Consider the following 50,517-nt stretch of genomic DNA (forward strand, 5'->3'; position numbering starts at 1 on the left):
CGTAGCGGACACACATTTTGCTACTTAGCCCTTTTTGTGCGCGGCGTGACACCGCGAAACCCCCAGCTAGAGAAGCTATCTAGGCTTTCTAGCTGGGGGTTTAGTGGAGCCGCCTGTGAGAATCGAACTCACGACCTTCTCATTACGAGTGAGATGCTCTACCGACTGAGCTAAGGCGGCACGCTGCATGTAACAGCGTGCATAAGCTTAGCGGACAACCGTCCCAGTTAAAAAATCGGGCCGGTCAACGGGCGCGGCAGGCTATGCGCAGGCGTCCTACCAGCCCGTTGAGCGCCATCGTGGGATCGAGGTTGACGAGCAAACGCTCGCGGCACAGGACAATGGCGTTCTGCGCCGCGACGAGGCCTTCCTCGCTCACGCGCGCGGCGAGATCGCCTGCGAGACCAAAGAAATCGGGGTGCGTGGCCTCCACCGCAGCGCCAACTTTAAGCATGAGCGCGTCGCGGTAGATACCCATGAGGTCAACCAAGGCGGTATCGAGCAAGTCGTATTGCGTACGCTTCTGGCGCGAGCGGCGCGCTGGCTCCCGTTTCTTGATCTCTTTCTTAATCTCGCTCTGCACCTTCGCCGCGCCCTTGCCCTTCGCGCCGGCGCCGAAGGCCATGGCGATTTCCTCGTCCTCCTTCGCGTTTTTGGCCTCGTTGATGGTCTTCGCCTCGTTGGTCACGTTGGTGATAAGCCGCGAGGCCGCGACAAAAGCGCCCGAGCCATGAAAGATGTCCTCGGCCAGGTTGATGGCCATGGTGCGGCGGCGCTGGGCGTCCGTATTCTGCACAAGCTGGCGTGCCCTGCCGACGTTGCGCAGGCTGGTGACGGCGGCGAGGCGGGCATCGGCAGGCGAGGCTCCTTCCGCAACGAGATCCTCGACGATCTGATCCACGGTCGGCGCAGGGATATAGAGGTGGCGGCAGCGCGAGCGCAGGGTCTGCGAGAAATCCTCCGGCGCCGTCGAGGGCGCGCACAAAATGAGTACCGTCGTCGACGAAGGCTCCTCGACGGTTTTGAGCAAGGAGTTGGCCGCGGAGTCCGTGAGACGATCCGCCTTGTCATAGATGACCACGCGCCACGGTGCGACGGTGGGACGCGTCGCGGCGTCACGGATCATGTCGCGCACGCCGTCGACGCCAATGGTGAGCCCCTCAGGGCGGATGAATACCAAGTCGGTGTGCCGTGGTTCCGGCCCAAGAATGCCGCGGCAGGTCTCGCACGTGCCGCAACCGCGACCGGGCTCCGCAGGACACATGAGCGCGGCCGCGAACGCCTGGGCCGCCAGCGCACGACCGGCGCCGGGCGGGCCGGTAAACAGCCAGGAATGCGTCATTGCACGAGGGTCGGTACCAGGCAAGCCATGCGCCGCGGCGGCCGCGGCGAGGATGGTGTCGCGGACCGAGGGGGCATCGGCAAGCCGGGCGGCGACAGAGAGATTTTCGGGGGAACTCACCCGCTCCAGCCTAGTAGAGTATGAAGTTATGAACAGACTCCTGCGCGCAGCCGGCTGGCTCCTGCACACCTCGTGGCCGAAATACGCGGCGCTGGTGCTGGGCGGCAATATCGCGGGAGCTATCGCCGTCATGCTGTTTGTGGTGGCGCTGCCCATGCCGGAAGTACGCGCATTCGCGGAACGCTTTGACAGCCTGTGGGCTATCGGCGTCGCTTACGTTGTCTTTGCCGTGCTCGTGGGCATGGTCGTGACGAGCTTTATTTTCCGGCCGGTCCTCGATTGGCAACGCAGTCCAGATACGCACGATCCCAACATGGTGCGCGGCTTGGTGCTGCGCATTCCTATCTATCAAGCGGGCGTGGCCGGACTCGTATGGGGCCTAGGCATCATGCTCACCGTCATCATTGCGGCGGCCGATTCCGGGCGGCTTGCGGTCATCATCGGGGTTTCGGGCGCGCTCGCGGCGATGATCGTCTGCCTACTCACGTACCTGCAGGCAGAGAACCTCGTGCGTCCCATCGCGGCGGAAGCGCTCGCCCGCCGCTTTGAGGACTCCACGCTCGAGCCGCCCGTGAAGTATCGCCTCATCACGGCATGGATCATGACCTCAGGCGTGCCGCTCGTGGGCATCATCTTGCTCATGAGGGCGCGCTACGCCGGGTGGTTTGATGGGGACCTCTCCATTCTTATCGCGGGCCTCGCCGCCGCCGCACTCATCACGGGTTTTGCCGGCACGTATTTTTCCATGCACTCCGTCGTCGACCCCATCCTCGAGCTCCAGGACGCCATCCGGCGCGTGCGCCTGGGCGACAAGGGCGTCCAGGTCGATATCTACGACGGCTCGGAGCTGGGCGTGCTGCAGGCCGGCTTCAACGAGATGATGAAGGGCCTGGCCGAGCGCCAGCGCGTGCGCGATATCTTCGGCCGCTACGTCGGCACCGAAGTCGCCCAGCGCGCGCTCGAGGAAAAGCCGCAGCTCGGCGGCGAGGACCGCAAGGTCGCCGTCATTTTCGTCGACGTCATCGGCTCGACCACCTTCGCGGTCAACCACACCCCGGAGGAGGTCGTGGAGGCGCTCAATGAGTTCTTTGAGCGCGTCGTGGCCGTCGTGCACCGTAACAAGGGCATCATCAACAAGTTTCAGGGCGACGCGGCCCTGGCCATCTTCGGCGCGCCACTCACGGTCTACGACTCCACGTCGCTGGCACTGCAGGCCGCGCGAGAGCTACGCCTGGAGCTGCGCGATCTGGAGCTGCAGGCAGGCATCGGCGTCGTGGCTGGCCACGTGGTCGCAGGTCACATCGGCGGCGCGGACCGCTTTGAGTACACCGTCATCGGCGACGCGGTAAACGAAGCCGCGCGCCTCACGGAGCTCGCCAAGGACACCCCGGGCCGCGTGCTCACCAACGCTGCCACGCTCAAGACCGCGAACGAGGCGGAACAAGCCCGCTGGACGCTCATGAAGTCCATCGAGCTGCGTGGCCGCCGCCGCATGACGCAGCTCGCGCGCCCCATTCGCGCGACGCTCGCGGACCGTTCCTAGCCCGCACGAGCTGCCAAAATCCCCGCCGCACTCGACCATTTTCTACCGTTTTGGCAAGCCGCATGCCACGACAGTTCCCCACTAATTAGGTATGCTTAACGGCCATGAGTGCCGATAACCAGCCTGCCGATGCCCCCACTCGCCCACCCCGCATGCTCGTCCCCGACGTCGCACGCGGACTCGCTTTGCTGGGCATTGCGCTCGCCAACGCACCCACGGCGTGGTTCCTCGATGACGACACGACGGAGCGCGCCGACTACTTTGGCGGCGCCGTCTCTAGCGCGGATGACGCCGCAGTCCTCTTCACAGCGGTGACTTCTCACGTGCGCGGGCTGCCCATGTTCTCCACGCTGTTGGGCTTTGGCGTGGGCCTTATCGTCATGAGCCTGTGGCGCCGCGGCTTTCCCGTGGGGCGCACGCGCGCGGTGGTCGTGCGCCGCTACGCCTTCCTCGCGCTCTTCGGTGCCCTCCACGGCATCGTCCTCTTCCATGGCGACATCATGTTCTTCTACGGTGTGGCCGGCATTGTGCTCGGTTTGATCTTCACGTGGACCGATAAGGTGCTCATGAGGGTCGCGTTAGGCATGCTGTGCTTCTGGACGCTCATGGGAGTGAGCATGTCCATCGGCGCGTTCTTTGAACCGGAAGCACTGGCGTTCGGCGGCGGCGCCTATACGCCTGCGGATACCTATCCCGCGATGCTCCTCAACAACCTGTCGTACTTCGCCTTCCAAGCCCTGTCCACCCCGTTCTTCCTCATCCAGCTCTTCCCGGTGATGATCATCGGCTTCGTGTGGGCGCGCCGCGGCACGCTCAGCGACGTCGCCGCGCACCGCCGTGAGCTTCTCATCTGGGCTGGCGTGGGCGTGGTCATCGCTGTGGGCATCGGCCTGCCCTGGGGCCTCAGCGCGCTCGGCATCGTCCCGGCAGACATGGAGCCGTTCTTTATGTTCCTCAACAATGCGCTGGGCGTTTTCACCGGCCCCGGCATCCTGGCTGCCCTCGCGCTTCTCATCGATGGCGTCCAGCGCCGCGTGTGGGACGGCGCCGCCGCACCCGCCTGGTTGTCCATCCCCGCAGCGCTGGGCAAGCGCTCCATGAGCGGCTACCTCGTGCAGTCCCTCCTCTTCTTCATCGTCGCCAGCCCCTTCCTCTTCGGGCTCGACCTTGACGCGTTTGGCATGTCGATCATCGCCTTCTTCATCTGGGCCGCCACACTCGTGGGTGCCGCCGTACTCGAGGCGCTGGACAAACAGGGCCCCTTCGAGCACCTGCACCGCCGCCTGTCCTACGGTCCGACGGGCCGCGCGGAGCTTAGCGCGCCAGGCCGCGCATAAGCAGTAGCTTTCCGATGCCCCGCGTGGCGACCTCTGCCGCGCCCGCCACGCGCCAGGTCTTCTTGTCATTCCGCTCGCGCCACGCACGCAAGAAAGTGAGCGCCTCCGAGGCTGCGAGCAGATTGGCACCGTGGCTCAGCCCCGCGGCGGCCGGGCTTTGTGCGCGCAGCATTCCGTCATTCGCGAGCGCGACGAGCACCGCCGTGGACAGCGCCCCCACGCCCGTGGCGGTGCGCAGCGGGCCATCACTCACTGCTGCCTTGGACAAGCCAATTGCAGCAACGAGACCACCCATGACGTAGCTCGCGGCGTCCCCGCGCGCGCCGCGCTGGCGCAGAAAGTTCGCATACGCGAGCTGACTGCTCACCACGCCGGCCGCGCCCCACGTCGTGGGATGGGCGAGGGAACGGTTCTTTTCTTCAACGCCGAGGCTCGCGGCCAATCCGGCGGCGACGATCTCCGGGTGGCGCTGCGGGTCCCCGTAGGCGGCGCCCACGGCGGCCGGCATGACGACCTCGATGGCACGCGTCCAGCGCCAGTCAAAGAGGCGGCCCCACGCGGGCAGCTCGATGGCGGCAAGTGCCGCGATCTTAGCGGGGCTGGTGAGAGCCTCCTCGAGCGCCGCGATGAGCGCTGCGACGCCCTCGTTGTTGCGGGCCCACAGGTCGGCCAGGACGGAGGAATTGGTGTTCTTCACGGTCATGACCGCCAGCCTACCGCGCAGCCACGACATGAGAGAGTGGGTCACCGCGGCACCGGTCGAAGACGCCAGCTGCGCGAAGAATTCAGAAGTATCTAGAAGCATCTAGAGGAATTTAGTTTTTTAGATAGTGCTAGATACTTCTAGATACTTTGAAATTCCGCAGGTCAAAGCGCCAGGATGAGAGCTCGCGAAGGACACGCGCGGGCACGCCGCCCACGACGGTATTCGCAGGGACGTCCTTGGTTACGACGGCGCGGGCGGCGATGACGGCGTTCTCGCCCACATGGATGTTCTTGCCAAAGTCGGCGGGAAGATGGTGAGCGAATCCGGAGCCGGGCGGCCGGTGAACTCGCCAAAGAGGGCGCGAACCTCCTCGGGCGCGTGAGAGCGGGAGTTGAGTTCCGCGCACACGCGCAGCGACTCTTGCGCCGCGACGTGCTGGAACTGCGCCTCGGGGCTACCAGCCGCGACGGGGCGGCCAGCGTCATCGTGGGCGAGAAAATCCTGTAATTCCATGACCTCCCAGACCACCCCGGCTAAGGTGACGGCTTACTTGGCAGCCTTGGTCGTCTTCTTCGTCGACTTTTTGGTTGCCTTCGAGGTCTTCTTGGTCGACTTCTTCGCAGCCTTGGAGGTCTTCTTGGCACCCTTCTTCGCCGCCTTCTTGCCAGCCTTCTTCGTGCCGCCGGCAGCTTCCTTAGCACGACGCTCGGAAAGTAGCTCGTTGGCGCGGGCATCCGTGAGCTTTTCCGGATCGTCGCCGCGGCGCAGCGAGGCGTTCGTCGTGCCATCGGTGACGTACGGGCCAAAGCGGCCGTCCTTGACGGTCATCGGCTTGCCGGACACATCGTTGTTACCCAGCTGCTTGAGTGGCGGCTGCGCGGCTTGGCGGCCACGACGCTTGGGCTCGGCGTAGATGCGGCGGGCCTCGTCGAGGGTGATGGTAAACAGCTGCTCCTCGTTCGCGAGCGAGCGGGAGTCGTTGCCCTTCTTCAGGTACGGACCGTAGCGGCCGTTCTGCGCGGTGATGACCTCGCCGTCGTCGTCCGTGCCCACCTCGCGCGGCAGGCTGAGCAGCTTGAGGGCTTCCTCGAGGGTGACGCTGGCGGGCTCCATGGAACTAAAGAGCGAGGCCGTGCCCGGCTTGAGCTTGTCGTCGATGTACTCGGCGACGCGCTTTTCTTTCTGCTTGGCGGCGGTCTTCGTCTCCCAGTTCTTGGCGCGCTTGCCCTCGGCGGCACGCTGAGCGTCCTCCTCAGCGCGCTCTTTGGCGACGATCTCCTCGGCTTCCTTCTCCGCGATGGCACGCTCGTCCTCGCGGACAACCTCGGTGACGTACGGGCCGAAGCGACCTTCCTTCGCCACGATCATGCGACCGTTGGCAGGGTTGGTGCCCAGCTCGCGGCCGCCCTGCGGCGTCGCGAAGAGCTTCTCGGCGAATTCCTCGGTGAGCTCGTCCGGGGTGACGGTCTCCGAGAGGTTCGCGCGCTGGTACTCGATGGTGCCGTCCGGGTTCGTGCCCACGGCGCGCTCGATATAGGGACCGTAGCGGCCGACGCGAACGAAGACGTCGCGACCCTCAGAGTCCGTGTAGAGCTTGAGCGAGTTCACCTGGCGGGCGTCAATGGCCTCAAGGTTAACGTCGATAAGCGACTTGAGGCCGCCGTGGCGCGCGATGGACGCGGCCTTTTCCTTGCTCGCCTCGGCGTTACCGAAGTAGAAACCGTTAAGCCACTCGGTGCGATCCTCGTTACCTGCGGCGATGGCGTCGAGCTCGTCCTCCATGGAGGACGTGAAGTCGTAGTCGACGAGCTCGCCAAAGTTGTTTTCCATCAGGCCGATGACGGCGAAGGCGACCCAGGACGGCACGAGCGCGTTGCCGCGCGAGAGCACGTAGCCGCGGTCCTGGATGGTCTTGATGATCGACGCATACGTCGACGGGCGGCCGATGCCCAATTCTTCCATCTTCTTCACCAGGCTGGCCTCGGTGTAGCGCGCCGGCGGATTGGTGGAGTGGCCGTCCGCGGTGACTTCCTTGGCACGGAGCTGGTCGCCCTCGTTCAAGTGCGGGAGGCGAGCCTCAGGCTCCTTGCCGCCCTTGCCCTTGCCATCCTTGGGCTTGGAGGGGGCATCGGCAAGCGCTTCGTACGCCTTGAGGAAGCCCGGGAAGGTGATGGTGCGGCCGGTGGCGGAGAACTCGACCTCTTCGCCAGTGGTCGATAGACCACTGATGGTGACCTTCATGGACGTGCCCTTGGCATCGGCCATCTGGCAGGCGACGGTGCGCTTCCAGATGAGGTCGTACAGCTTGAACTCCTCGGCGTCGAGCTGGCCCGCGAGCTGGCCCGGGGTCGCGAAATTCTCGCCGGCGGGGCGGATGGCCTCGTGGGCCTCCTGGGAGTTCTTCACCTTGCGGTCGTAGACACGCGGGGAATCCGCGACGTACTCAGCGCCGTAGATGCTCGAGGCCGCCGAACGTGCGGCGTTGAGGCCCTGCTGGGACAGCGCCGTGGAGTCGGTACGCATATAGGTAATGTGACCGTTCTCGTAGAGGCGCTGTGCGATGCGCATGGTGCGCTCCGAGGTGAAGTGCAGGCGGCGGCCGGCCTCCTGCTGGAGCGTCGAGGTCATAAACGGCGCATACGGCTTGCGGGTGTACGGCTTGTGCTCGACGTTGGCGACGTTCATGGTGCCGCCTTCAAGGCCCGCGGCGAGTTTTTCCGCCAGGGCCTTGTCCACGACGGTGACGTCGTCCGTCTTGAGCTGGCCACGATCGTCGAAGTCGCGGCCGAGCGCGACGCGGCGCCCTTCGACGGAGGTGAGGCGTGCCTCGAACTCCGTGGTGTCGCCGGACAGCGCGGCGAGCTTGGCGCCCAGGTCCCAATAGTCGGCGGAGATGAACGCCATGCGCTCGCGCTCACGCTCGACGATGACGCGGGTCGCAACGGACTGGACGCGGCCGGCGGACAGGCGCGGCATGACCTTCTTCCACAGCACCGGAGAGACCTCGTAGCCGTAGAGACGGTCAAGAATACGGCGGGTTTCCTGCGCGTCGATGAGGTTGACGTCTAGGTCACGGGTATTTTCCGCGGCTTCGAGGATGGCGGACTTGGTGATCTCGTTGAAGACCATGCGGCGCACCGGCACCTTGGGCTTGAGCACCTCGAGCAGGTGCCACGCGATGGCCTCGCCCTCGCGGTCCGGGTCTGTTGCGAGGTAGAGCTGGTCGCACTGCTTGAGCTTGGACTTAAGGTCCGCGACCTTCTTCTTCTTGTCTGGGGAGATGACGTAGAGCGGCGTGAAGTTGTCCTCGGGGTTGACGCCAAGGCGGGCCCAGGACTCTTTCTTATAGGCAGCCGGAACGTCGGCGGCACCGCGGGGAAGATCGCGGATGTGTCCGACGGAGGCCTCGACGATGTAGTGGTCGCCGAGATAAGGCTGAATCTTCTTCGCCTTCGTCGCCGACTCCACAATCACCAAGGTCTTTCCCTGGCCAGCTCCTGTTGCCACTTGTTGTTCATCCCTTTCGCTCGGACGCGCCGCCTTCTCCGTATGAAAAATCTTTAACAGTTTCCACCGAGAAAGGTCAATGGTTCCTTAGCGTACACATTTTCATAGCCGTGCAAACAATAGATCAAACAATACTGTATCTATTGGGTGCGCCACACTGTCCAACTGGACGCTCCCGCTCCCCTCCTAGGGGGAGAGTCCGAGCAACGAGAACCCGCCGCTCGGCACCGCGGACGCCGGTGGCTTCGGTGCCGCAGCATTTCCAGCCGTGCGCACCGGTGGCGGTGTTCTGGAAGCAGTGGCGTGCGGTGAGCACCCACCGATCGTTGAGGAGAGAACCGGTGCACGCCGCGCGCCCCGGGTAGCGCGTGGCACCCAGGAGGACCTGGGAGGTGACCGAGTACATGGCCGGCGCGTTATGTCTCACCCCGCCCCGGGCGTCAAGCCCCGACGCGGCACCCAGCACGGCTGCCGACACGGCGCTTACCTGCGCGAGAACGCCCGCGCGTGTGGCGCGTGTATTCTGCTGGGATAGGTCACGCGGCACTCGGCCGGCGTAGAAGCAGACGTAAAGGAGCGACATGGTCGACGCAGTCATGGGGTGGATTGAAACCCTCATGCTCACCGAGTGGATCTATCCCATCGTCGGCTCCATGATCTTCCTCGACTGTTTCATTCCCGTCATGCCCTCCGAGGTCCCGCTCAACATGGTGGGCGCGTGGGCCGGCTCGCAGGGCGTGCCGCACATCCCGACCATGTTCTTCGTCGCGGTGGGCTGCGCCATGCTGGGCGATAACCTCTGTTACGCCTTGGGCGGGCGGCTCATGCCACTCATCAACCGCGCGCAGAAGGGCTCCAAGCCTTATGAGGCGCTCCAGTGGGCTAAGCGCAATATGCGCCGCGGTGCCGGTGCCGCCATCATCATCGCGCGTTTTATCCCCTCGGCCCGCCTGTTTATGACGATCTTCCTCGGCGCCATGCGCTACTCGTGGCCGATGTTCTTCTTCTTCGACACCATCGGCGTCATGCTCTGGGCCGCCCAGGCGCTGGCCGTGGGCTACCTCGGCGGCGTCCTCTTCGGAGGCAATCCCGCCATCGCCATGATCATCTCCATCATCGCCGCCTTCGCCTTGGGCTGGGCGCTACAGAAGGCCCAGAATTCCATCGCCAACTGGTGGGACACGCGCCGTGGCTTCGCGGAGACGCCCTAAACGACAACAACCGCCCTCCCCGAAGGGAAGGCGGTTGTTGTCAAAGAGTCTTAGAGCGCGGTGACGTTCTGAGCCTGCGGGCCCTTCTGGCCCTCGCCCACCTCGAACTCAACCTTCTGGTTCTCTTCGAGGGAGCGGAAGCCCTTGCCCTGGATCTCGGAGTAGTGGACGAAGACGTCAGCAGAGCCGTCGTCCGGCGCGATGAAGCCAAAGCCCTTCTCTGCGTTGAACCACTTTACAGTTCCCTGTGCCATAATATTTTCCTTCTTTCGGAATGGGTGAAACCGGTCGACGCCGAACTCCCGAATTCCGGGTGCTCGCCTTTGTGAAGCCTTTTACCTGCGAGCACTTATTACAACACTGCACTTAAAGGGGCGTCAGCCTTATGCCCTAGTGTGCCAGGTTATGGGCTACAGCGATAGGCTAAGGGAAGATTAATGGACAAAAGGGGGTGGCATGACGGCTTCTAACCCGCTCGGTGACGAGCTCATGGCCCTGCTCACAGCACGTTTTCCCGAATCCGAGGCTACCCACGTCGAAACTCTGCCGCCGCGAGAATCACAGCATGCGGCCTGGCCCAGCTGGGTCCTTCCGGCGCTCCGAGCAAAGCTTGTCGATGCCTCCATTTCCGCACCGTATGCTCACCAAGCTCAGCTTGCCGATGCCGCCTGGGCCGGCCGCGATGCCGTCATCGCCACTGGCACATCCTCGGGCAAGTCCCTGGGCTACCAGCTCCCCATCTTGACGCGCTTAGCGGAGGATTCCACGACCTGCGCGCTCTACCTCACGCCCACCAAGGCGCTGGGCTCAGACCAGCTCCATGCCGTGATGAACCTCGTCCAGGGCATCCCGGAGCTGCGCGGCGTGGCACCCGCGCCCTATGACGGGGATACCCCGCAGGAGGCCCGCGCTGGCATTCGCGACCACTCGCGGTTTATCTTTACGAACCCGGACATGCTCCACATGTCCCTGCTCGCCGCGCACCAACGCTGGGCGCGCGTGCTGCGCCATCTCGAGTTCATCGTCATCGACGAATGCCACTCCTACCGCGGGGTCTTCGGCGCGAATGTCGCGCTCGTGCTCCGCCGTCTGCTGCGACTGTGCGAGCACTACGGTGCGCACCCCGTCGTGTTGCTCGCTTCGGCGACGATGAAGGACCCGGCGCGCCACGCCGCGCGCCTTACGGGGCGTCCCGCCGCGGACTTCGTGGAGGTCACCGAGGACGGTGCGCCCACGGGCGCACGCACCGTCGCGCTCTGGGAGCCGGGGTTCGTTGAGGGCGCCGAGGGCCAGAACGGCGCACCCGTGCGCCGCGCCGCGACGACGGAGGCGGCCGGAATCATGGCCACACTCATCGCGGAAGGCGCGCGCACGCTCACCTTCGTGCGCTCGCGACGCAACGCGGAGATGGTCTCGTTGCGCACGCAGGAGGAACTCTCCGGACGCCTGGGCCGGCCGGACTTCGCACAGCGCATCGCCGCCTACCGCGCGGGCTACCTGGCCGAAGACCGCCGCGCGTTGGAAAAGTCCCTCGACGATGGCTCGCTGCTGGGCGTGGCGACGACGTCGGCGCTCGAGTTGGGCATCGACGTGGGCGGCCTCGATGCCGTCGTCACCGCGGGCTTCCCGGGCACGGTGGCGAGTTTTTGGCAGCAGGCCGGCCGCGCCGGACGCCGCGGCCAGGGCTCCCTCGTGGTCCTCGTCGCGCGCGATGAGCCGATGGATACCTACCTCGTCCACCACCCAGAGGCGCTGCTCGGACGCCCCGTGGAGGCGAGCGTCTTCAATCCTGAGAATCCGTATATCCTCTACGGCCACGTCTACTGCGCGGCCATCGAAAAGCCTCTCCAACCCGCGGATATCGAGGCGTGGGGCGCAGAGGGCGTTGTCCGCGCGCTCGAAGCCGACGGGCTCATTCGCCGCCGCGAGCGCGGCTGGTTCGCCGTACCCTTGCCGGCCGGATCCTCGCCGGTGACCCCGGAGAACGCCCACGCGCAGGTCTCGCTGCGCGGCGGCTCAGGCGAGGAAGTCATGATCGTCGACCACACCACGGGCCGGTTGCTCGGCACCATCGACGCCGCCCGCGCCGCTGGCCAGGTCCATCCCGGCGCGGTCTACTTGCACCTGGGAGAGTCCTACGTGGTCGACGAACTCGACTTCGGCAATTACGTGGCGCTCGTGCATCCGGAGATCCCGAATTACACGACGCAGCCGCGCTCGACGACGGATATCCGGATTCTCTCGCAGGCCGATGGTCTCGTGAATTACTCACCTGGCCTGTGGGTCGCCAACCTCGAGGTCGAGGTCACCGATGCCGTGACCGGCTATCAGGTGCGTTTCCCCGATGGAACGGTGGGCGACGACATCCCGCTCGACATGCCGGAGCAGACCCTGCGCACGCGCGCAGTGGCCTACACCATCGATCCGCTGGTGCTCGCGGAGCTGGGTATCAACGCCGCCGCCATCCCCGGCACGCTGCACGCGGCGGAGCACGCCGCCATTGGTCTGCTGCCGCTCATCGCGACGTGCGACCGCTGGGACATCGGCGGCGTGTCCACGGCACTGCACATGGACACGCAGCTGCCCACGGTCTTCGTCTACGACGGCCACCCCGGCGGCGCGGGCTTCGCGGATGAGGGCTTCCGCCGCTTCCCCGAGTGGATCGAGGCCACCTACGAGGCCGTGCGCTCCTGCCCGTGCGAGTCCGGCTGTCCCTCGTGCGTCCAGTCGCCCAAGTGCGGCAACGGCAACAACCCGCTCGATAAGGCGGGCGCCATCGAGCTGCTTGGTGCCTTGGTCGCCATGACAGCCAACGGGCCTGTCGAGCCCGAGCCGGTCGATGAGGCACCGCCTGAGGACTAGCCGCGAGGCCGGGTTTTAGAGCGGCCCGGCACGAGCACGCGCCTCGGAGCCGCGCACGGTCGCGGTGAGCACGACGTCCGCGCCCTCCACTGCGCACACGGCAATCCTCGCGCCGTTGCGCTCGGCGATATCCGCGGCGACCGCGCAGCCATCCTCGCCGCGATAGACGGCAAAGGCCCCGGCCACCGCAGCGACATCGGCGGCGACCTGGGCCTCATGACGTGCAACGACGACGGAGGCGAGGCCCGCCACGGTGAGCAGCAGACCCGTGAGCGCCGCGATGACGCCCGCCGTGACGACGCTCGCTGAGCCGCGATCGTCCGCCAGGATGTCGCGCCACTTCACGGCGCCTCCTGTGGGAAGACCGCGGTGGCGCTCACCTCGCCCAGCGGCGCCGGGATGGTGGCCGTGACTGTCATGAATCCACCCGCTTCCGAGGTCGCGATGGTGCCCCGCGTTGGCTCGAATTCCAGCCCGATGGCCACCGAACGCGCGGCTGCGCCAGCGGTGTCCACGGCGGCGAGATACGAGCCCAGCGTGGCGATGGCACCGACGAGGGCGATGAGCACGATGACCAGGCTCGACATGCCGAGAGCGGCCTCGACGCTCACCGAGCCACGGTCACTCGTGAGCAGCGCTGCGAGGCGGATCTTCACACGGTCACGGCGTGCCATTAGCCGGGGGTGTTGCTCAGGGCATCGGTGAGGATGGATTCGAACGCCTCGCTCACCCCGCCATTATTAATGACGAGGTAGAGCACCCCGGCGAGTGCTGCCGCGGCGACTGACCCCATGGCATATTCGATGGTCGACATTCCCTGGTCGTTGCCAAGCAGAGCGCGCACGCGGCGGTGTACTGCCTGACGGATTCGGACGTGATGGTTCAACATGATGGATTCCTTATTCGATGAGTTGGTGTGTGATGGGTTGGTTGTTTAGAGCATCTGCGCGCTGAGACTCACCACGATGGGCACGAGCCCCAGCACGATAAAAGCGGGTAAGAAACACAGCGCGAGCGGGAGGGAGATGAGCACTCCGGCGCGCTCGGCGCGAGCGGTGGCGGCATCGGCGGCATCGGCACGCAATGCCGCCGCCAGCCGCGTGCATCCTGGTACGATGGATGCACCTGAGTTCTGCGACATGACCACGAGCCCCGCCAGCTCCTCGAGCCCCGGGACGGCACGCAGCGGTTCCCATGCGCGCGCCGCCGGAACGCCCAGGCCCAGGCGGGCTGCCGTCGCTGTCCATGCGGATCGCGCGGCAGGGTGTGCCACGGTGGCGACCGCAGCCGCGGCCCCGGCTGGGCCCAACCCGGCGCGCAGGCACGCCGCGAAGAGTTCGATGTCGAAGGCCGCCCCGATATGGTCAGGTGTCGGTTGCGAAGCGAAGCGCCGTATCCACGCCGGGCCATCTCGTGGTCGCTTGGGGTTAGACCGCGCGGCATCCTCGACGGTGAGCGCCAAAGCCGCGGCAGCGAGGAGGATAAAGCTCAGCGTCATGACGCCGCCTTCCGCAGGAGTGTGCGCGACCAGATAAAGCCGCCACATACGAGGGCCACGCCGACGACGAGGAGGATGCCGCCGAGCCCACCGCCGAGAAGGAACCCCAAGGGATTGGCACCCATGACAACGCCCATGCCGATGCCCGCGAGCGGCAGACACGTGAGCACCACCGCGGTGGACTGCGGTCCCTGGAGTTGCGCCGTCGTCGCAGCAGCATGGCGGCGCCGAGCATCGAGGCGTTGTTGGGCGCGCTCTGCTAGCTCCGCGAGCGGGATGCCGTGGCGCTCCCCCAGCTCGACGAGATCCGCAAACTCGGTCACTGGACCGTCCTTGTCTTCCCCGGCGCGCAGCGACTGGGAGACGGTGCCGCCCCGCACAGCGACATAGCCTGCGGTGCGCAACACGCGGCGAAGAGCACCGGCGGTCTCGGGCAACCGATCTGCTGCGTGGACGAGCGCGAAAGGAAAGCTGCTCCCTGCGCGCAGCTCTGCCGTGACAGTGCCCAGGTAGCCCGCCATGGTCTCTTCCGTCCGCCGCTGCGCGCGGGTCCGCACGATATCGCGGACGACCCAGGCGGTAGTCGCACCGGCCATGAGCAGAGCAGCGACGATGCTCAGCCGGCCGAGTGCCACAGCCAGTCCCACCATGCCTACTGTCGCCGGAATGAGGACGAGCCGCAGGCTGCGTGTAGGGTGCGCGCCGGGACGCTCAGCCGTTCCCGGCGCGCCCACTGCGACGGCCGCGGCAGCACACAACAACGCGATAGTCATGGCGCCTCCTTGTGCGCGCCGTCCACGAGGCGAAGGAAATCCTCGAAGCCCGGCTGCGGTCCCTCGGAAGAACTCCACACCACCTGGGCGGTGACAGGATTGCCGGTGAGCAGCCCAATCTGCGCGATCTCCCGTACCCCGTCCGCGCGACGATGCATAGCCAGCACCACGTGGACGGCGGCGGCGAGCTGGGAGTGCAAGCCCACGCGGTCGAGACCACCCAGCGCAGCGAGAGCTTCCATGCGCGCCGGGACCTCGTGGAGCGAGTTGGCATGCAAGGTGCCGGCGCCGCCATCGTGCCCCGTGTTGAGGGCCGCGAGCAGGTCAACAACCTCGGCGCCGCGAATCTCACCGACCACGATACGGTCGGGTCGCATGCGCAGCGCCTGCCTGAGCAGCAGCGACATGGAAATTTCACCGCGCCCTTCCGCGTTGGCGCGCCGGGCTACAAGGCTCACCACATGCGGATGCTGCGGCGCAAGTTCCGTCGTGTCCTCAATGATGAGCACGCGTTCGGTCGCCGGAGCTTGTGCGAGCAGCGCGGAAAGCAGCGTGGTCTTACCCGAGCCTGTGCCGCCGATGACGAGAAAAGACACACGGGCGGCGACGAGCTCGCGGAGGTGCACCGCAATGTCGCTGGGCACAGCGCCGCGCTCGACGAGCGAGTCGAGGCTCACCTGAGCCTGGCGTAGAAGGCGCAGGCTCAGATGCGGGCCGCCCACCGCTGGTGGCGACAGCAACGCGTGGATGCGCACCATCGTGCCGTCGGGGCGAGGAAGCCGGCCATCGGCGCACGGCTGTGCATCATCGAGGCGCGCACCCGCCGCGATGGCCAACCGCGTAGCGAGGCGCCGGAGCTCTTCTTCGTCGGAAAAGCGCACGGAGCTGAGCTCTAACCCGGAACCGCGGTCGATAAAGACGCGCTCAGGCCCATTGACCACAACGTCAGTGACCGCTGGCTGCGCGAGCAGCGGCTCGAGGACACCGAGCCCTGCAGTGTCGTGCCGGAGCGTTCGGAGAATATCGAGCAGATCGACGTCCGAGATAACTCCTGCCTCGGCGCGCACGCGGCGGGCGAGCGCGGCAGCATCGTGCGCAAGGTCTGGTTCAGCCGCGAGGATGTGCTGGAGGCGCTCCGACAACTCGGAAGGGGTCGTTATCTGGCCGTGGCCGCTCGCGGTCTCCGCTCCGACCGACCCCGCGCGCTGGGTCCACGTACTCATGCCACGCCCCGCTCATCCCAGGGATCCTCGACCCAGCCGAGGTCCTCAATGACGCGTTCACATGCCTGCCGCAGTGGCCGTGGCAGCTCTAAAGGCAAGCCGCCAAGCTCCATGTCGCGGGCGAGGCGACGCAGGTGCGGCAGCTCCGCCACAATGTCGGCATGGATGATCTTCTCCACGTCCGAGGTAGCCAGCGAAGACCAACCGCGGTGCCGGAGGACGACACTCACGGGGATGCCGTGGGCTGCGCATCGCGCCGTAATCTGCGCCGCCGCGGCCGCAGCTCGGACCTCAGCCGGCACAACAATGACGATGTGGTCGACATGGTCGTACCACCCTGCCCCAAAGAAGGCGGCGGGTCCCGCCCCGCCGTCGAGGACGACGCGATGACTCTGCAGCGACTCCAGAACTGCCGTGAGGGTTTCGTCGCTCAGCTCAAAGGGATCGTTCACGCCACTGCGCGTTCCCGAGACAAGGCGAATCCCGTCGGCGGTGACGGGCAGAGCCGCAAGCAGATCCGCGGCGTCGAGTTGCCCTGGGCCTAGGTGCAGTTCCGGCCACCGCACGCCCGGCGTTTCTTCAGCGCCGAGGACCAGGTCGAGGCCTCCTGCGCGAGGGTCGCCATCGATAAGCACGGTTGCTTCGAGGGTGCGTGCCAAGCCAGCTGCAAACGTCGACGTTCCTGCGCCGCCCGTCGCGCCAACGACGGCGACGCATCTCCCGCTCACCGACGCCGGTGCAAGCAATTCCCCCGCAGTGCTCAGTGCCGCGAGAAGGTCGCGCGACTCGGCGGGGAGGAGAAAGGCCTGCGCAGCATGCGCCCGCAAGGCGGCTTCGAAGTCGATCGGGCCTGGGTCAGCCGCGACGAAGAAGATGTCGCGGGCGCGACCGCACGCCGCAACGTGGCTGGCCGTTGTGCGGTCGGTAATGACGGCACGCGCTCGTGGTACGTGGCGGGCGATATCGCGCGGGTCGTCACACGTGATGACGTCGAGACCCGTCGCTGCCGCCGCGTGGGTGGCCTCCGGTCCGACGACGGGGTCAGTTACAGCAATGAGGATGAAATCGTTCATGCCTTTCACTCAACGCAGGGCGCCGAGTTTCGACAAGGGTGTGCAGGTCAGCCTGTGGATAACCCCCTGTTTTCTTGCCAAATAAATTGTGCAATTGTCAGCACTGTGGATACGGAACCGTAACTTTTCGCTGGGGCATACCGATAGGAAGGGTGTACGCACGCATACCCACTGGTACAACACGCATCACAATTTTCACATTTACAACAGACAACCTTGGCCTTTAGGGGCTACAATCGGAATCCATGACTGCCCAGAACCACCCGGAAACCCCGGCAACGCGCACGCCAGCACGGCGTCTCGTCGCGGCGTTTTTCGATCTGGACAAGACCATCATCGCAACCTCGTCGGCGTACGCCTTCGGCAAAGAGTTCATGCACAACGGACTCATCACGCCAGCTAACGCGCTGCAGATTTCCCTCGCCAAGGCGACGTACATGATGATGGGCCAAACGAGCGAGCAAATGGATTCCTCGCGCGACCAGCTCACCGCCATGGTGCGCGGCTGGAAGGTCGACGAGGTCGAGCACATCGTGCACGAGACGCTCCACACCGTGGTCACCCCGGCCATTTATGCCGAGGCGCGCGAGCTCATCGACTTTCATAAGGCAGCAGGCCACACCGTCGTCATCATCTCTGCCTCCGCGGAGACCCTCGTGCGCCCCATCGCCGAGGAGCTCGGCGTTGACGTCATCGCAGCCACGGAGCTCGAGGTCATCGACGGCGAGTTCACGGGCGAAATCCTGCACTACCGCAAGGGCCCAGCCAAGGCCGAGGCCGTCCTCGAGATTGCAGAAGAACTGGGCATCGCGCTCGAGGACAGCTTCGCCTACTCGGACTCCGCAACAGATATCCCCATGCTCGAGCTCGTGGGGCACCCCGTGGCCGTCAACCCCGACCGCCCACTGAAGAAGCACGCGCTGGAGAATTCCTGGGATATCCGGGCGTTTAAGGACCCAGTTCCGCTGTTTACGTTGCCCAACGCCCGCGAGGTGGGCATCGGCGCCGGCGTCGTTGCCGGCGTGGCCGCAGTCGTGGCGGCGGGATTCTGGCTCTTTTCGGCGCCCAAGAACACGGCTTGACTCCGCGTGCTCGCGCACGCGGTGAACGGCGGCATGCAGGGTCGCGCGATCATTTTCACAGTGAATTCGCTAGGATGGTGGTCGCGTAATTTTTAGAAATAAGCTCATAAGAACACAAGGCAGGTTTTTCACCGTGAGTAACGACGGACTCTTCACTGACGGTTCCAATCAGTTCGCCCCGCGCGCGAACGCTATTCCGCTCAGCGATGTCGACACCGCGAAGACTGGTGAGGCCTCCATTGGCCAGCTGGTCTCCAACGCGACGGAGCAGATTTCCTCGCTCGTGCGCTCGGAGATGGAGCTTGCCAAGACTGAGCTCGCTGCATCCGCGAAGAAGGGCGGCATCGGCGCTGGCTTCTTCGGCGTTGCAGGCATCGTCGCAGGTTTTAGCTCTTTCTTCTTTTTCTTCTTCCTCGCGGAGCTCCTCGCCAAGTGGCTGGACCGCTGGGCAGCGTTCCTCATCGTCTTCCTTATCATGCTGGTCATCGCCGGTGTTGCCGCGCTGATCGGCCTGAAGAACGTGAAGAAGGTCAAGGCCCCGGAAAAGACCATCGCCTCGGCCAAGCAGCTGCCGGAGGTCATCCCGGGTTCCCGTGGCTCCAAGGAGCTGAACTCTAAGGGTCTGTACACCTAAATAATCTGCACTCCCTCCCCCGTCTATCGCCCTACACTGTCTCGGCGATGGGCGGGGTTTCGCACTTTAAAGGACTCACATGAACTCACCCTCCGTCGTCGAGCTGGACGGCCCGTGGCGCCACGAGATGCTCCATACCCGCGGCATTCGTTTGCATGCGGCCACACTGGGACGCGCGAACGATCCGCTCATTGTCTGCATTCACGGCTCGATTGGCGGTTGGTTCGATTACAAGGATGTGTTGGAGCCCCTCGCGGCCGCTGGCCATCACGTCGCCGCAGTGGATCTGCGCGGCTATGGCATGTCGGATAAGCCGCCGGTTGATGCGGGCCAGGACATGCGCACGCTCATCGGGGATATCACGGGGCTCATCCAGGCCCTGGGCCACGACTCGGCAACGCTCATCGGCAACGACACCGGCGCAGCCTTGGCGTGGTGCGTCGCGTGCGAGCGCCCTGAGCGTGTGGATGCCGTGGTGTCGGTATCCGGCGCGCACCCGGTGGACCTGCGCCGCGCCATCGCCGCACGCCCCTGGGATTTTGGTTGGCTCCTCCTGCGCACGGTTGTCTTCCGCCTGCCGCTGCCCATCGTGCGCGTCCTCGTGAAGAACCCGCGCATTGGGCTTGATACGAAGCTCAATACCCTCACCCAGGGGCCTGCAGAAGAAGCAAACCAGCATCTGCGCGAGCAAGCCATGGCCATCGATCATTCGCTGCGCGGCACGGTATGGAACCACAGGCTCCTCACCGCGCCCATTCCGCGCGCTGGGCTTGACGCCAAGGCGCAGGCACCGGTGCTCTTCGTCCACGCAAGCCAGAGACTGTGGTGGCCTGTCATTCGGCGCGCACGACGCCGCGCGGAATCACTCGTGACGGCGTATATCCCTAAGACAAAGAACTTGCCGCATATCGAGAATCCCGAGAAGTTCGCCCGCACCGTCACGTTGTGGCTGGGGCGCTATCGCCGAAACAACAACTAAAAGGCAGCCACTAAGAAACAGCGATGTAGCCGCCGCGGTTTACTTGGACACACACGTCCCGGTATCGACGGTATCGACAAGCTGCGTGACGTCCCCGATATGGGACTGGACTTCCTCAGCGGTGAGCGCGTAGCCGGTGTCCGAGTCGTCAACGGAGGCGCCGAAGACGACGCCTAAGACCTCACCCGTCGAGTTGATCATCGGGCCACCGGAATTGCCCTGGCGAATGGTGCCGCGCACGGTGTACGCGTGGCGCTCCACACGGCCCTCTGCATAGATGTCAGGCCCCACGATGGTGAGCTCCTCCCGCACGCGGGCAGGCGAGGCAGTGAAGGGGCCGGAGAGCGGGAAGCCCATAACCACGGCATCATCGCCCGTCTGCGCCTGCTCCGGCGCCCAGCTCAACGGCGCAATGCCCAGGCCGGTCGAGTGCAGTACCGCGATATCCACGTCCGGGTTGTAGTAGACGACCTCAGCGTTCTTCATACCCAGCGTGGTATCGAGCGCCACCACATTGGTGCCCGCCACGACGTGGGCGTTGGTCACCACGTAATCCTCGGCCACCACGAAGCCCGAGCCCATGAGGCGGCGGCTACACGTCTCCGCGTCACCGAGCACATGGATGACGGAGGGGCGCAGGCGCTCTACGAGCTCCCTGTCCTCGACCTCAATGCGCGGGGCTTCGACCTCAACGGTGGACTGATCCGTCCACGGTGAAACGAGCGGCGGCAAGCCCGAGTCGTTGAGCAAGGCCGCGATGCCGGACGGCAGGTTGGACAGCTGCGAGGGCGCGACGCGTGACATAGCGCCGAGGATCTCAGACTCCGAGATTCCCTTGGAAACCTTACTGCCCAGCCCAGAGGCCAACGGGATGGACACAAGCCACGTGATGAGCAGCATGGCCACGACCTGGAAGACCGCGCCCACGATGGAGTCGACGCGCTGCTGGGAGCGCGCCCGCATGCGGTCGCGCAGCGTCGTGCCCAGCATGCCGCCGATGATTTGGCCCACACCCACGAGCAGGATGACCACGCCAAGCCCCAGCAGGAAGCGCAGCGCCGTCTGCTCCGTAAGTTCCATGACGGCGGGTGCAGCCACCATGCCCAGCACGAGGCCAGACACGATGCCGATAAAACTCAAAATCGAGCTCCACGCGCCTTGCCGCCAGCCGCTCCACCACGCCGCCAGCGCGCCAAGAACGATGACGGCATCAACGGTAAGGGCGGCGGTCACAAACAATCCTTCGGGTCAGATGGTTTCGTGGAAGAATTACATCTTCTCACGATTACGCGAGGATCGAAGTACCGACCGGAGGTCGTGGCGATTCTCGCGGTCCCAATCTTCCTCCCACCCGGCATGCGCAAACAAACTCGACAGCAGCCCGCCGGTAAACCCCCAGATGAGGTAGCCATTCGCCCAGAACGCTGGGCCTGTCCAATCGCCCCAGCCAATCGTGAGTCGGTTCTCCGGATCCAACAGCTCGCGCAGTGAAGCCGTGAAAACGTCATCCGTCTCCGCCGGGCTTGCCGGCCACAAGTGCATGGGCGCATGCCAGTGCGCGAGCACCGGGCTCACCGGGTGGCCCGAGACCCGAATGGTCACGGGATCCAGCTCTTCGACGACCGTCGTCGTATCGGCCTCCAGACCGGTCTCCTCCCACGCCTCGCGCAGCGCGGCATCGACAGGCGTCTCGCCCTCCTCCAAGCGCCCGCCGGGAAACGCAATCTGCCCCGAATGCGATCGCATGCTCGGCGAGCGGTGCGTAAGCACTACTTCGCCGTCGTCGAGGCTCGTGCCCGAAAACAGCATGAGCACCGCCGCAGGCTTGAGCACCTTCGGCGCGTCCTTCACAAACAGGCGGTTGCCCAGTACCTCGTCAATCTGCGGCGTACTCAGCCCCATGGCAGGGCGCAGCCACGCGGCGTCGTTGCTCATAGGTACTCCTCGATGCTCGTTTCAATTTCCTCGGCGCTCGTCATGGCCTTAATGATTCGGCCCTGCACCTCGCCATCTTTGAGCACCACTGTAATGGGAATCACGCCAGGCAGCCCGAGCGCGCCCGCAAACTTATTGTCCGAGTCCTGGAAACTGGGCATCTCCGCCCCGATATCCTCGAGGAACGCCGCGCCATTGCCCGCGTTGGTGTCCGCATGCACGCCCACGATCTTCCACTCCGGGTGTGCCGCGGCGACCTCCATGAGGTGCGGCATCTCAGTCCGGCAGGGCTCGCACCACCAGGCCCACACGTTGACGATGGTGATTCCCTCGTCCGCTGCGGGTCCCGTCGCCTCGCCACCCAAGCACGGCAGGTCCACGCCCGCCACAGTGCCGCTCAGGCAATCCGGGCGTCCCGTCACGCTTGCCGATACCCTCTCGTCCTCCGGCGCCGCAGTACTCACGGTCGGCTGGCCTGCGGCCTGGTCCGCAGGCCCCGAGGACAGCGCGCCACGCGCCGCGAAGACGACGCCCACGCCGAGCACGAGCATCGCCGCAATCGAGCCAATGACGGTCTTATTCATCAGCATCCGTCCTCGGGTTCGTACTGGAGGGGCAGATATCGGCAAGGACGCACTCGCCACAGCGTGGGGAGCGAGCGGTGCACACGCGACGGCCGTGGAGGATCACACGGTGGGAAAACAGGGTGCGCTCGGCCTCGGGGATCTGTGCGTTGAGGTCGCGTTCAATGGCCAGCGGCGTCGACGCGTCGCTGAGCCCCAGCCGATGTGACAGGCGTGTGACGTGCGTATCGACGGTGATGCCGGGCAGGTCGAAGGCGTTGCCGCGCACGACGAGCGCCGTCTTCCGACCCACGCCAGGCAGCTGGGTGAGGTCCTCGACCGCGCATGGGACCTCGCCGCCGAACTGCGCGACGAGGGTCTCCCCCATCCCGATGAGGTGCCCCGCCTTAGAACGCTGGAAGCCGAGCGGCCGGATGATCTCCTCCACGTCGCCGCGGCGCGCCTGTGCGTAGTCCGCCGCGGTGGGATAGCGCCGGAAGAGCTCCGGGGTGACCTGGTTGACGCGCTCGTCCGTCGTCTGTGCCGAAAGCAACGTGGCGACAGTGAGCTGCAAAGGGTTCTCAAAGTCGAGCTCGCAGCGCGCGTCTGGGTATTCCTCCGCGAGCCGCGCATTAACCTCCTGCGCATCCGCCGCCGTGTTTCTAGCCATAATCACCCATCCTAGCGACCTCACGGCGCAACTCGGTGGAGACCGGGTAGGCTTGATAGCATGATTTCTCTCGTTGTGATCGTGCCTATCGCCCTCGCTCTCTTCGCCATGGGAATGGAAAGACTCGAGGAGAAAGCGCTGTAGAATACTCGCGACAGCGAGTTGTACACACTCTTCACGAAAGATTTAGTGATTAACGGTCACGATATTTACATTCGTGACCAATTCCACGGTAGACTGAGACGCGTTACATAGTGACGCGTCGTACCCTGCGGCGTGACATGATTTTTGGATCGAGCTTTCGGCCCCACACGGCCCTAGCCGGCTCGCGGGTAAACGACGGCTCGGTCCACGATAAGCCAAGGAGCGATAAGTGGAAGGCGTACAGGAAATTCTTTCGCGCGCCGGCATCTTCCAAGGTGTGGATCCGGTTGCAGTGCAGAACCTGATTGAGCAGATGGAAACGGTCCGCTTCCCGCGCGGCACCACCATCTTCGAGGAGGGCGAGCCGGGCGATCGCCTGTATATCATCACCTCGGGCAAGATTAAGCTCGCCCGCCACGCGCCGGACGGCCGCGAGAACTTGCTCACGGTCATGGGCCCGTCTGATATGTTCGGCGAGCTTTCCATCTTCGATCCGGGCCCGCGTACCTCCTCGGCCGTCTGTGTCACGGAGGTCCAGGCCGCGACCATGAACTCGGAGATGCTCAAGCACTGGGTCGCCGATCACCCGGCTATCGCCCAGCAGCTACTCCGCGTGCTCGCCCGCCGCCTGCGCCGCACGAACGCCAACCTCGCGGACCTCATCTTCACTGACGTCCCAGGCCGCGTCGCCAAGACGCTCCTCCAGCTCGCCAACCGCTTCGGTGTTCAGGAAGGCGGCGCACTGCGCGTCAACCATGACCTCACGCAGGAAGAGATCGCCCAGCTCGTCGGCGCGTCCCGTGAGACCGTCAACAAGGCGCTCGCCACCTTCGCCCACCGCGGCTGGATTCGCCTCGAGGGCAAGTCGGTGCTCATCGTCGACACCGAGCACCTCGCCAAGCGCGCTCGCTAAACCCGCGCGTTTCTTCCCCGGCCGCGTGCCGGGGTTTCGCATTTTTCAGCCGACCGCCGCCTACAACGTGAATGAGTCGCCCGAAAAGCCCAGGTTTTTCGATCACTCATTCATACTTCGCGGCAGCAGGCATAAAAAATGGCCCCCGAAGGGGCCACAATGAGCGCGAAATTTAAGCGTCCAAGTACTTGAGCGCCGTGCGCGTGGACTGCTCTGCGGCGTGGCGCAAAACCGGATCCACATCGTCGTACATCTCGTCGATCAGCGTCTTCAGGTCAACGTCGTTGCCCAGACGGCTGCGGATCTCCTTGATCTGATCCAAGCGGAAATGGCGGCGGTCGATGTACTTGCGGGCGACCTGCGAGACGTCATCCAAGTCCGGACCGTGGCCCGGCAGCAGCGGTACGTCCTTACCGCGCTCCTCGAGCACGTCGAGCGTCTTCAAGTAATCAGCCAAGTCGCCGTCCGTCTCGGACAGCAGCACGGTGTGGCGGCCTACGATCGTGTCGCCAGTAATTATGCCCTCAAGACGGGACTCCTTGGGCTCACCGGACCAGACGAAGAAGCTCGTCGAATCCGCAGTGTGGCCCGGAGTGTGAACGACCTCGAGACGCGGCGTGACATCGTCCAAAGCGATGATCTCGCCGTCTTCGAGGGCCTCGCCACCGTTGCAGTAACTCGGATCAAAGGAACGGATCGGGGCGCCGGTGAGCTGGCGCAGGCGCTGAGCGCCGGAAGCGTGATCGTCGTGGCGGTGGGTGATGAGGATGAGCGCTACCTCGCCGGCCTTGGCGGTGACGACGTTAAGGTGACCCTCGTCCTCTGGGCCCGGATCCACCACGATGGCGCGGTCATCTTCAGGGGCACGCACGATCCAAGTATTCGTGCCCTCGAGAGCAGTGTATGAAGGGTTATCGCACAAAACTACGCCCACGGATTGGGTAACGGGGCGCAGCTGACTATATGCAGGATGTTCCATGTCTTTCAGCCTATCTCAAACGAGCGCGTCTTATGCACTGACTTCCACAATAAGCTCGATTTCCACCGGTGCGTCCTTAGGCAGGACGGCAACGCCGACGGCCGAGCGAGCATGGTTGCCCGCCTCGCCGAAAAGCTCACCAATGAAGTCCGAGGCGCCGTTGATAACGGCCGGCTGCTCCACAAAGTTCGGGTCCGAGGCCACAAAACCCACGACCTTGAGGACGCGGGTGACGTTATCGAGTCCTACCTCGGCGTCCACGGCCGCAAGGGCATTGAGGACGGCCGTGCGGGCGGCATCGGCAGCCTGCTCGGACGTCACTGCACCGCCGACCTTGCCCGTGATGGGCAGGGCGCCGTCGACGAGAGGCAGCTGGCCGGAGGTCCAGACCTGGTTGCCCACGCGGGTGGCAGGCACATAGGACGCAAGCGGCTTGGCCACCGGCGGGAGGGAGTAGCCGAGTTCTTTAAGGCGCGCGAGGTGGCTCATTTAAGCCTCCTCAACCGGACGCTTGAAGTAAGCGACGACGTTTTCCGGATTCATGCCGGGAGTGATCGTGACGAGCTCCCAGCCGTCCTCGCCCCACGTGTCGAGGATCTGCTTGGTGGCGTGCGTAAGCACCGGTGCGGTGGCGTATTCCCATTGTGTCATGGGGCCAATCCTACCTTTTCCCGCACGCTCGGTGCAGGCTAAATGCCGACGAGCTCGCCGCCCTCGGCTAGGTACTGTGCCCACGAGGTGATGTGCGGGTTCTTACGCAGGAGCGCGCGGCGCTGGCGCTCGGTGAGGCCACCCCACACGCCGAACTCGACGCGGTTATCGAGCGCATCGGCGCGGCATTCGGTGAGCACCGGGCAGTGGCGGCAGATAACGGCGGCCTTGCGCTGTTCCGCGCCGCGCACGAAGAGGGCGTCCGGATCTCCGTTACGACACTTAGCTTGGGTAACCCACTCTCCGCGCTCGACGTAGTCGGATACATTCTGGGAAGTTGTCACGCTGACAGCCATAGGGGATGCGCTCCTTCCAACGTTGGGTCTACGCTGGGAGCGGGCGCACCCAGACGCAGACCGTGCGGGGCACCACCCGCACAAATTCAGGGAACCTAACACAGGTAAGTGTATTCACAGGGCCTTTACGTTGTCTAACAGGTCACACTTTAGGGGGGTCTTACGCGTTTCGCTTCACAGGAAAGCAACGTAGTGTATGGAAGGTGACTTATATTAAGGCCCTGTTGAAGATGGTCTGCGCGACCGCCCTCGTAGGACTTCTTTGCGCACTCGCCATGGCGCCCGTCGCCGGTGTGGGCGGCGTCGCCATCGCGCGCACGCAAGAGGCGATGGAGTCTGACATCAACGACCTCGAGGCCGCCAACATGCCCGGCGTGACCACTATCAAGGACGCGACCGGCGAGGACATGGCGTACCTGTTTACGCAGCGTCGCTACCCCGTCGCTCCTGACAAGATCTCGCAGACGATGAAGGACGCCATCGTCTCCATCGAGGACCGCCGCTTCTACGACCACGAAGGCGTGGACATCCAAGGCAACTTCCGTGCGGTAGCCACCAACGTCCTCGCCGGCGGCGTGTCCCAGGGCGCGTCGACGCTCGATCAGCAGTACGTGAAGAATTACCTGCTGCTCGTCACCGCCGAGGACGAAGAGGATCAGCAGGCCGCCACCGAGCAGTCCGTCGCCCGCAAGCTGCGCGAGATGCGCATGGCTACGCAAATCGACAAGACACTGAGCAAGGAGCAGATTCTCGCCAACTACTTGAACCTCGTCTCCTTCGGCAACCACGCCTACGGCATCGAGGCCGCTGCACGCACCTACTTCGGCGAAAACGCCAGCGACCTCACGCTGCCACAGTCGGCCATGCTCGCCGGCATGGTCCAGTCCTCGGAGTACCTCAACCCGTACACCAACGAGGAGGCCGTCACGGAGCGCCGCAATACGGTCCTGCAGTCCATGGCCGCCAATGGCTACATCTCGCAGGCCGAGGCTGACGATGCCGCCGCACAGCCGCTCGGCGTGAATTCCGAGCCGTCGCTGCTCACCAACGGCTGCATCGGCGCCGGCGACCGGGGCTTCTTCTGTGACTATGTACTCGAGTACTTGGATGCCAAGGGCCTGGATGTAGATTCGCTCGCGCGTGGCGGCTACACCATCACCACGACGCTCGACCCGAAGGCACAGGATGCCGCGAAGAAGGCAGTAAGCGATCAGACCTCGCCCACCGCTCCTGGCGTCGCCGAGGTCATGAACGTCGTCGAGCCCGCCGCCGATGACCGCGACGTGCTTGCCATGGTGTCCTCGCGCACCTACGGCCTGGACCAGGACAACTACGAGACGATCCTGCCGCAGCCGTATTCCCTCGTGGGCAACGGCGCGGGCTCCGTCTTCAAGATCTTCACGGCGGCGGCCGGTCTCGAGGCCGGGTACGGCATCAAGGATCAGCTCTCCGTCCCGGCGCGTTACGAAGCCTCGGGCCTGGGTCACGGCGGCGCGCAGAATTGCCCGGCTGACAAGTACTGCGTCGAAAACGCTGGTTCCTACCAGGCGTCTATGACGTTGCAGGACGCACTCGCTTACTCGCCGAATACGACGTTCGTGCAGATGCTAGAGCAGCTCGGCGTGTCCTCCATCGTCGACACCTCGGTCAAGCTGGGCCTGCGCAGTTACATCAAGGACGGCTCGTTTAGCGAGGACTCCTCCATCGCCCAGACCGCGAAAGATTCCTCCATGGGCTCCTACACGCTGGGCCCCACGGCCGTGAATCCGCTCGAGCTGTCCAACGTGGGCGCAACCATCGCGTCCGGCGGCATGTGGTGCGAGCCAAACCCCATCGAGAAAATCACTGACCGCGACGGCAACGAGGTCTACCTCGACCCCACCCCGTGCGAGCGCGCCATCGACAAGGACGTGGCCGATGCCCTGTCGAATGCGCTCAGCCAAGACGCCGTCAAGGGCACTGCGGCCGACTCGGCGCGCGCCTACGGCTTCAGCGGCACCACCGCGGCGAAGACCGGTACGACTGAGTCCAACCAGTCCTCCGCCTTCTTGGGCTTTACCTCGAAGTGGTCCGCGGCACCCTACATCTATAACGACGGCACAACGACCACCCCGCTCTGCACCGGCCCCGTCCGCCAGTGTGGCTGGGGCGATCTCTTTGGCGGCAAGGAACCGGCCGCGACCTACTTCGAGCTCGCAAGCCAGCTTGGCGTGGGTGCCCTCCCCGGTTACAACAATGCCTACGACAAGGGCACGTCCGGCGACGCGACGCTCGATGGACTGAAGAATAAGTCCGAGGCCGAGGCTCGCCGCACGCTGGAGTCCAAGGGCTACAGCGTCAAGGTCAATCGAGTGCCTGGGATGGGCGTGGGCTACGGCCAGGTCGTGCGCGCGCTCAAGCCCGCCGGCGGCCTGAAGAAGGGCGCCGAAGTCACGCTGCAGGTCTCTGACGGCACCGGCGCCGCCGCGCCCACGAGCGGCTCGTGGCGCGCCGAGGGAACCGGCGGGGCGGCTGCGAACGCGGCCAACGTGCCCGCCGCGCCGGCCGCGCCTGCGGCGCCAGCTGTCCCCAACCTCGAGCAGCAGTTCAACGACCTCGCGGACAGCGTCCGCAATGCCTTCGGCCTCTAACGCTGGCTCTCACGCTCCGTTCGTTTCACGCCCGTCCCGCCCACCGCGGGGTGGGCGTTGGCGATCCTCGGCGCGCTTCCTCTTCGGCTCGTGAGCGGTGCCCTCATCACCGTGCTCCAGCTCGTCTCCCTGAGCGTGAGCCCCATGGAGGTGAGCTCCGGCGAGGCAGCTAAGTACACAAAGCCCGCGGGAGAATCTCTAATTCTCCCGCGGGCTTTAAGCCATTCCAGCGGCGAGCTGGCGCTGCAGAACTAGCCCTGCAGGCGTGCCTTGACGGCATCGGAAAGCCGCTTGCCGTCCACGCGGCCGGCGGCCTTGGCGTTGGCAGCCTTCATGACGCCACCCATGAGCTTCATGGAGGCAGGCTCGCCCTTCTCGGCCTCGACCTCGGCGACGGCCTCGTCAACGAGGGCCGTGACCTCGTCGTCCGAGAGCTGTGCGGGCTGGTAAGCCTCGAAGAAGGGGACATCGACAAGCTCGGCCTCAGCGAGTTCTGGGCGGCCGTTCTCGGCGTAGACCTCTGCGGACTCGCGGCGCTTCTTAATCTCGCGGGCGATGACCTTGAGTACGTCCTCGTCGGTAAGATCGTGGCGGGCACCATTCGTTTCCTCGGCCTGGATGGCGGCGAGCAACGAGCGGATGGCGCTCGTGCGCTCCTTTTCACGGGCCTTCATGGCGGTCTTCAGGTCGGCGCGGATGGTTTCTTTCAACTGACTCATGCCATCCAATCTACGCGTCTGGGGACGCCAGGTAGGGTTAAGGCCGTGAAGAATTCAGCAATTGCAGGCACCCTCGCCGCCGCCGCAGCAGCCACCATCGCTGCCGGACTGGGCACGCTGGCGCTCGCCTACCGTGAAACCTCCCGCTTCGAACTCAAGGACATCACGGTGCCGTTGCTACCCAAGGGCACCCTACGGGGTGCCCGCGAGTTCAAGCTGCTGCACATCAGCGACCTGCACATGATTCCGGGTCAAGAGCGCAAGATCGCGTGGGTCTCGGCTCTCGACGCCCTCGACCCAGACCTCGTCATCAATACCGGCGATAACCTCTCGGACGAACGCGCCGTGCCTGACGTACTGCGCGCGCTTGGGCCGCTACTCGCCCGCCCTGGCCTGTTCTGCTTCGGCACGAACGATTACTGGGCGCCGCGCTTGCCTAACCCGTGTAATTACCTCATCGGCAAAAAGAACACGCCCTCCTACGTCGATCTGCCCTGGCAGGGCATGCGCGCGGCGTTTATCGAGCACGGCTGGCGCGACGCCAACCAGGCACGCCACGAATTCAAGGTGGGCGACGTACGCCTCGCCGCCGCCGGCGTGGACGATCCACACCATGACCTCGACGACTACGCAGAAATCGCCGGCACCCCCAATGAGGACGCGGACCTCGCCCTTGCGCTCCTCCACGCCCCAGAGCCCCGCGTCCTCGAGCGTTTCGCCGCCGATGGCTACCAGCTCTCCCTGTCCGGTCACACCCACGGCGGTCAGCTGTGCTTGCCGGGCTCGCACGCCATCGTGACCAATTGCGGCATCGACCGCGCCCGCGTCCAAGGCCTCCACGATTTCGGGCCAATGAAAATGCACGTCTCCAACGGCCTGGGCCAGTCCAAGTTCGTGCCCTTCCGCGTCTTCTGCCGCCCGTCCGCCACACTCATTCGCATCACCGAAGTGGATTAACCTGCCGTTTTGTTGTTTGTTCAGGGTGTGAGATAAGGTATCCCAGTACCGCTTAGAGCGGGCGACCGGGATATGGCGCAGTTTGGTAGCGCGCTTCGTTCGGGACGAAGAGGTCGCAGGTTCAAATCCTGTTATCCCGACCATCTCAATCCGGCTAGTTTCGACTAGCCGGATTTTTATTTTTCACCCGCCACGCCCGCGACCCACGCGTCCGCGATGAGCTCAGCAAGTGCCTCCAGATCAATGTCTTCCGGCTTATTGACGTAGACGCACGACGCACCAGTGGTGAACTTCCCGAGGCGCGCGGACAGCTCCTCCCAGCGCGGGGCGTCCTGGAGTCCGTAGAGGCTGAGCTTAGCCTTGCGCGGGGCAAACCCCACGCGGAACGTATCGCCCTCGCGGCCGGTGGCGTAGCGGTAATGCGCTTCCCCGTAGCCCACCATGGACGGGCCCCACAGCACGCCGGTGACCCCGGTAGCGCTTTCAAAGATCTAGGCGAGGAGCTCGCCGTGCGCCCGGCGGCGCGGCGTGAGCGTCGCGAAGAACACCGCGACCTCGGCGGCGGTGCCCTGCGTGGTTTTAATATCGGGTGCATTGACGCCCGTATGCCCGACGGACCACGAACCACGGCCGGTGGAGGGGGTAGAAGCCATAGCCCCACCGTACAGCCGAAAACGGGGAAACGACGCGGCGCCCCTACAGCTACCGCGTCGTCCCTATTCCCTATCACTCACTTGCAGCGCCACAGCACTGCGCGCCCGCCCCCTAAGCGGGCTTACGTGAGCATCCATAATAGTAGCACCCCTAGGGAGGGAAACCTACTCGTTTTCAGGTCACGCTTCCTTGTGTCCAGAAGGAACTACTCATCGTTCGTCACCACCGCCGTTTGCACAGGTCGCACGGCGCGGCTCACAGCGATTCCGCAGCACACTATCACCGCAAGCACACCCACAGCGGTCCATTGCAAGGCCGCATCGCCACCGTTGATGGCGACCGCAACACCCGATGTCGCCCAGGCCAACGGAAAGAGATTGGCCGCTACGAGCGCCGCGCCCGTGATACCGGCCTTCCAGACCCAGCCGGTGAGCAGCAGCTGCGCCAGTCCGCCCACGCCAGCGAGGCTAAGACCCCAGCCAATCCCGGTAGCGGCGATGAGCACGCGCGTGGCGACGGCGCCAGCCAGGGTGGCCAGGACGAAGACACCAGCGGCAAGCCCCACGGCAGGCGCCGCGGCAGCCAGGGAGGCGCCGTCGAGCGCGGGGAGCACAAAGAGTGCCAGACCCGCCGTGGCCGTGATCGTAAGCCCCAGGGTGCCCAGTAGAAGGACGTGCCACACGCGCGCCCCGGCACGCGCGGCCGCGGCCCAGTACACGCCCATACCCGCGCCGCCCAGCAGCGTGAGCGCGGAGAGCAGCACTGCGAGCCGCGGGTCGAGTGCCACGGCGGGCGCGGAGTGCGCGGCCGGAGCAGGCATGGCTTTCTGCACGGCGTCGATCTTGGCGGAGTTCTGTTCTGCCATCGTCTGCAGGCGCTGGGCGCCCGAGTCGAGTTCATCCACGCCCGAGAGCGCCTCGTCCGTGCCCTTCTGCAGCTCCCCTAGGCCGGCCGCGAGATCGTTCGCGCCCTGCGTCGCCGTGTACACGCCGTCGTGATAATCGTAGCCAGAGACGGCCAACTGGTTGGCGAGGTCGCGCGAGCCCTTCTTCAGCTCAGTGAGCTGTGCTGCCACGTTCGCATCGAGTTCAAAGTTCTGCGCCTGCGCCTTCAAATCCGTGAGCTGCCCCTTGATCGCGCGCGCATCTGCGGAATTATTGCCCTTGAGATCCGCGAGCGTCGAGTCAATCGCAGCGATAATCTGCCCGCGCACCGCGTTGACGCCCACAATGTTGTCCACGGCCGTACCCACGCCGTCCGCGATCCTCGTCGCGCCATCGCCCAGCTGTCCCGTGCCGGACTGCAACTGAGTGAGTCCCGCGGCCAAATCATCCGCGCCCTTCTTCGCAGAATCAACGCCCTCCCCCAGCGGCTTGGCCCCCTCCACGAGCTTGCCCGTGCCATCCGTAAGCTGTCCTGTCCCGGTCTCCAGGAACCCGGCCTGCGCCCGTGCTTCCGATGCCGCCCGCGCTGCCTCAGCCGTCCCCGGGGCGCTCTGCGGCGCTGCCGCGGGGGCATCGGCACGCCAGCCGAAAAATGCCTGCAGTCCTGCCCCTACGGCAAGGGGCAGGACGAGCAGGAGGGATAACAGGAGGGCACGGAGTTTCATGCCCTTTAACCTATCGACCAGCGGGGACGCGGCCGGTCAGGCGCGCCGTTACTTCTTGGTCGCGAAGACCTCGCGCACGCGGCGGCCGAGCTCCGGGTCGACGTTCGTGAAGTACTCGTAGACGCGCTCCTCGGTCTCCGGGTGGACGCCCACCATCGCGTTCGTGATGTTGGTGACGAGGTGCTCACGGCCTTCATCGTCGAGGACCTCGCGGTAGAGGATGCCCGGCTGCATGAAGTCATCATCGTCGCGGTGCTTCACGTAACCCGCGCGGGTGAGATCCGCGCCGTGCGGATCCGGGTTGATGTACATATCCGGGGCATCCTGTGCCTCGTGCGCACCCTCGCGGATGTTGACCTCCTCGTCATCGAGGTAGCCGTTGCCTTTATCAAAACGGTTCGGGGAGTACACGGGCTCCTCCGGCGCGTTGAACAGGAAGGACATGGAGCCCTCGTGTTCGTAGGTGTTGACCTTGTTGAGCGGCTGATTCACCGGCAGCTGACGGTAGTTGGTGCCGATACGGTAGCGCTGCTGGTCCGAGTATGCGAAGACGCGCGCCTGGAGCATCTTGTCCGGGGACAGGCCCACGCCCGGGACCAGGTTGGACGGGTCGAGTGCGAGCTGCTCAATCTGCGCGAAGAAGTTGCGCGGGTTGCGGTTGAGCACGAAGTAGCCCACCGAAATGAGCGGGTAATCTTTCTGGGACCAGACCTTGGTCAGATCGAACGGGTTCCAGCGGTAGTCCTCCGCCTCAGCCATGGGCATGATCTGGACCTTGACGTCCCAGATGGGGTAGTCGCCGCGCTCGATGGCTTCGTAGAGATCCTGGCGGTGATAGTCGGCGTTGCGGCCAGCCATCATGGCGGCCTCATCGTCCGTGAAATTCTCCCAGCCCTGGCGGGTCTTGAAGTGGTACTTCACCCAGAATGCCTGGCCCTCTTCGTTAATCCACTGGAACGTGTGGGAGCCGAAGCCGTCCTGGTGACGGGTGGTCTTCGGGGTACCACGGTCGGTCATGAGGTAGGTGACCTGGTGGGCGGTCTCCGGGTTTCGGGTCCAGAAGTCCCACTGCATGTCCGCGTCGCGCAGACCGGAGGAACCGAGGCGCTTCTGGGAGTGGATGAAGTCCGGGAACTTCATGCCGTCGCGGAGGAAGAACACCGGGGTGTTGTTACCCACGATGTCGTAGTTGCCATCCTCGGTGTAGAAACGCAGCGCGAAACCGTGGACGTCGCGCCAGGTATCCGGGGAGCCCTGCTCGCCGGCGACGGTGGAGAAACGGCCCACCATCGGGGTCACGGTGCCCTTCTGGAAGAGCTTGGCCTTGGTGTACTGGGAGACATCCTCGGTGACGTGCAGCTCGCCGAAGGCGCCGTGGCCCTTGGCGTGCGGGGTACGCTCCGGGACGCGCTCGCGGTTAAAGTGCGCGAGCTTATCAATGAGGTGGGAGTCGTTGAGCACAACCGGGCCCTGCGGGCCAGCGGTAATGGAGGTGTTCTCGCTCGGCACGGGCTGGCCGGACGCGCGGGTGGTGGACTCGCCGGGTTGTGCCGCCGGGCGCTCGCCCTGGGTGAGGATCTTATCGAGGTCGGACATGGTGTCTGCCTTCTTCCTTGGGATTACTCGCCCGAAATCTTTCGGACGAAATTATTAATCATGGGATACCCATAGAATAGCGCTGTTAATAGGAGAGTGCAACCAATGACAGGTAATTAATAGGTTGCCCGCAGCTGGTAGATTAAAGCGGGTGAAACACCACTCCGAAGCTGATGACACACGCGTCACCGACCTGGCCCTCAAGGCCGGCCGTGGCGACCGCACAGCTCTCACGGAGTTCATCCGCGCCACCCAAGATGACGTGTGGCGGCTCATCGCCCACCTCGGCGGACCGGAAATCGCTGACGATCTTACGCAAGAAACGTATTTGCGAGTCATGAGCGCACTCCCCCGCTTCGCCGCCCGCTCCTCCGCGCGCACCTGGCTGCTCTCCCTCGCCCGACGCGTATGGGTGGACAACATCCGGCACGACATGGCGCGTCCCCGCAAGTCCGCCACCCAATACGAGGACGCCGCCGCTGGCGCGTCCACCGGCGAATCCTCCGCCGCCTGGTCCGAATGGATCGACGCCCGTGCGCTTATCGATGCCCTCCCGGAGGACCGCCGCGAAGCCCTCATCCTCACCCAGGTCCTGGGCTATACCTACGAGGAAGCCGCCAAGATTTCCGGCGTCCGCGTAGGCACCATCCGCTCTCGCGTCGCCCGCGCACGCAAGGATCTCATCGACGGCGCAGGAAAATAGCGGGCGGCTGCTCCCCACCAATCGTTACAAACTAGTTACTTAGCGTCCGTTTGTACTAGCCAGCCGCATTTCTGGCGTCTTATTTCGCGAGTGAATTAGTTACAACGCTCACATGTCAATGGAGCTAGTTCACAAAAACGCACGTATCGTGGAGGGAAGACATGCGTGCAAAATCGATAGTCGACCCGGGGCCGCAACCACTAGAACGCTGGCCCCGGCACGCATGAGATAGAGAGAAACTCCCTCATGTTCAAACGCGCAATGGCGATCTCCATGGCGTTTATCGGTGTCATCGTTGGTGCGGGCTTCGCCTCGGGCCAAGAGGCCCTCCAGTACTTCGTTGCTTTCGGTAACTGGGGGCTTGCGGGCGTCGCGCTCACCGCACTTCTCGTGCTGATTACCGGCGTGGCGACCCTCCAGCTGGGCTCCTATTTCCAGGCCAATGAGCACACCGCCGTCTTCGAAGAAGTCTCGAACCCGATCATCTCCAAGATCCTCGACTGGGCGACCATTGTGACGCTCTTTTCCATCGGCTTTGTCATGTTCGCCGGTGGCGGCTCGAATATTTCGCAGCAGTTCCCTGCCGTCCCCATCTGGGTCGGCGCCGTGGTCATGCTCGTCCTCGTGCTTCTCGTCGGCCTCCTCGACGTCGACCGCGTCACGACGGTCATCGGCGCGATTACCCCGTTCATCATCCTCTTCGTGCTGGGTACCACCATCTACGCCATTGCCACGAACGACATCGATTTCGGCGCAATGAATGACTTCGCCTCGTCCAACGTATCCTCGCCGCTGCCTACATGGTGGATCTCTTCGCTCAACTACACCGGCCTGACCATTATGACGGCGGTGTCCATGTCCATCGTCATCGGCGGCAACTTCCTCGATAACCGCGCCGTTGGCTTGGGCGGTGCATTCGGCGGCATCGTCTTCTTCATCATGATGACCTTGCTTGTCGTCGCCCTCTACATTGTTGCCCCGCAGGTCATGCACGCTGACATGCCGGTGCTCGAGCTCATTAACACCATCAATCCGGCCTTGGGCTACGTGATGACGTTCATCATCTACGGCATGGTCTTCAACACTGCCATCGGTATGTTCTACGCGTTAGGCAAGCGCCTAACGCGCAACAACCCCAAGCGCTTCTACCCGGTCTATGCCGTCTCCTGCATCATCGGTTTCGGCCTGTCGTTTGTAGGCTTTAAGGACTTGGTCGCTTTCGTCTACCCGATTCTCGGCTACTTGGGCATCCTGATGATTGCCGTGCTCTCGGCCTACTGGCTGAAGAACTTGGGCCCGATGCGCAAGGAAACCAAGCGCCGCCTCCGCGCGCGCGTTCTGGTGCAGCGTCGTCTGGACCCGCGCAAGCGTTTCACCAAGAAGAATGAGCGCGAGCTGTCGAAGCTGGCGGCCGGCTCCAACATGGAGACCACCGAGTTCGTAGCCGTCGTCGCAGACGAGATTCACGAGGAGCTCGAAGCCGATGCTGACCTCGATTACGACCGTGAAGATCCAGAACCCACTGTCACCTACGTCCAGCACACCAAGCCGGTTGCCGTCGACACCGAGCCTTCCGATGCCCCCTCCACCGCCAGCTCCAATTCAGTCACGTCCGATGACCTCGACTTCGGCGCTGCGCACGGCAACAAACCTGCCACTCACTAATCACCCCCTATAGCAAAGGCCGCGGTCCCCACAGGGACCGCGGCCTTCGCCATTCGATATGCACGCTTAGACGAGCAGCTCCGCAATCTGAATCGTGTTGAGTGCAGCGCCCTTGCGCAGGTTGTCGCCCGCGACAACGAGGACGAGCCCCTTGTTGTTGTCCACGGACTGGTCCTGGCGAATGCGGCCGACCAGAGACTCGTCGATGCCGGCGGCAGCGAGCGGGGTAGGGACGTCGACGACCTTGACGCCAGGGGCATCGGCAAGCAATTCGCGGGCCTGGTCCGGGGTAATCGCCTTGTCGAACTCGGCGTGGATGGTGAGCGTGTGGCCGGTAAAGACCGGAATGCGCACGCAGGTGCCCGCGACCTTCAGCTCCGGATGGCCCAAGATCTTGCGGGACTCATTGCGCAGCTTCTGCTCCTCGTCGGTCTCCTCGGAGCCGTCATCGACGAGGTTGCCCGCGAACGGCAGCGCGTTGTACGCGATGGGCGCGACGTAGGGGCCGAGCTCCTCCGGGGCGAGCACGGAGCCGTCGTGGGCGAGCTCGACGTTGCGGTCACCGACCTCGGCGACCTGCTTGGCCAGCGTCTCCACGCCGGCCAGTCCGGAACCGGAGACTGCCTGGTAGGAGGAGATGTGCAGGCGCTGCAGCCCGGCGGCATCATCAAGCACCTTGAGCACCGGCATGGCAGCCATGGTCGTGCAGTTCGGGTTCGCGATAATCCCCTTCGGCGGGTTCTGCGCGTCCTGCGGGTTGACCTCGGAGACGATGAGCGGGACGTCCGGATCCTTACGGAACGCAGAGGAGTTATCCACGACGGTTGCGCCGGCGGCCGCGAAGACCGGGGACCACTGCTTGGAGGTGGCGCCGCCCGCGGAGAAGAGCGCGATGTCGACGTCCGCGACGGACTCCTCGGTCACCTGGGCGAGGTCTTCCACAACGATCTTCTCGCCGCGGAACTCAAGCTCCTGGCCCGCCGAGCGCGAGGAGGCGAAGAAGCGGACCTTGTCTGCCGGGAAATTACGCTCTTCGAGGATGGAACGCATGACGCGGCCGACCTGGCCGGTGGCGCCTACAACTGCAACAGTGGTCATGGTAAAAAGTCTCCTTTGAGGTGGGTCGTAGACCCGGGGTGTATCCGGTACGACGTCGCGCACCGGAGAATTATTCGTCCTTTAGCGGCCGGTACCGGCGTAGACAGTGGCAACCTCGTCGCCGCCGAGCTGGAACTTCTCGTGCAGGGCCTGGGCGGCCTTGTCGAGGTCGGACTCGCGGGTGAGCACAGAAATGCGGATCTCCGAGGTGGAGATGAGCTCCATGTTGACATCCACGTCGCGCAGGGCCTCGGTGAAGTCTGCGGTGACACCCGGGTGGGACTTCATGCCGGCGCCGACGAGGGAGACCTTGCCCACCTGGTCGTCGTACAGGATGTTGGTCCAGCCGCCCTCGGCCTTGAGCTTGGTAAGCAGCTCCATCGCGCGCGGGCCGTCAGCGCGTGGGCAGGTAAAGGTGATGTCCGTGGTGCCGTTCTCCAGGGAGGAGACGTTCTGGAGCACCATGTCGATGTTGATCTCGGCATCCGCGACGGCGCGGAAGACCTTGGCGGCCTCGCCCGGGCGGTCCGGGATGCCCAGCACCGTCACCTTAGCCTCAGAGTTATCGGTAGCGACACCAGTCAGTACTGCTTCTTCCACAGGAATATCCTCCATCGAACCGGCAATGAGCGTGCCGGGGTCATTTGAATAAGACGAGCGAACTCGCAAGGGAACGTTGAATGCGCGGGCGTACTCGACGCTGCGCAGGACGAGAATCTTGGAACCAACGGCCGCCATCTCGAGCATCTCCTCGAAGGAGAGCTTCTCCAGCTTGCGGGCGTTGGGCACGATGCGCGGGTCGGCCGTGTACACGCCATCGACGTCGGAGTAGATCTCGCAGACGTCGGCGTTTAGGGCGGCGGCCAGCGCGACCGCGGTGGTATCGGAACCGCCACGGCCCAGCGTCGTAACGTCGCGCGTGTCCTTGTTGACGCCCTGGAAGCCGGCGACGATGCAGATCTGGCCCGCTTCGAGGGCTTCCGTAATACGGCCCGGCGTCACGTCCACAATGCGCGCGTTGCCGTGACGCTCGGTGGTGAGCACGCCCGCCTGCGAGCCAGTGAACGACTGCGCGTGCGCGCCGAGAGACTCGACGGCCATGGCGACGAGCGCGTTGGAGATGCGCTCGCCGGCAGTGAGCAGCATGTCCATCTCGCGCTGCGGCGGGACGGGGTTGACCTGCGCCGCGAGGTCCAGCAGGTCATCGGTGGTATCACCCATGGCGGAGCAGACCACGACGACGTCGTGGCCCTGCTTTTTCGTCGCCACGATGCGCTCCGCGACGGCGCGAATGCGCTCGGCGCTCTCGAGGGACGAACCACCGTATTTCTGTACGATCAGGGCCACTGAAACTCCTGCCGCCTTCCTAACTCGAATTCCTCGCGTCCGCGGCGCGTGAGCGCCACGAATACCTGTTGCCTAGTAGTCAACTTCTCCAGACTAACGTTTTCCCGCGCGATTAGAAACATGACGTGCATATAAATGCGTCACACCGGACGCGGTCTGCGGATCGGGTAGCGTGGGGCGGGTGTTACACAACGTTATCGCCGTATTCTTCGCCTTGGCGTCGGCGATCGTCGTCGCATGGGGCACCGTCATCCGCCACCGTATCGCACTCGAGGCCTCCGGGGCGGTCATGCGCACCGCCATGGGCAATCCGTTGTGGTGGGTAGGCACCGGCGCTGCCGTGCTTGCCTATGCCCTCCAACTCATCGCGCTCGCTTTCGGTACCCTCCTCGTCGTGCAGCCCGTGCTCGTGCTCTCCCTCATGTTCACACTGCCCCTATCCGCGTGGTACTCCAAGCGCCGCATGCCGGGTCACGAGATTTTCTGGTGCGTGGCACTCACCCTCGCCGTAGGCATCCTCGTCCTCTACGGTCGCCCCCAGGCTGGCGAGGATAATCCCACGTGGTCGGACTGGTGGCCAGCCCTCCTCGTCGGCGCGGTCCTGCTCATCGGCTTAGCCATCGCGGGCGTGCAGTGGCACAAATACCGGGCGCTGGCCTTCGGCACCGCCTGCGGCATCATCTATGGCTACGTCGCGTTGCTGGCGAAGGGGGCGACAACCGAGCTCACCCACGGGGGCATCAGCAGCCTGCTCACCTCGTGGCATCTCTACGCGCTCATCGCGCTCGCGGGCACCGGCACGGTGGTTCAGCAGTATTCCTTCCACGCCGGGCCGCTCACGCACTCGCTGCCCGCGATGACCATCGCGGAGCCCATCCTCGCCTTCGGCATGAGCTACTGGGTGCTCGGCGAGAAATTCTCCGTGTCCTCCGCCGCGGGCTGGGCAGTCATGGCCACCGCGCTCGCAGTGATGATTCTCGCGACCATCGTGCTCGCGCGCGTGCCGGTCGGGCCTAGGCCAGCTCAGAGCTCAGTTAAATAGCCCACTCGAAAACCACCAGCATGTAGGCGCTCACCCACGCCCCGAGGAGTGCCCACGCGCCCACCAGAGTCCAGGCCACCGCCGGGCGCAGTAAACGCACCGCGCACACAGCCCACGGCATGAGCACGAGGGCGGCGGGCAGCAGCAGGCGCGGGCGCGAGTGCATGAGGCCATCGGAAAGCAAAATATTGGCCTCGAGCGCCGCTGCGAAGAGCCACACGGGCGGATCCAGGCGCCGCCACGCGAGCGCCAGGCACACGGGCGCTGCGATAATAACGCACGTGGCGAGCAGATAGCCCACGTTATCGCCCGAGGTGAGCGTGTTCCAGACCCAGCGTGCCGTGGCCAACCCCATGTCGAACTCGGAATGCCAATTCTCCCGCTGCAGCGCGAAGTAGCCGCGCGGCAGGTGCGCGTTGGCCCAGATGAGGAACCCCAGCAGGCCCAACGGGGAGACCGCGACGCCCACCCAGGCGCGCCACTCCCGGCGCGCGGCCCACACGACGTAGACGAAGAACGCCGCCACGAGTGGTACCGCCGTGAGTCGCACGAGGCCCAGCGCGCAGACCATCGCGCCGGCGGTCAGCCACCGCCGGTCGACGAGCGCCACGAGCGCCCAAAACGCCAAAGCCCCAAAGAGTGCCTCCGTATACGGCATGGTGAACACGATGGACAGAGGCGCGCTCGTCACGACCGCCGCGGCGGCCAGCTGCCCGGCGCGCCCGGCGCCCCTGCGTTGCGCGAGCGCCATAACGCCCGCGGTCATCACCACCGTCAACACGACGTTGAGCGCGATGCCCGCCGCCGCCGAGCCACCCAACACCCGCAGCAGCAGCGGGAACGCCGGGAAGAAGGCGAAGGATTCCTCTTGCGCGTAGCCTTCGGAGGCAATCCGCAGGTAGTGCTGCGCGTCCCACGCCACGAGCTGCTCCCCCAGCGGCTTGCCATTCGCCGCCGCGAGCACCGCAAGCACGGCCACGCGCAGCACCGTCAGCACGCCAGCCAGCGCCGCCGCATCCATCCAGCCGCGCTTGCCGATGCCCCCTTGGGTTCCTGTCGCCTCGATCGTCACCCCAGGCACTTTACCCGCTTCTCGATCATCTCACTACGTGAGATTTCTTGCCACGACGTGAAACGTAGGGTAGTCTGCGTCACATGACGATCGCGCGCCTTCTCCTTATCGGCCGCGGCGGGATTTAGGCCCTTAATCCTTGTGGGGCCGGCGCCCGTCGCGGATATTTCGCCGCGCCGGCCTCCCCCACACCTTTCAACCGATAGGATTCAAGCCATGTCCCCGAATGACGCATACATCTCTGCACCCCGCGAAATCACGACCCCGGCCGGCCCGGCGCGCGACGGCCAGCCCGCCTGGAATAAGCAGCGCGGCTCCTCGATGCCGTTTCACCGCTACCTGCCCTTCGAGCAGGAAGTAGAGGTCATCGACCTGCCAGACCGCACCTGGCCGTCGAAGAAAATCACCCACGCCCCGCAGTGGTGCGCGGTCGACCTGCGTGACGGCAACCAGGCACTCATCGACCCGATGAGCCCGCAGCGCAAGCACCGCATGTTCGACCTGCTGCTCAAGATGGGTTACAAGGAGATCGAGGTCGGCTTCCCGTCCGCGTCCCAGACGGACTTCAACTTCGTGCGCGAGATCATCGAGCAGAACAAGATTCCGGACGACGTCACCATCCAGGTCCTCGTTCAGGCCCGCGAGCACCTCATCCGCCGCACCTTCGAGGCCTGCGCGGGCGCGAAGAACGTCATCGTGCACTTCTACAATTCGACGTCCAAGCTGCAGCGTCGCGTCGTCTTCCGCAAGGACAAGGCGGCCATTAAGAAGCTGGCCACGGACGCCGCAACGCTGATTAAGACCATCGCCGCGGACTACCCGGACACCAACTGGCGCTGGGAATACTCCCCGGAGTCCTACACCGGCACCGAGCTGTCTTTCGCCAAGGAGGTCTGCGACGCCGTCGTAGACATCATGGACGCCACGCCCGAGCACCCCATGATCATCAACCTGCCGTCCACGGTCGAGATGATCACGCCCAACATCTACGCGGACTCCATCGAGTGGATGCACCGCAACCTGGAAAAGCGCGACTCCATCATCCTCTCGCTGCACCCGCACAACGACCGCGGCACCGGCGTCGCCTCCGCCGAGCTGGCCTACCTGGCTGGCGCCGACCGCATCGAAGGCTGCCTGTTCGGCAACGGCGAGCGCACCGGCAACGTCGACCTGGTCACCCTGGGCCTCAACATGCTCACCCAGGGCGTCGACCCGCAGATCGACTTCTCCGACCTGCCCACCATCCGCGAGACGGTGGAGTACTGCAACCAGCTGCGCGTGCCCGAGCGCCACCCCTACGGCGGCGACCTCGTCTTCACCGCTTTCTCCGGCTCCCACCAGGACGCCATCAACAAGGGCCTCGACGCCCTGGCCAACGAGGTCCGCCCCGGCGCCATCAACACCGAGGTCTCCTGGGACGAGCTGCGCGAGACCACGTGGGAGGTCCCGTACCTGCCCATCGACCCGAAGGACGTGGGCCGCGACTACGAGGCCGTCATTCGCGTCAACTCCCAGTCCGGCAAGGGCGGCGTCGCCTACATCATGAAGACGGACCACGGCATCAACATGCCGCGCGCCATGCAGGGCGAGTTCTCCGCCGTCGTCCAGGAAGTCACGGATTCCGAGGGCGGCGAGGTCAACTCCAAGAACATGTGGGACATCTTCGCGACCGAGTACCTGGATCGCACCACCCCGCTCGAGCAGGTCTCCGCCTCCATCAAGAACGCGGAGACCCCGGACGCGGACACCACGCTCAACGTCGACGTCATCTACAACGGTGAGAAGAAGTCCATTACCGGCACCGGCAACGGCCCCATCGCCGCCTACGCGAACGCGCTGGAGTCCCTCGGCATCGACTTTGAGGTCATCGAGTACTCCCAGCAGGCCCGCACCGCCGGCGACGACGCCGAGGCTGCCTGCTACGTCGCCGCCGATGTCAACGGCTCCAAAATCTGGGGCGTCGGCATCGCCGGGTCCACTACCACCGCGTCGCTGCGCGCCATGACGTCCGCCGTCAACCGCGCCCTCGCGTAATTTCCGCCCCGCCTAGCGCCCCGGTTATCCTGGCATAAAAGGAAAGGGGCGCCATGGCGGACACGTACACAATTCCCGCGACGGGGCTGGGGGCCATCCGGTCCATCGCTCTCCACGAGCTCCATGGCCCTACCCTCGCGCGGCTTTCCGGCACCCAAGACCTGCCGGTCACCCTCCACGCCACGCCCCACGCGCTCCGAGCCCAGCTTGCCGATGCCCCCTTAGGCCTCCTCCCCGCCGCCGACCGCGCCGAATACCCCGAACTCGATTGGCTCCTGGACCAGGGCTTTACCCCGGAGGTCACCGCCCGCATCACGGTCGACGGCCTCGCCTCTTCCGCCGCGTTGCGCTTGCCCCGCCCAGGTCTTCTTCTGCCCGCAAACAACCCGCCGGCCCAGGCGTGGACGCTCCTGCCACCCGGCTCGCCTGCGGACGCCGTGACGCTCATGGACCTCCCGGACGATATCGGCATCGACAAGCGCTCGCGCCTGCAGCTGCTCACCCGCCTACGCGCGCTGCCTGATGGCGGCGTCGAGGTCTACCTGGGCAATCACCTCGCGGGGCGTTTGCCCGATGCAGCGGCCGCGCGCCTACACTCCACCATCGTGGCGCACCGCGAGCACGGCGTCATCGCCGTCGCCCGCGCCTACTACGCCCCGCGCCGCGACGAGCGCACACTCACCCTCTACGCCGCGCCCGCGGAGTTCGACCCCACGCACGTCTCGCCTGCCTCCCCACACCAGGACGCGGCGAGCTCGTTTGAGACCACCACCTTCCTCGCCGCGCAAGGCCCCCGCAACGCGGACCTCGGTACTCCCACCGCGGACACGTCACGCACGTGGATCTGGTGGCTCGTTGCCGCACTTATACTGCTCTTGGTTTTCGCCGGCGTCGCGTGGTATTACGTATAACACCGAGCTGTTCTTTCCACTTTTCAAGCCTGAGAAAGATTAGAAAATACCCAAAAATTGGCGTAAAGTCTCAAAAGATAAGACGTGGTTCCTCTCTCCCGCGTCGTCTACGCACCAACCCAAAGGCAGTTAGTTATGAGTCATACTCCGTATGTGGTCCCTGACCACGGCTTTGGTGCTGCCCGCACGCTGCCCATCAACGGCATCGACGCCGAGGTTTTCGCTAATCTTCTCGGCTCCGCAGACGTGCGAACCATCTCCGTTATTTTGGGCACCCCCTCCGCGTCTGCGGATGACACCGTGGGGCTTACCGTCCGCCACGACGGCGTCCAGATCGGCACCATCGACGCCCACGACTCTGCCGAGTACACCGAACTCGACTGGATCCTCGGCGCCGGACTGTCCCCCGAGGTCTCCGCGCGCCTGACTCTCGACGACAACGGCTGGCCGCTCGCCTCCGTCGTCCTGCCCGCTCCCGGTCTGTGCGTGCCGGCGAACAACCCGCCCGCCGTGCGCTGGGCCATGCTCGATGGCGGCGTCGGCATTCCCGTCCAGGGCATTCCCACGTCGCTGGCGTCCTACCCGCGCGAGCCCCAGCACTTCCTCGTCACGCTGCGCGCCCGCCGCTTCCTCGGCCATCGTTCCGTGTCGGCCTACGTCGACGGCGCTTTCATCGGCACCCTCGCGCGCGAGGACGCACTCCAGCTTGCCGATACCATCATTTCCTACCACTACTCCGGTCTCGTCTCCGTCGCGCGCGGCTACTACAAGTACAACGAGGGTCACCCAACCCTGACCATCTACGCCGACGCAGAGGCGCCCGCCCGCAAGCACTTCGCCGCCGTCGCAGGCACCGCCGCCACGACCGGCATGGTTCTCTCCGCCGCCGCTGCCGCGCGCGCCGAGGCCGCCGTCCCCATGACGGGCTTCTTCACCGGCGGCGCTGGCACCGCCGCAACCGGTGCCTCCGCCGGCGCCACGCTTGCTTCCGTGACCTCGCTGGGGTCATCCGCCACGGGTTCGACGTCCGCGACCTCCACCGCTGGCGCATCCGCCGCCACCACCTCCGCAGCCGCGACAACTGCCACGACGACCGCCGCGACCACGGCCGCCGCCTCGGGCGTGAGCCTCCAGGCCATCGCCGCCGCCTCGACCGCCATCCTCACCGTGGGTGGCCTGGGCGTCGCGACGAACAACATCGTCAGCAACCAGCCTTCCGATGCCCCCCTCACCGTCGCGTCCGGCCCCTCCACCGCCGGCTCCGCGAGCGACCCCAACGGCGACGTAAACACCGACGCACAGGCCTCCGCGTCCTCCCGCGCAGACTCGTCTGCCGACTCCACAAGCACAAACTTCACGGACTCCGACTCCTCGGCCCGCACGAACGGCGATCGCACCGCAGGCCAGGGTTCCACACGCGAGGCCACCACGCGCGCAGCACGCTCCGCCGCGGCGAACGACGCCTCACGCCAGGGCGACGCTGAGACCGCCCAGCGCTCAGCCACCGGCGCCACCGCCACGGGCACCACCACGACCGGCACCGCCCCCCGCGGCACCGCACCAGCCGCCGTCAACCCGAGCGTGTCCAACCAGGACGCCCGCCCCGACACGAACTCCGGCATCTCGCTGGACGAACTGCGCCGCCTCACGCGCGACGGCAACCTCATCCTCGCCCAGGACGCCCCGTCCACCACCGCGGCAGCCAGCCCGACCACCACAACGACTGCGGCCTCCGCCCCCACGACCGCGTCCCCGCTGCCCAGCACCATCGCTGTGGCCCCCACCGACAAGGCTCTCGCTGCCCCCACGCCCACCTCCACCGCGCAGATCGAAGACACCACGATCGACTCCGGCGACGTCATCATCAGCGACGACAACGGCGAGTGGGCTTTCGACGTCGTCACGCCCGCGACAACCACGATGACGACCGTGGCCGAGCCGACGGACGCCACAACGACCACGACGGCCCCCGCCGCGACATCCTCTACCGCGACGTCGCCTGCCGAGGCCACGACCACCGCCGCCCAGACCTCGGCCGTCACGCCGACCGCCAGTGCTGCGCCGGCCACCGCGACGGCAACCACGACTGCCACGACCACCTCGGCCACCGCGACGGCAACCACGACTACGACGACAGCCGAGCTGACGGACGCCCCCGCGACGTCCCCTGTCGAATCCACGACCACCGCCGCCCCGACCTCGGCCGTCACGCCGACCACCACCGTCACCGCAATTGCACCCACCACGCCCACCACGGCAAAGGCGACCCCGACGACCGTCAGCTACTCGTTCCGCGACAACGACCCCACTACCTCGACGAAGACGACCGCCACCACGAGTGCGCAGCCGTCCACCACGGCCCCCGCCACGAGCGCACAGCCCACGACGGAGACCACGCCCGCCACGACGACCACCACGGCCGCCGACACCGCGGACAGGAACGCCGGCACGAAGGAATGCGGCACGGGCTTCTGGTTCACCACCATCGTCAACTGCATCATCATTCCGTTCTTCCGCGGCGCCGACGCGGCAACCACCACGGATGAACCCACCGCTGAGGCCACCACGTTCGAGGTCATCGAGGACCCCGCCACGAAGTCCCCCACAGTGCTCGAACCGACGCCGCTCGAACCGACGCCCGCAGTCGAAGACACCCCGCAGGAACTCGCCGTCGAAACCCCGACCGAGACCGTCTCCTAACCCTCCTCTGGGCGAGTAGCGCGCGGGATTCGAGTCCGCGTCCGTTAAACTCGGAACAATGACAGATTCCCCGCGCGAGCACGACCGGCTCACTGATATCGCGGACTACCCGTATGTCGCGGTGACCATCCAAACCACCGGCATCCATCCGTCGACCGGGCGCCTGCTCACCCTCGACGCCCTGACCTTCAACGACGCCGGCGAGACCGGCCGCGACTTCCACGCGGTCCTCAACCCCGACACCGACCGCGGCCCCCGCCACCAGCACGGCCTCGAAGCCGACGCCGAGGGCCAGCAGTTCTCCAAAATCCTCAAGCCGCTCGATCGGCTCATCGACGGACGCACCCTCATCGTCCACGACACCCCGTACACGTGGGGGTTCCTCGTCGCCGAGGCCCGCCGCGCCATGACCGCCGCCGCCCGCGCCAACCGTTCCCGCGGCCGCAATCGCCGCCGCCGCCAACGCGTAGGCCACGTTCCCACGCCCGAGCGCATCATCGACACGCTCGCCACCGCTCGCCGCGCCGAGCAGGACTTCACCGACATCCGTCTCGCCGCCGTCGCCGGTCACGACGCCGCCGCGACCACCGAGCGCGCAGCCCAGCCCGAGGCCGAGACCTCCCGCGCCGCGACCCAGATGCTCATCGAGCTCTACCGTTCCCAGGACGAGCACTCGAGCTACGCCCCGGACGACCTGCGCGCCGACCGCTTTGGCCTGCAGCGCTCCGAGGTCCGCGTCGACGCCGCCCAGGCCCCGCGCCTGCATCACAACTCAGGCTTCTGGCGCCGCGGCGAACAGGTCCGCAAGGGCATGGAGTTCGTCGTCGCGCCCGAGACCCGCATCGACCCGGACGAGCTCATCGCCGCCGGCGTCACCGCGGAGCTCAACTACGTGGAAAAACTCTCGCGCGAGACCTCGCTCGTCGTGTGCAACCGCCGCCACGACCTCGTGGGCAAGGCCATGCACGCGCACCGCAAGGACATCGAGCTCGTCACAGACGAGGAGTTCCTCGAACTCCTCCAGGACGTCGCCGAGCCTGCCGATGCCCCCGAGCCCGCAGCGCCGTCCCAACACCCCATCCCCAATGCGAATAACCGATCGCGGTCCCGCAATGCGCAGGGCGGCAAGTCCGGCGGCAAGCGCCGCCGCGGCTCGCGCGGTGGCAATCGCCGGCGTCGCGGACGCGGCAGCAACAACCGGAATAAGAACCATGGCGGCAACGACAGCCAGAAGAAGGAGAGCTAAATGGGTGTCCTAGGAAAGGCGCGCACCGCGGTCGCGAAGACCGCAGCCAAGGCCGCGACGTACGCCTCGCGTGCGACCGGTCGCGGCGCGGGCGGCATGATCGGCGGCCTCATCGCCGGAGCCATCGACCCGCACATCATGGGCGAACTCGCCGGCGGACGCCCGTCCGTCCTCGTCACTGGCACGAACGGCAAGTCTACGACGACCCGCATGCTCGCCGCGGCCTTGCGCACCCGCTACACCGTGGCGACGAACGACGGCGGCGACAACATGGACGCCGGCATCATCTCCGCGCTCCTGGCGAGCCCGGACGCCTCGCACATCGTGCTCGAGGTCGACGAGCTCCACGTCCCCCACGTCGCAGACAACATCACTCCGCAGGCGCTCGTGCTGCTCAACCTCTCACGCGACCAGCTCGACCGCGTCGGCGAAATCAATAAGATCGAGCGCGCGCTACGCGGCGCCGTCGAGGCCCACCCAGACATGCTCATCATCGCCAACTGCGACGACGTCCTCATGACCTCCGTCGCCTACGACGCGAAGAACGTCATCTGGGTCTCCGCCGGCGCCGGCTGGCTCGGCGATTCCGTCACCTGCCCGCGCACCGGCGGCCACGTCGTGCGCACCGCGGACGACTGGTACGCCGTGAAGAAGCTGGAAGACGGCCGCGACTTCCGCCGCCCGACGCCGAGCTACACGGTGACGGACGCGGGCCTGGAGGCGAACGGGGGCATCGGCAAGCTGGAGCTGGCGCTTCCGGGCCGTGCGAACCGCGGTAACGCGGCGCAGGCCATCGCCGCCGCCGTCGAGGCCTTCGACATCCCGCAGGCTGACGCTACCCGCGCGTGCGAGACCGTCGACGACGTCGCCGGCCGCTACTCCACCGTGCGCCTCGACGACCACGAGATTCGCCTGCTGCTTGCGAAGAACCCCGCCGGCTGGCAGGAAGCGCTGTCCATGGTCGACCGCACCGCCGACGGCGTGGTCATCGCCGTCAACGGCCAAGTCGCCGACGGCGTCGACCTGTCCTGGCTATGGGACGTAAAATTCGAGGACTTCGACCGGATTGCCGTCAAGGCCGCCGGCGAGCGCGGCACCGACCTGGCCGTGCGCCTCGTCTACGCCGATATCTCGCACGAACTCATCCCCGGCCCGCTCGACGCTATCCGCGCCTGCCCGCCCGGCCGCGTGGAGGTGCTCGCCAACTACACGGCGTTCCGTGATCTCCGCAAGGCCTTGCTCCGCGCGGCGAACCAGGAGGACAACAATGCTTAATATCGGACTCATTCTTCCCGACGTCCTCGGCACCTACGGCGACGACGGCAACGCGCTCGTCCTGCGCCAGCGCGCCCGCATGCGCGGTATCGACGCAGAGATTCACCGCGTGCTGCTCGGCGAGCCCATCCCGTCGACGCTCGACGTGTACACGCTCGGTGGCGGCGAGGATACCGCGCAGATTCTCGCGGCAGAGCACTTCATCAAAGACGGCGGCCTCACCCGCGCCGCGAACGCTGGGCGCCCCATCCTCGCGATCTGCGCGGGCCTGCAGGTGCTGGGCACTTCCTTCCGCGCGTCCGGCCGCATGGTCGACGGCCTCGGGCTTATCGATGCCACCACCGCCGGCCTGGCCAAGCGCGCCATCGGCGAGGTCGTCTCGAGGCCCACCGGCACCGTGCCCGGCCTCACCGATACGCTCACCGGCTTTGAGAATCACCTCGGCGCGACCATCCTCGGCCCCGACGCGACCCCGCTGGCGCGCGTGACGCGCGGCAACGGTAACACGGACTCCACCGCGGCAACCGCCGCCGGTGCTTCTGCCGACCAGGTCGGCACCGAGGGCGCAGTCCAGGGCTCCGTCATCGCGACGTACATGCACGGCCCCGCGCTCGCGCGCAACCCGCAGCTCGCGGACCTGCTTTTGGCGCGCGCGATGGACACGACCGTCGAGAAGCTCGGCCCACTCGACATTCCGGCCGTCGATCGCCTGCGTTCTGAGCGCCTGGCGTAAAACGGCATGCCGAATCGCCCGCCCCTCGGGGCGGGTTTTCGCGTGTGCGCGCCGTTAGCTATTCGTGCAGGGTAGGTCCGGCCCGAACTTCCGGCGTTTCCAGAACCGACCCTCGGCGTCTTTGTAATAGACGTCCCCATCCCGCTTCTTCATGTTGTGATACTCGCAGAGCATGAGGATGTTGTCGATATTCGTCTCCCCACCCTTCGACCACGCCACCAGGTGGTCGGCCTGCAACAAGTTAAACGGCCGGTGACACTCCGGATCCTGACACACATGCTGCACCGCCGCGGCCAACTCCTTCTGCGTCGCACTGAAATACCGCTGCAGCCGGTACTGCTTCACCGGCTCATTACGGGCGTTGACAAACGTCGCCAACCCAATACCCTCCAACAACTCGGCCATGATCTCCTCACCCGTACGCC

At 65.4% G+C, this 50,517-nt stretch carries 50 protein-coding genes and 2 tRNA genes; 21 read left to right on the forward strand and 31 right to left on the reverse strand.

Annotated elements, in window-relative coordinates:
• Nucleotides 1-104 precede the first annotated feature (104 nt).
• Together HMPREF2559_RS01090 and HMPREF2559_RS01095 are read right to left on the reverse strand one after the other, a co-directional pair.
• A tRNA-Thr gene (locus HMPREF2559_RS01090) sits at nucleotides 105-180 on the reverse strand.
• Between the two features lie 64 nt (nucleotides 181-244).
• On the reverse strand, nucleotides 245-1,462 hold the full coding sequence (locus HMPREF2559_RS01095) for a DNA polymerase III subunit delta' (protein WP_246818444.1): 1,218 nt from the start codon (nucleotides 1,460-1,462) through the stop codon (nucleotides 245-247).
• Between the two features lie 28 nt (nucleotides 1,463-1,490).
• Between HMPREF2559_RS01095 and HMPREF2559_RS01100 the strand changes: the two genes are divergently transcribed.
• Together HMPREF2559_RS01100 and HMPREF2559_RS01105 are read left to right on the forward strand one after the other, a co-directional pair.
• The gene (locus HMPREF2559_RS01100; protein WP_066509924.1) at nucleotides 1,491-3,005 is read left to right on the forward strand and encodes an adenylate/guanylate cyclase domain-containing protein; all 1,515 of its coding nucleotides are present in this window, start codon (nucleotides 1,491-1,493) and stop codon (nucleotides 3,003-3,005) included.
• 104 nt (nucleotides 3,006-3,109) lie between these two features.
• On the forward strand, nucleotides 3,110-4,342 hold the full coding sequence (locus tag HMPREF2559_RS01105; protein WP_070736320.1) for a DUF418 domain-containing protein: 1,233 nt from the start codon (nucleotides 3,110-3,112) through the stop codon (nucleotides 4,340-4,342).
• Here the strand turns inward: HMPREF2559_RS01105 and HMPREF2559_RS01110 are convergent.
• The 4 genes from HMPREF2559_RS01110 to HMPREF2559_RS13455 all read right to left on the reverse strand — a co-directional run bounded on the left by HMPREF2559_RS01110 (nucleotide 4,320) and on the right by HMPREF2559_RS13455 (nucleotide 9,174).
• Nucleotides 4,320-5,147 carry a hypothetical protein gene (locus tag HMPREF2559_RS01110; RefSeq protein ID WP_070539257.1) on the reverse strand — a complete coding sequence of 276 codons (828 nt, stop codon included), beginning with the start codon at nucleotides 5,145-5,147 and terminating at the stop codon, nucleotides 4,320-4,322. The two genes, HMPREF2559_RS01105 and HMPREF2559_RS01110, sit on opposite strands and share 23 nt — an antisense overlap.
• A 141-nt stretch (nucleotides 5,148-5,288) precedes the next feature.
• Nucleotides 5,289-5,561, reverse strand: a complete 273-nt coding sequence (locus tag HMPREF2559_RS01115; RefSeq protein WP_197418392.1) for a hypothetical protein — start codon at nucleotides 5,559-5,561, stop codon at nucleotides 5,289-5,291.
• Nucleotides 5,562-5,594: 33 nt separating this feature from the next.
• On the reverse strand, nucleotides 5,595-8,555 hold the full coding sequence (gene topA / locus HMPREF2559_RS01120; RefSeq protein WP_066509928.1) for a type I DNA topoisomerase: 2,961 nt from the start codon (nucleotides 8,553-8,555) through the stop codon (nucleotides 5,595-5,597).
• A gap of 124 nt (nucleotides 8,556-8,679) precedes the next feature.
• The gene (locus HMPREF2559_RS13455) at nucleotides 8,680-9,174 is read right to left on the reverse strand and encodes a trypsin-like serine protease (protein WP_083297741.1); all 495 of its coding nucleotides are present in this window, start codon (nucleotides 9,172-9,174) and stop codon (nucleotides 8,680-8,682) included.
• Here HMPREF2559_RS13455 and HMPREF2559_RS01125 point away from each other — a divergent pair.
• Nucleotides 9,137-9,766: a DedA family protein gene (locus HMPREF2559_RS01125; protein ID WP_066489423.1), complete on the forward strand. Its 630-nt coding sequence runs from the start codon at nucleotides 9,137-9,139 to the stop codon at nucleotides 9,764-9,766. The two genes, HMPREF2559_RS13455 and HMPREF2559_RS01125, sit on opposite strands and share 38 nt — an antisense overlap.
• Nucleotides 9,767-9,816: 50 nt before the next feature.
• On the opposite strand, the gene HMPREF2559_RS01130 is transcribed toward HMPREF2559_RS01125, so the two are convergent.
• Nucleotides 9,817-10,020 carry a transcription antiterminator/RNA stability regulator CspE gene (locus tag HMPREF2559_RS01130; RefSeq protein WP_066489419.1) on the reverse strand — a complete coding sequence of 68 codons (204 nt, stop codon included), beginning with the start codon at nucleotides 10,018-10,020 and terminating at the stop codon, nucleotides 9,817-9,819.
• 202 nt (nucleotides 10,021-10,222) lie between these two features.
• On the opposite strand from HMPREF2559_RS01130, the gene HMPREF2559_RS01135 reads away from it, so the two are divergent.
• Nucleotides 10,223-12,628, forward strand: a complete 2,406-nt coding sequence (locus tag HMPREF2559_RS01135; protein ID WP_066489416.1) for a DEAD/DEAH box helicase — start codon at nucleotides 10,223-10,225, stop codon at nucleotides 12,626-12,628.
• Nucleotides 12,629-12,643: 15 nt separating this feature from the next.
• Here the strand turns inward: HMPREF2559_RS01135 and HMPREF2559_RS01140 are convergent, their stop codons facing one another.
• From HMPREF2559_RS01140 to ssd, 7 genes are read right to left on the reverse strand one after another with little or no spacing between them, the layout of a single operon-like run.
• Nucleotides 12,644-12,973, reverse strand: a complete 330-nt coding sequence (locus HMPREF2559_RS01140; RefSeq protein WP_066489413.1) for an Rv3654c family TadE-like protein — start codon at nucleotides 12,971-12,973, stop codon at nucleotides 12,644-12,646.
• Nucleotides 12,970-13,302: a hypothetical protein gene (locus HMPREF2559_RS01145; protein WP_066489411.1), complete on the reverse strand. Its 333-nt coding sequence runs from the start codon at nucleotides 13,300-13,302 to the stop codon at nucleotides 12,970-12,972. Before HMPREF2559_RS01145 ends, HMPREF2559_RS01140 begins: the two co-directional genes overlap by 4 nt.
• Nucleotides 13,302-13,517, reverse strand: a complete 216-nt coding sequence (locus HMPREF2559_RS01150; protein WP_066489406.1) for a DUF4244 domain-containing protein — start codon at nucleotides 13,515-13,517, stop codon at nucleotides 13,302-13,304. Before HMPREF2559_RS01150 ends, HMPREF2559_RS01145 begins: the two co-directional genes overlap by 1 nt.
• A 45-nt stretch (nucleotides 13,518-13,562) precedes the next feature.
• Nucleotides 13,563-14,126 (reverse strand): type II secretion system F family protein, encoded by a 564-nt coding sequence (locus HMPREF2559_RS01155; protein WP_070539261.1) that lies wholly within the window; start codon nucleotides 14,124-14,126, stop codon nucleotides 13,563-13,565.
• Nucleotides 14,123-14,899, reverse strand: coding sequence for a type II secretion system F family protein (locus HMPREF2559_RS01160; RefSeq protein ID WP_066489398.1), 777 nt, complete (start codon nucleotides 14,897-14,899; stop codon nucleotides 14,123-14,125). Before HMPREF2559_RS01160 ends, HMPREF2559_RS01155 begins: the two co-directional genes overlap by 4 nt.
• A complete protein-coding gene (locus HMPREF2559_RS01165) occupies nucleotides 14,896-16,059 on the reverse strand; it encodes a TadA family conjugal transfer-associated ATPase (RefSeq protein ID WP_070539289.1) in 1,164 nt (387 codons plus the stop codon). The genes HMPREF2559_RS01160 and HMPREF2559_RS01165 overlap by 4 nt, the downstream gene beginning before the upstream one ends.
• Before the next feature lie 59 nt (nucleotides 16,060-16,118).
• Nucleotides 16,119-17,195, reverse strand: a complete 1,077-nt coding sequence (gene ssd, locus HMPREF2559_RS01170; protein WP_066489396.1) for a septum site-determining protein Ssd — start codon at nucleotides 17,193-17,195, stop codon at nucleotides 16,119-16,121.
• 245 nt (nucleotides 17,196-17,440) lie between these two features.
• On the opposite strand from ssd, the gene HMPREF2559_RS01175 reads away from it, so the two are divergent.
• From HMPREF2559_RS01175 to HMPREF2559_RS01185, 3 genes are all read left to right on the forward strand, one after another.
• Nucleotides 17,441-18,277 carry an HAD family hydrolase gene (locus HMPREF2559_RS01175; RefSeq protein WP_066489393.1) on the forward strand — a complete coding sequence of 279 codons (837 nt, stop codon included), beginning with the start codon at nucleotides 17,441-17,443 and terminating at the stop codon, nucleotides 18,275-18,277.
• Nucleotides 18,278-18,410: 133 nt separating this feature from the next.
• Nucleotides 18,411-18,911 (forward strand): phage holin family protein, encoded by a 501-nt coding sequence (locus HMPREF2559_RS01180; RefSeq protein WP_066509930.1) that lies wholly within the window; start codon nucleotides 18,411-18,413, stop codon nucleotides 18,909-18,911.
• 79 nt (nucleotides 18,912-18,990) lie between these two features.
• The gene (locus HMPREF2559_RS01185; protein WP_066489387.1) at nucleotides 18,991-19,890 is read left to right on the forward strand and encodes an alpha/beta fold hydrolase; all 900 of its coding nucleotides are present in this window, start codon (nucleotides 18,991-18,993) and stop codon (nucleotides 19,888-19,890) included.
• Nucleotides 19,891-19,929: 39 nt separating this feature from the next.
• Here HMPREF2559_RS01185 and HMPREF2559_RS01190 read toward each other — a convergent pair whose 3' ends face one another.
• The 4 genes from HMPREF2559_RS01190 to nth are packed head-to-tail and all read right to left on the reverse strand — an operon-like array spanning nucleotide 19,930 to nucleotide 23,058.
• Entirely contained in the window at nucleotides 19,930-21,123 is a 1,194-nt protein-coding gene (locus HMPREF2559_RS01190) for a MarP family serine protease (protein ID WP_066489382.1), read from the reverse strand.
• A 36-nt stretch (nucleotides 21,124-21,159) separates the two neighbouring features.
• Nucleotides 21,160-21,825: an NUDIX hydrolase gene (locus tag HMPREF2559_RS01195; protein WP_066489377.1), complete on the reverse strand. Its 666-nt coding sequence runs from the start codon at nucleotides 21,823-21,825 to the stop codon at nucleotides 21,160-21,162.
• Nucleotides 21,822-22,409: a TlpA family protein disulfide reductase gene (locus HMPREF2559_RS01200; RefSeq protein ID WP_070539264.1), complete on the reverse strand. Its 588-nt coding sequence runs from the start codon at nucleotides 22,407-22,409 to the stop codon at nucleotides 21,822-21,824. The genes HMPREF2559_RS01195 and HMPREF2559_RS01200 overlap by 4 nt, the downstream gene beginning before the upstream one ends.
• Nucleotides 22,402-23,058, reverse strand: a complete 657-nt coding sequence (nth, locus tag HMPREF2559_RS01205) for an endonuclease III (RefSeq protein WP_066509936.1) — start codon at nucleotides 23,056-23,058, stop codon at nucleotides 22,402-22,404. Before nth ends, HMPREF2559_RS01200 begins: the two co-directional genes overlap by 8 nt.
• 373 nt (nucleotides 23,059-23,431) lie before the next feature.
• Here nth and glxR point away from each other — a divergent pair, with 373 nt between their 5' ends.
• Complete coding sequence (gene glxR, locus HMPREF2559_RS01210) at nucleotides 23,432-24,115, forward strand: CRP-like cAMP-activated global transcriptional regulator GlxR (RefSeq protein ID WP_066489355.1); 684 nt, start codon at nucleotides 23,432-23,434, stop codon at nucleotides 24,113-24,115.
• Between the two features lie 172 nt (nucleotides 24,116-24,287).
• Here the strand turns inward: glxR and HMPREF2559_RS01215 are convergent, their stop codons facing one another.
• Genes HMPREF2559_RS01215 through HMPREF2559_RS01225 form a run of 4 tightly spaced genes read right to left on the reverse strand, consistent with a single transcriptional unit; the run spans nucleotide 24,288 to nucleotide 26,101 of the window.
• On the reverse strand, nucleotides 24,288-25,094 hold the full coding sequence (locus tag HMPREF2559_RS01215; protein WP_066489350.1) for an MBL fold metallo-hydrolase: 807 nt from the start codon (nucleotides 25,092-25,094) through the stop codon (nucleotides 24,288-24,290).
• 30 nt (nucleotides 25,095-25,124) lie between these two features.
• A complete protein-coding gene (locus HMPREF2559_RS01220; protein ID WP_066489347.1) occupies nucleotides 25,125-25,583 on the reverse strand; it encodes a RidA family protein in 459 nt (152 codons plus the stop codon).
• Complete coding sequence (locus HMPREF2559_RS12630; RefSeq protein ID WP_181734563.1) at nucleotides 25,584-25,745, reverse strand: Sp36 family protein; 162 nt, start codon at nucleotides 25,743-25,745, stop codon at nucleotides 25,584-25,586.
• A gap of 38 nt (nucleotides 25,746-25,783) precedes the next feature.
• Nucleotides 25,784-26,101, reverse strand: coding sequence for a WhiB family transcriptional regulator (locus HMPREF2559_RS01225; RefSeq protein WP_066489344.1), 318 nt, complete (start codon nucleotides 26,099-26,101; stop codon nucleotides 25,784-25,786).
• A 203-nt stretch (nucleotides 26,102-26,304) separates the two neighbouring features.
• On the opposite strand from HMPREF2559_RS01225, the gene HMPREF2559_RS01230 reads away from it, so the two are divergent.
• Together HMPREF2559_RS01230 and HMPREF2559_RS12905 are read left to right on the forward strand one after the other, a co-directional pair.
• A complete protein-coding gene (locus tag HMPREF2559_RS01230; protein ID WP_197418391.1) occupies nucleotides 26,305-28,731 on the forward strand; it encodes a transglycosylase domain-containing protein in 2,427 nt (808 codons plus the stop codon).
• A gap of 90 nt (nucleotides 28,732-28,821) precedes the next feature.
• Nucleotides 28,822-28,986 carry a hypothetical protein gene (locus HMPREF2559_RS12905; protein WP_156435909.1) on the forward strand — a complete coding sequence of 55 codons (165 nt, stop codon included), beginning with the start codon at nucleotides 28,822-28,824 and terminating at the stop codon, nucleotides 28,984-28,986.
• Here the strand turns inward: HMPREF2559_RS12905 and HMPREF2559_RS01240 are convergent.
• Nucleotides 28,983-29,450 carry a GatB/YqeY domain-containing protein gene (locus HMPREF2559_RS01240; protein ID WP_066489328.1) on the reverse strand — a complete coding sequence of 156 codons (468 nt, stop codon included), beginning with the start codon at nucleotides 29,448-29,450 and terminating at the stop codon, nucleotides 28,983-28,985. The two genes, HMPREF2559_RS12905 and HMPREF2559_RS01240, sit on opposite strands and share 4 nt — an antisense overlap.
• A 60-nt stretch (nucleotides 29,451-29,510) precedes the next feature.
• On the opposite strand from HMPREF2559_RS01240, the gene HMPREF2559_RS01245 reads away from it, so the two are divergent.
• The gene (locus HMPREF2559_RS01245; protein ID WP_231725103.1) at nucleotides 29,511-30,407 is read left to right on the forward strand and encodes a metallophosphoesterase; all 897 of its coding nucleotides are present in this window, start codon (nucleotides 29,511-29,513) and stop codon (nucleotides 30,405-30,407) included.
• Between the two features lie 66 nt (nucleotides 30,408-30,473).
• A tRNA-Pro gene (locus tag HMPREF2559_RS01250) sits at nucleotides 30,474-30,550 on the forward strand.
• A gap of 33 nt (nucleotides 30,551-30,583) precedes the next feature.
• Here HMPREF2559_RS01250 and HMPREF2559_RS13185 read toward each other — a convergent pair.
• The 4 genes from HMPREF2559_RS13185 to HMPREF2559_RS01265 all read right to left on the reverse strand — a co-directional run bounded on the left by HMPREF2559_RS13185 (nucleotide 30,584) and on the right by HMPREF2559_RS01265 (nucleotide 34,266).
• A complete protein-coding gene (locus HMPREF2559_RS13185; protein WP_066489324.1) occupies nucleotides 30,584-30,868 on the reverse strand; it encodes a DUF1801 domain-containing protein in 285 nt (94 codons plus the stop codon).
• Between the two features lie 30 nt (nucleotides 30,869-30,898).
• Nucleotides 30,899-31,060, reverse strand: a complete 162-nt coding sequence (locus HMPREF2559_RS13190; RefSeq protein WP_168164063.1) for a hypothetical protein — start codon at nucleotides 31,058-31,060, stop codon at nucleotides 30,899-30,901.
• Between the two features lie 206 nt (nucleotides 31,061-31,266).
• A complete protein-coding gene (locus HMPREF2559_RS01260) occupies nucleotides 31,267-32,670 on the reverse strand; it encodes a hypothetical protein (protein ID WP_070539266.1) in 1,404 nt (467 codons plus the stop codon).
• A gap of 48 nt (nucleotides 32,671-32,718) precedes the next feature.
• The gene (locus tag HMPREF2559_RS01265; RefSeq protein WP_070539268.1) at nucleotides 32,719-34,266 is read right to left on the reverse strand and encodes a catalase; all 1,548 of its coding nucleotides are present in this window, start codon (nucleotides 34,264-34,266) and stop codon (nucleotides 32,719-32,721) included.
• Between the two features lie 151 nt (nucleotides 34,267-34,417).
• Between HMPREF2559_RS01265 and HMPREF2559_RS01270 the strand changes: the two genes are divergently transcribed.
• Nucleotides 34,418-34,969 carry an RNA polymerase sigma factor gene (locus HMPREF2559_RS01270; RefSeq protein WP_070539270.1) on the forward strand — a complete coding sequence of 184 codons (552 nt, stop codon included), beginning with the start codon at nucleotides 34,418-34,420 and terminating at the stop codon, nucleotides 34,967-34,969.
• Between the two features lie 246 nt (nucleotides 34,970-35,215).
• Entirely contained in the window at nucleotides 35,216-36,634 is a 1,419-nt protein-coding gene (locus tag HMPREF2559_RS01275; RefSeq protein WP_246816846.1) for a YkvI family membrane protein, read from the forward strand.
• A 66-nt stretch (nucleotides 36,635-36,700) separates the two neighbouring features.
• On the opposite strand, the gene HMPREF2559_RS01280 is transcribed toward HMPREF2559_RS01275, so the two are convergent.
• Nucleotides 36,701-37,732 (reverse strand): aspartate-semialdehyde dehydrogenase, encoded by a 1,032-nt coding sequence (locus HMPREF2559_RS01280; RefSeq protein WP_070539272.1) that lies wholly within the window; start codon nucleotides 37,730-37,732, stop codon nucleotides 36,701-36,703.
• A gap of 81 nt (nucleotides 37,733-37,813) precedes the next feature.
• A complete protein-coding gene (locus HMPREF2559_RS01285; protein ID WP_068801390.1) occupies nucleotides 37,814-39,079 on the reverse strand; it encodes an aspartate kinase in 1,266 nt (421 codons plus the stop codon).
• Nucleotides 39,080-39,260: 181 nt separating this feature from the next.
• Here HMPREF2559_RS01285 and HMPREF2559_RS01290 point away from each other — a divergent pair, with 181 nt between their 5' ends.
• Complete coding sequence (locus HMPREF2559_RS01290; RefSeq protein ID WP_070539274.1) at nucleotides 39,261-40,121, forward strand: DMT family transporter; 861 nt, start codon at nucleotides 39,261-39,263, stop codon at nucleotides 40,119-40,121.
• On the opposite strand, the gene HMPREF2559_RS01295 is transcribed toward HMPREF2559_RS01290, so the two are convergent.
• Complete coding sequence (locus HMPREF2559_RS01295; protein WP_246817231.1) at nucleotides 40,114-41,193, reverse strand: mannosyltransferase family protein; 1,080 nt, start codon at nucleotides 41,191-41,193, stop codon at nucleotides 40,114-40,116. The genes HMPREF2559_RS01290 and HMPREF2559_RS01295 overlap by 8 nt on opposite strands.
• Before the next feature lie 216 nt (nucleotides 41,194-41,409).
• Here HMPREF2559_RS01295 and leuA point away from each other — a divergent pair, with 216 nt between their 5' ends.
• From leuA to HMPREF2559_RS01325, 6 genes are all read left to right on the forward strand, one after another.
• Complete coding sequence (gene leuA / locus HMPREF2559_RS01300; RefSeq protein ID WP_070539276.1) at nucleotides 41,410-43,227, forward strand: 2-isopropylmalate synthase; 1,818 nt, start codon at nucleotides 41,410-41,412, stop codon at nucleotides 43,225-43,227.
• Nucleotides 43,228-43,280: 53 nt separating this feature from the next.
• Entirely contained in the window at nucleotides 43,281-44,138 is an 858-nt protein-coding gene (locus HMPREF2559_RS01305) for a hypothetical protein (protein ID WP_070539278.1), read from the forward strand.
• A 135-nt stretch (nucleotides 44,139-44,273) separates the two neighbouring features.
• Nucleotides 44,274-46,838 carry a hypothetical protein gene (locus tag HMPREF2559_RS12910; RefSeq protein ID WP_156435908.1) on the forward strand — a complete coding sequence of 855 codons (2,565 nt, stop codon included), beginning with the start codon at nucleotides 44,274-44,276 and terminating at the stop codon, nucleotides 46,836-46,838.
• A 58-nt stretch (nucleotides 46,839-46,896) separates the two neighbouring features.
• Nucleotides 46,897-48,084 carry a hypothetical protein gene (locus HMPREF2559_RS01315; RefSeq protein ID WP_066489276.1) on the forward strand — a complete coding sequence of 396 codons (1,188 nt, stop codon included), beginning with the start codon at nucleotides 46,897-46,899 and terminating at the stop codon, nucleotides 48,082-48,084.
• Nucleotides 48,085-49,359, forward strand: coding sequence for a Mur ligase family protein (locus HMPREF2559_RS01320; protein WP_070539280.1), 1,275 nt, complete (start codon nucleotides 48,085-48,087; stop codon nucleotides 49,357-49,359).
• A complete protein-coding gene (locus HMPREF2559_RS01325; protein WP_066489261.1) occupies nucleotides 49,352-50,092 on the forward strand; it encodes a type 1 glutamine amidotransferase in 741 nt (246 codons plus the stop codon). The genes HMPREF2559_RS01320 and HMPREF2559_RS01325 overlap by 8 nt, the downstream gene beginning before the upstream one ends.
• A 54-nt stretch (nucleotides 50,093-50,146) precedes the next feature.
• Here the strand turns inward: HMPREF2559_RS01325 and HMPREF2559_RS01330 are convergent.
• Nucleotides 50,147-50,517: HNH endonuclease (locus HMPREF2559_RS01330; RefSeq protein WP_210387022.1), on the reverse strand; the 371-nt coding region annotated here is incomplete at its 5' end.

Source organism: Corynebacterium sp. HMSC072G08, from assembly GCF_001809185.1.
GTDB classification, from domain to species: domain Bacteria; phylum Actinomycetota; class Actinomycetes; order Mycobacteriales; family Mycobacteriaceae; genus Corynebacterium; species Corynebacterium phoceense.

Coding starts and splice junctions, on each gene's coding strand:
- HMPREF2559_RS01305 (WP_070539278.1), top strand. CDS start 43,281: ATGGCGGACACGTACACAATTCCCGCGACGGGGCTGGGGGCCATCCGG.
- HMPREF2559_RS01150 (WP_066489406.1), bottom strand. CDS start 13,517: ATGTTGAACCATCACGTCCGAATCCGTCAGGCAGTACACCGCCGCGTG.
- HMPREF2559_RS01325 (WP_066489261.1), top strand. CDS start 49,352: ATGCTTAATATCGGACTCATTCTTCCCGACGTCCTCGGCACCTACGGC.
- HMPREF2559_RS01265 (WP_070539268.1), bottom strand. CDS start 34,266: ATGTCCGACCTCGATAAGATCCTCACCCAGGGCGAGCGCCCGGCGGCA.
- HMPREF2559_RS01195 (WP_066489377.1), bottom strand. CDS start 21,825: ATGAGCAACGACGCCGCGTGGCTGCGCCCTGCCATGGGGCTGAGTACG.
- HMPREF2559_RS01125 (WP_066489423.1), top strand. CDS start 9,137: ATGGTCGACGCAGTCATGGGGTGGATTGAAACCCTCATGCTCACCGAG.
- HMPREF2559_RS01130 (WP_066489419.1), bottom strand. CDS start 10,020: ATGGCACAGGGAACTGTAAAGTGGTTCAACGCAGAGAAGGGCTTTGGC.
- HMPREF2559_RS01160 (WP_066489398.1), bottom strand. CDS start 14,899: ATGACTATCGCGTTGTTGTGTGCTGCCGCGGCCGTCGCAGTGGGCGCG.
- HMPREF2559_RS01215 (WP_066489350.1), bottom strand. CDS start 25,094: ATGGAACATCCTGCATATAGTCAGCTGCGCCCCGTTACCCAATCCGTG.
- HMPREF2559_RS01115 (WP_197418392.1), bottom strand. CDS start 5,561: ATGGAATTACAGGATTTTCTCGCCCACGATGACGCTGGCCGCCCCGTC.
- HMPREF2559_RS13455 (WP_083297741.1), bottom strand. CDS start 9,174: ATGAGGGTTTCAATCCACCCCATGACTGCGTCGACCATGTCGCTCCTT.
- HMPREF2559_RS01145 (WP_066489411.1), bottom strand. CDS start 13,302: ATGGCACGCCGTGACCGTGTGAAGATCCGCCTCGCAGCGCTGCTCACG.
- nth (WP_066509936.1), bottom strand. CDS start 23,058: ATGGCTAGAAACACGGCGGCGGATGCGCAGGAGGTTAATGCGCGGCTC.
- HMPREF2559_RS01220 (WP_066489347.1), bottom strand. CDS start 25,583: ATGAGCCACCTCGCGCGCCTTAAAGAACTCGGCTACTCCCTCCCGCCG.
- HMPREF2559_RS01185 (WP_066489387.1), top strand. CDS start 18,991: ATGAACTCACCCTCCGTCGTCGAGCTGGACGGCCCGTGGCGCCACGAG.
- HMPREF2559_RS01155 (WP_070539261.1), bottom strand. CDS start 14,126: ATGACGCTGAGCTTTATCCTCCTCGCTGCCGCGGCTTTGGCGCTCACC.
- HMPREF2559_RS13190 (WP_168164063.1), bottom strand. CDS start 31,060: ATGGCTTCTACCCCCTCCACCGGCCGTGGTTCGTGGTCCGTCGGGCAT.
- HMPREF2559_RS01260 (WP_070539266.1), bottom strand. CDS start 32,670: ATGAAACTCCGTGCCCTCCTGTTATCCCTCCTGCTCGTCCTGCCCCTT.
- HMPREF2559_RS01110 (WP_070539257.1), bottom strand. CDS start 5,147: ATGCTTCTAGATACTTCTGAATTCTTCGCGCAGCTGGCGTCTTCGACC.
- HMPREF2559_RS01225 (WP_066489344.1), bottom strand. CDS start 26,101: ATGGCTGTCAGCGTGACAACTTCCCAGAATGTATCCGACTACGTCGAG.
- HMPREF2559_RS01135 (WP_066489416.1), top strand. CDS start 10,223: ATGACGGCTTCTAACCCGCTCGGTGACGAGCTCATGGCCCTGCTCACA.
- leuA (WP_070539276.1), top strand. CDS start 41,410: ATGTCCCCGAATGACGCATACATCTCTGCACCCCGCGAAATCACGACC.
- HMPREF2559_RS01315 (WP_066489276.1), top strand. CDS start 46,897: ATGACAGATTCCCCGCGCGAGCACGACCGGCTCACTGATATCGCGGAC.
- HMPREF2559_RS01100 (WP_066509924.1), top strand. CDS start 1,491: ATGAACAGACTCCTGCGCGCAGCCGGCTGGCTCCTGCACACCTCGTGG.
- HMPREF2559_RS01280 (WP_070539272.1), bottom strand. CDS start 37,732: ATGACCACTGTTGCAGTTGTAGGCGCCACCGGCCAGGTCGGCCGCGTC.
- HMPREF2559_RS01105 (WP_070736320.1), top strand. CDS start 3,110: ATGAGTGCCGATAACCAGCCTGCCGATGCCCCCACTCGCCCACCCCGC.
- HMPREF2559_RS12630 (WP_181734563.1), bottom strand. CDS start 25,745: ATGACACAATGGGAATACGCCACCGCACCGGTGCTTACGCACGCCACC.
- HMPREF2559_RS01175 (WP_066489393.1), top strand. CDS start 17,441: ATGACTGCCCAGAACCACCCGGAAACCCCGGCAACGCGCACGCCAGCA.
- HMPREF2559_RS12910 (WP_156435908.1), top strand. CDS start 44,274: ATGAGTCATACTCCGTATGTGGTCCCTGACCACGGCTTTGGTGCTGCC.
- HMPREF2559_RS01320 (WP_070539280.1), top strand. CDS start 48,085: ATGGGTGTCCTAGGAAAGGCGCGCACCGCGGTCGCGAAGACCGCAGCC.
- HMPREF2559_RS01275 (WP_246816846.1), top strand. CDS start 35,216: ATGTTCAAACGCGCAATGGCGATCTCCATGGCGTTTATCGGTGTCATC.
- HMPREF2559_RS01240 (WP_066489328.1), bottom strand. CDS start 29,450: ATGAGTCAGTTGAAAGAAACCATCCGCGCCGACCTGAAGACCGCCATG.
- ssd (WP_066489396.1), bottom strand. CDS start 17,195: ATGAACGATTTCATCCTCATTGCTGTAACTGACCCCGTCGTCGGACCG.
- HMPREF2559_RS01200 (WP_070539264.1), bottom strand. CDS start 22,409: ATGAATAAGACCGTCATTGGCTCGATTGCGGCGATGCTCGTGCTCGGC.